This window comes from Siphonobacter sp., from assembly GCF_048595215.1.
Classification (GTDB): domain Bacteria; phylum Bacteroidota; class Bacteroidia; order Cytophagales; family Spirosomataceae; genus Siphonobacter.
The window spans coordinates 1-43047 of sequence record NZ_JBMDWJ010000147.1 but is presented as its reverse complement, the minus strand read 5'-3'; the positions used below and the strand labels follow the sequence as shown (position 1 = coordinate 43047).

Here is a 43047-nt window from a genome sequence, read left to right as displayed (position 1 = left end):
CGAGCTGCGGATTGTGCACGGGAAAGGCGATGGTATCCTGCGTCAACTCCTTCGCAATCACCTGCGTACCTACGCTCAGGTAGCGGGTATGGCCGACGAACACCCCGACCGGGGTGGGGCAGGGGTTACGGTAGTTCAGATGAAATAACCTTACGGATTCCATAGCTTATGAAGGCTCATTCGTTCAAACTAGCGAACGAATGGGCCTTTTTGCTTTTCTGGTTCTTCGCTCTTTTTTCTCTAGTACATTCGTCGGAAAATGCTATTTTGCGGCCGTCCTTCGCGACTCTATGGTTCAGAATTTTTATCGAAACCGGTACTAACCAAACGAACGCTTTTTAGTTAAGTATTCAGAACCCCAGCCCGACTTTCAGGAAATTCTAAACCCTTACGGCCGTTCTGAAATAGGTTACTCATTTGCAGCCTTTTATCATTTGTTTTATACCACCTATGGCGAAGTCAAGCATTCAACTAGAACCTCAACCTCAGGAAAGTTTGTCCGGGCAATCGGCTGATCCGACTTCCTCTGTTTCTTTCAAAGCCGTCGAACCGCTCAGTCGCTTTTCTGAGTTCGATATTCATTTGTTTGCTTCGGGTAAACACTTTAAACTGTACGAAAAATTTGGCTCTCATGTCATGGAACACGAGGGCGTCACGGGCACGTATTTCGCCGTATGGGCTCCGAACGCCAAGTATGTATCCGTAATTGGAAACTTCAATTACTGGAATCGCGGAGCCAACGCTCTGTACGTACGCTATGACAGTTCGGGTGTTTGGGAGGGCTGGATTCCGAACGTAGGTAATGGCGAAGTGTACAAGTACTTCATCGTTTCCAACGCAGGGGAAGAAATGGAAAAAGGCGATCCGTACGCCCTGCGTTGGGAAGAGCCACCCTCCACGGCCAGTATTGTTTGGGATACTTGGTACGAATGGAACGATGCCGACTGGATGCAGACACGGGCCGAGAAGAATAAGCTCAACGCCCCCGTTTCGGTGTATGAAGTCCACCTGGGCTCCTGGTTACGCGACCCGCAGGACCCGGATCGTCGTTTACGCATTCCCGAATTTGCGGATCGTCTGGTTGATCACGTCAAAGAATGTGGCTTCACGCATGTCGAGTTCATGCCCGTGATGCAACACCCCTACGAACCTTCCTGGGGCTATCAGATTACGGGGTATTACGCCGCTAACAATAAATACGGTACGCCACAGGAGATGATGATGCTCTTCGAAAAACTGCATCAGAATGGCATTGGCGTAATTCTGGACTGGGTACCGAGTCACTTTCCGGGCGATACCACCGGATTGTTTTACTTCGATGGTTCACACCTGTACGAACACGCCGATCCCCGGCAGGGCTATCACCCCGACTGGAAATCGTATATCTTCAATTACGGTCGGAACGAAGTACGGAGCTTCCTGTTGTCAAACGCCGTTTTCTGGCTGGATCGCTACCACGTCGATGGCCTGCGGGTGGATGCCGTGGCTTCCATGCTGTATCTGGACTACTCCCGGAATGCGGGTGAGTGGATACCCAACGTGTTTGGGGGCCGCGAAAACCTGGAAGCGATTTCACTGTTTCGCGACCTCAATACGATCATTTATCAGGAATACCCCGACACGCAAACCATTGCCGAGGAGTCAACGGCGTTTCCGGGCGTATCGCGTCCGGTATATACGGGCGGGCTGGGCTTTGGTATGAAGTGGATGATGGGCTGGATGAACGATACGCTAAAGTATTTCGAACGAGATCCGGCGTACCGCAAGTATCACCAGGATCAGTTTACCTTCAGCACGGTTTACGGGTTTACCGAAAACTTCATGTTACCCCTCTCGCACGACGAAGTAGTCTACGGGAAAGAAGCACTGGTTTCGAAAATGCCTGGCGATGAATGGCAACGTTTCGCAAACCTTCGATTGTTGTTCACGTACATGTTTACGCATCCCGGAACTAAGCTGCTGTTTATGGGTGGCGAATTCGGTCAGACGTCGGAATGGAACTTTAAACAATCGCTGGACTGGCACCTCTTACAGTACCCGCCGCATTTGGGTATGAAAGCCTGCGTGACGGAATTGAATACTTTGTATAAGAAAGAACCAGCCCTCTTTGAGCATAGCTTCTCAGCCGAAGGTTTCGAGTGGATCGATACGACGGATCGCGAAAATACAGTGCTGGTGTACAGTCGCAAAGGCCATTCACCCACCGAAAAACTGGTGATTGTACTGAACATGACTCCGGTACCCCGTCCCAACTACCGCATTGGTGTACCGATGCAGGGGATGTATACCGAAATTTTCAACTCCGACGCCATTCGTTTCTGGGGTACGGGCAAGTACGAAAACGGTACCTACATGTCCGAAGCCATCACCTGGCAGGGCAAAGAGCAATCCATCAGCGTAAACATTCCCCCGCTGGCGGCGATTGTGTTGAAGGTTTGGTGAGGGTAGTTTTCAGTTTGCGGTTTTCCGTTTTCAGTTGAGTTTCATACTACCGATCGTCTTTGTAGAAACCAAGAATTAAAGCCCAGCGTAACTCTGAATTTGTACAGAGTTACGCTGGGCTTTTCGTTATGAGTCTTTGAGCCTTCGTATCGTCGTGACAAATAAGCTAACGACTCAACTGAAAACAGAAAACCGCAAACTGAAAACTAAATTGGATTCTGCTTCAAATTCCCATTCAGTACAATCTCTGATTCGGGAATGAGGTGGACGACCTGTTTGTCCGTAGCCGGGACGGTTTGCTGACCGGTCTGGATGTTGTGGTAGCCGGGATAGTTACGCACCAGACTCCGGTTGTTACGGTACAGATCATACGCCCGATGCCCTTCAAAGGCCAGCTCCAGCCGACGTTCCTGTAAGACTACGTCCAGCACTGACGGCAGGCCTTTCAAATCCGACGTACTGAACAAGGCCGTACCGCTCAGTCCCGCCCGCGTCCGAATGGTATTGGCATCGGCGATGGCCTGATCCAGCTGGCCCTTCTTGGCATAGGCTTCGGCCCGGTTCAAATACATTTCCGACAGGCGTAAAACGACGGGAGAACTGAGCGTAGGAATGCCACCCTGATTGGAGAACTTGGTAATGTATACCTTATCGATGCCATTTCGTTTTTCCTGCTGACCCGTCGAGGTCAGTTTCCGTACCAGAAAGGAACGACGCTGATCGCTCGGAAACTGATTGATTAAGTCCTGATAGGCTTGTGAAGCGTAAACTTCACCCCAGCCCACACCGCCCGGCGAGGTATAGTACATGGACCCAATGGCACTCCAGGTGCGGTCATCCCGAAGCGTATGCTTGATCGCAAAAATGATTTCGGGATTCTGCTCATTTTCGAGGGTATAAAAAGTCGGCACCTGCGTGGGCGTCGCCAGGGTATAACGCTTGCTATTAATAACCAGATTGGCTTCTTCAATCGCCAGATCGTTCTGATTCTGGTAGAGATACACGCGGGAAAGCAGGGCGTGGGCCGCCTCCGCCGTGGCGTAACTGCTGCTTTTGGCAATCGTCATCAGTGAGGCCGCCTTTTTCAGGTCTGCCACAATGAAATCGTAGACTGCTTTCACCGTAGCCCGGCTGGCGTTGTCATCGGGAGTCAGATCCGTTTTGATAACGATGCCCAAATTGCTTTCGGGGCTCTGCGTGTAGGGGCGACCAAACAGGCGTACCAGATCAAAGTGGATCATCGCCCGCAGAAACAGGTTTTCACCCAACAGCTGATTCAGTTCTTTCGACTGCCCCGCCGTAGTCGCCGTAATCACTTTATTACAGCCGATAATCGCGGCGTAACCTTTGCGGTAAATCTGCAGGGCATTGCCCTGATCGGCCGTATGGCGATAGGTATAGGTCAGAAATAGTGGATCGGTGGTGGTACCGCTCAACGTCACATTATCGCCCTGAAACTCATTCATGATGTAGAGATTCCGGGTATAATCCAGCGACTTGATGATGGTATAGTTGCCATCCGTAGCGGCCCGCAGCCCCTGTTCATTAGTCAGCAATTCCGACTCGGAGAGGCCGTCGTAGGGCGTTTTATCGATACTGCACGAAGCCAGCAACCCCAGAAAAAGCGGAAGCGTACGGATAAGAGAGGAGGTCTTCATACGAAGAAAAGATTAGAAGCTCAGTTGAATACCAAAGACGAATTTTTTGCTGAACGGATATTTCGTACCCACTTCACCCGTGCCCGGGATGTCGGGATCAATCCCCGAAAACTTGGTAATTGTGAACAAGTTATCCGCCGACGCCGTCAGCCGAAGGCCCCCCAGCTTAGCTTTTTGCAGGCGTTCCGAAGGGAAGTCATAGCTCAAACTGATGTTCCGTAGTCGCAGGTAATTACCATTTTCGAGGAAGCGGGACGAAGGGCGTTGGGAGTTGTTGTTGCCGCCCAGTACGTAACGGGGGTGCGTGGCCACATCGCCGGGCTGCTGCCAGCGGGACCAGCCGTTAGACAGAGCCATGAGGCTGTAGCGATCATACGCTCCATCGCTGTCGAACAACTGACGATCCCCGTTGTAGATCATCGCTCCGGTTGAGTACGAGAAAAAGGCATTCAGTTCCAGGTTTTTCCAGGTCAGTACCTGCCGGATTCCACCGAAGAGTTTGGGGTTGGCGTTACTGCCGATGAATTGCAGGGTGGCTTCGTTATAATTCCCCGTTGAACTGGCCGTCCCGTCGGCATTGACTTTCTCCCACAACGGATTGCCTGTTTGTGTATCCACGCCCAGCCAACGCCGCATGTACCAGCTATTCAGGGGTTGGTTCAGGGCATAAGGACGTAAGCTGTTGGCAATAAAATCGGTGTTGCCGTAAAGTTCCGTCAGCTCATTGCGGTTCATACCCGCGTTGATTTCCATCAGCCATTTGAAGTTCTTTTTCTGAATGACATCCCCGGAAAAGACTACCTCCAGACCCCGGTTTCGAACGGCTCCGATGTTTTCGGTGATGTACGCGTACCCGCTCGTGCCCTGTAGCGGACGGTTGAACAACAGGTTGTTCGTCAGACGATTATACACATCCACCGTCACGGACAATCGCTTCCAGAGCGTTACATCCACACCCAGGTTGGCATTGTTGGAAACCTCCCAGGAAAGGTTCGGATTCTCAATTCGTGTGGGATACGCCGAAGGCACGCCCGCGTACTGATCGGTCAGGTTGTACAGGCCCTGAGCCGCGTAATCGCTGATACCGTCGGCGTTGCCCGTGGTACCGTAGCTCAGGCGAAGTTTCAGGTTATTGATGGTACGGTGATTGGCCAGAAAGCTTTCGTTGGAAACATTCCAGGTAAAACCGACGGCATAGAAATTTCCGAACTTCTTATTGCGACCAAACTTGGACGAGCCATCCCGCCGAAACGAGGTCGTCACGATGTACTTGTCGTTGTAGCCGTAATTGGCCTGAAACAGATACGAAGAAAACGCATTGTCATTTTTGGTACCCTGAATGCTCTCGGGCTGGGAGGCCGCATCCAGAATATCCAGCCCGGAAAAAATACCCTTTCCCGTAGCACCCAGCGATTGGTAGTAATACGTCTGATACTCATACCCAGCCAATCCATCGAGCGTATGGCCTCCGGCAAATTCATGTTTGAAACGCAGGAGATTGGAAGTCAGCAGGGTGTAATCCCGACTGTTGAACTGCGACAAGCGACCCTGTACGTCAGCGGCACTATTGCCTCGGGCATCTTCGGTACTCTCGGTTTCGTAAAATGTGGTTTGGGCCCGGTTGGTCGTCGAGAGCGTCAGCCAGGGCAAGAGTTCGTATTCGGCTTTGAACAACACGTCGCCAGCCAGCGTATTTTCTTTGAACTTCTCAAACTGCTGGTTGTAAATGAAGTTCGCGTTATCGCGACCGTACCAGGTTTTAGCTCCCGTAATGGGGTTGTAGGGTTTTCCCTCATAATACGGGTCATCGTAGGGCAGATAGGTATACGCTCCGTACAGGGAACCGCCGCTGTTGTCGTAGCCCCGCGTGTATGTGCCGGCCGTATTGAGTGTCAGGTGCAGTTTTTCGGTTACATCGTGGTTGAAATTGAGCCGCAGACCAAAGCGATCCAGTCCGGTTTCCTTCAAAATCCCTTCTTCCTGATAATAGTTACCGCTGATGAAAAAACGGGTTTTGTCCGAGCCTCCCGAGGCGTTCAGTTCGGCCAGCGTGTTGGACGCCGTGCGAAAGGCCTGATCGAACCAGTTGGTGTTGGCATTGGCTTCGGGCGTGGGCAGAAAGCTATTGAGGTCCTGACCGGGGCGATCCCGTTCGAAGGACTGTTTCTGTACGGCGTATAATTCCGGACCATTCAGCAGCCGAAAATTTCCCAGATTCAGGGTACCAATTCCTTTGTTAAGTCGGGCCGTAAGTTTCGTTTTGCCCGCTGCCCCCCGCCGGGTCGTTACGACAATCACGCCATTGGACGCCCGTGCTCCGTACAAAGCCGTGGCCGAGGCATCTTTCAAGACCGTAAGCGACTCAATATCGCTGGGGTTGGGGATTCCGCCAATGACACCATCCACCACGTACAGGGGATCGGAGCTGGCGGTGAGCGTACCTACGCCGCGAATGATGATTTTCGGAGCACTCCGTGGATCACCGGAATTGGAACCCACCTGCACACCAGCCGCTTTGCCCTGTAACATCTGCGAAAGATTGTTTGCCGTAACGTCTTTCAGATTTTTGGGCGTAATGGCCTGAGCCGATCCGGTCAGGTTCTTCTGCGTAGTGGAGCTGTAGCCCAGTACGACCACTTCGTCGAGCTGCGTATCTGATTTTTTGAGCGAAATGTCCAGCGTTGTGCGGTTTTCAACGGGTACGGAAGCGTTTTCATACCCGATGGAGCTAAACTCCAGTACCGTCGTCGGTCCGACCTGAATTGTGAATTGACCATTGGCGTTGGTCGTCGTGCCTTGCATCGTACCCCGAACCACAACACTGACGCCGGGTAAGGGCTGGCCCGTATCATCACGAACGGTTCCGGTGAGCGAGACCTGCTGGGCAAAACTGCACAGACAGAACATCAGCCCTAATAAACTCAGGGAGAATTGTTTCATCGTTTTTCTAGCTAAGTGAATGTATGAATCGACTCAAAACTTCAGAGAACGGCATAGTAATACCGCCCTTGAAACGCTTCAAAGTAGGGTTGGAGTGAATGCAGTACATTCACCAGCAAAAGGAGTCATGGAGCCAGATCCGCCCGAAAGTCAGGGCCGATTCCGGAGATGGCGTTCGATAATTGAATTAGTGGTCAGACGAAAAAGGAATGTCCCCAAAGCAGTTCATAGGAGTATCGTTTGTGAAATAAGAAGAGGAAGTGCGGCGTGTTCCTGCTGGAATCTGGAATGAAAGTACAACGCAAAAGATGGAAAGTAAAGAGCCTCACAGGTACTGGGAGGGCGGAAATTGGGCCTGAAAACATGTGCAAACGTTTGCTACGGGATGAACAACCGTTTGTGCAAAAACTAATAAATTATTCGGTAAAAAGTAATTTAGGTATACCGTTCCGTCGTCGGACTACTTTTCTGCCGTAGGATCGTTGGTGCAGGCTAGCGAAAGCATAGAATTCATTGGGAAAAGCTCGCTCTGAATAAGTGTTCAGAACGCCTTTTCTTAGATCAAATGGTCATTTCTGAAGAAACTTTCCCGAACTTTGCCCGCCCCTTACACGTTCGGGGATTTGGAAACAATACACACTGATGTTCCTGACTATTATGAAATCAAAGCTTCACCGCGTTCGAGTAACGCAGGCGGAGCTCAATTACGTAGGTAGTATTACCATCGATGAGGATTTGATGGAAGCAGCGAACCTACTTGAGAATGAGAAGGTTCAGATTGTCAATAATAACAATGGCGAGCGTTTTGAAACATACGTCATTAAAGGTGAACGGGGCAGTGGGACGATTTGTCTGAATGGAGCCGCGGCTCGCCGGGCCCAGGTCGGGGACATTATCATCATCATCGCCTACGCCATGATGACTCCCGAAGAGGCGAAAGATCACAAGCCCATGGTCGTTTTTCCGGATGCCAACAATCATCTGGTGAAATAAAAAGGACCACCGATTAGTAGTAGAAGATGATGGTTTTTGCCGGGAGGTGATTCGGAAACGGGTCACCTCCTTTATTTTTGCCGGAAACCGGTCTGCTTACAGCGAATCATCGCATGAAAAACGTATTACAATATCTTGTCTTTCTGGGTCTGGCGGCGGGCCTGACCTGGTACGCCATCCACTCGGGTACCATCAATCCAGAACAATTGTGGGCCGATGTCTCGCAGGCTGATTTCCGCTGGGTGGGGGTTATGATGCTGCTGACCTTCGTGGCTCACGGAAGCCGGGCCGCCCGCTGGCGAATTTTACTGGAACCGCTGGGCTATCATCCTTCATTTCTACGAACGAATACCGCCGTTTGGCTGGGCTACTTTGCGAACAACCTTGTACCTCGACTGGGCGAAGTAACCCGTTGCAGTGCTTTGTACAAAAGCGATGAAATTCCCATCGAAAAATCCCTGGGTACGGTCGTTACCGAGCGAATTTTCGACGTGCTTTCCCTGTTTATCCTCTTGGGAATAAACTTATTACTGGACTTTGACCGGCTACTGGCCTTTATCCAGCGGTCTACTTCAGCTACGCCCGACTCGGAAAGCGGAGTGCCCGTACTGATCTGGATTGTACTGGGACTACTGATCGCGGGGGGCTTGACGGTCTTCTTTCTTTGGGAACGTTTGCTTGAGTTGGCTATCGTAAAAAAGCTAGCGAAGGCGGGACAGGGGCTACTGGCGGGTTTACTGAGTATTCGGAAACTTCGCCAACCCGGTCTGTTTCTGTTTTATACGGTGATGATCTGGGGCATGTACTACGTGATGGGCTACGTGCTTTTCTTTGCGATACCCAAGTTTGCGGACTTGTCTCCGCTGGTGGCTCTGACGATTATGACTACCGGAGCCCTCGCCATGATTTTACCGACACCCGGTGGCGTAGGGTCGTATAATGCCTTTGTTGCCTTCGCCCTGCATTCCATTTACGAGTTGCCCGAGGCCGATAGTGGTACACTGGCTACCTTCATTCAAAGCTCACAAATGCTCAGTACGCTGGCCATTGGCCTGGTTTTCTTAGTAATTTCTGTGATCAGTCGGCCCAGTCGCAAGACGGTCGTTGGTCAATCGTAGGTTTTACCGCCCGTGTGGTCCGCATCATTGATGCACGGATGCCCAAATTTGTAGGCTTCGCCTACGCAATTCATGATGAGAACCCATGCATACAGCTTCAAAAATTAAAACCCTCGCCGAAGCGATTCCTCAGTTGGTAGAATGGAAAACCAGCGGTCAGCGAATTGTCTTTACCAATGGCTGCTTTGATATTGTACACTTAGGTCATGTCGACTACCTCGAAAAAGCCCGTAATCTGGGCGATCGACTGGTACTTGGCCTTAATACGGATGCGTCGGTATCTCGTATCAAAGGACCGCTTCGCCCCGTCGTCAATGAATACGCCCGAGCCCGTTTGATGGCTTCGCTGGCCTTTGTGGATACTGTCATTTTGTTCGATGAACCCACGCCAAAAGAGCTGATTGAGTCCATTAATCCTGACATTTTGGTCAAAGGCGATGACTACAGTGTAGAAACCATTGTTGGTTCGGATTTTGTATTAGGTAATGGAGGTGAGGTGAAAACGGTACCCTTAGTACAAGGTTTTTCAACTTCAGCGTTAATTGAGAAAATAAAGACTAGTTTTTGAAAGTTTGAAGGTAGTCTAAGGTTTGAGGAGGTTTGAAGTTTGAGTAAGTAGGTTCGAAGTTTGAACCAGCCGTATTTGAAATTCCTACGGGAATGTTTGACGTTAGAATAAGGCTTATAAAAATTACAAAAACCTGTACTGGATTAGACCTTAAACTATCAAACTTGAAACCTCAAACTTAAATACGTCCTAGTCTAATAAACCACTATAACTATGGCAGGAGCATATTTAATTGGTATAATCTTCATGGTGATCAGCATGCTGGTCAGCTGGCGATTACGTAGCAAATTTGCCGAATACTCACAGGTAGGGCTGGCTGTTGGTCTTTCTGGAAAAGAAATCGCTGAGAAAATGTTACGGGACAACGGGATTTATGATGTACGAGTGTTGTCCGTAGAAGGACAGCTTACCGACCACTATAACCCGGCGGATAAAACCGTAAACCTCAGTAATGATGTGTACTATGGCCGCAGTGTAGCCGCCGCTGCCGTTGCTGCTCACGAATGCGGACACGCCGTACAGCACGCTACGGCGTATAGCTGGTTGCAGTTCCGTAGCTCGATGGTACCTTTTCTGAGCATTGCGTCAAGCTGGATGCAGTGGATTATTCTGGGAGGTATTCTTTTACTGAATACTACACCCATTCCGCTGGCGATTGGCGTGGCTCTATTCGCGGCAACGACGCTGTTTAGCTTCATCACGCTGCCCGTGGAGTACGACGCATCCAATCGGGCTCTGGCTTGGATTGAAAGAACCGGCGTAGCAACAGCCCGGGAACACGAAATGGCATCGGATGCTCTCAAATGGGCTGCTCGTACATACGTGGTTGCCGCTCTTGGTTCGTTGGCTACACTGCTGTATTACGTAAGTTTATTGATGGGTGGCCGTAGAAGTGACTAGTTTTTTATAGCGAAACCAAATACTTAGCCTGACTTTATGAAAAAGTCAGGCTTTTTTTATATGAATTTCAAAGACTAGGCTCTTTGGCACGGTATTTTTAAATGATTAAGGCACGATTTAAAAAGGGCCGACGTTCCTTGATAGATAGAGAACCATTTAATACCGTAAAAGCCATGAATTATTCCTTCGCTACCCGTCGCCTCTTAATAAAGCTCGGTTTAATTTGGAAACCCAGCCGCTCAACTAATTCCGTTCGTAAAACGACGATGCCCTTGAGCGTGTCAGGAGACAAATTCTTTAACGATTGGAAACTTTTAAACGGATAAATGGCTCGAATAAAGAGCTTATTGAAATCTATACGCAAAAAAGGCCGGATCAGTTCCGGCCTTTTTACATTCGTAAGGATGAGCTTATTTCCGGCGAGCGGCAATAACGGTAATCTCCACACTAGCTCCTCCGGGTAAATCCGCCACGCCGACAGTGGTACGGGCCGGAAAATCCTTCTCGAAATACTTCGCGTACAGCGTATTGATCTTCTGAAAGTTCGCTAGGTCTTTCACGTAAATAGTAGTGTTGACCACGTCCGACCAGCTTAACCCGGCAGCTTTGAGAATTTGCTGAATATTTTGCATGATTTGGGGAACTTCCCCATCTACGCCTCCCGCCACCAATTTTTTCGTATCCGGATTAATACCGACCTGTCCCGCAACGAATACTAGCCCATTGGCTTCAACGGCCTGACTATACGGACCAATGGGAGCGGGGGCGGCAGCGGTTTGATGAACTTTCCTCTGAGCAAACGCAACGGTAGAAGCTACCAGCATTAGTGAGAGAGCAAGGAGACGTGCCATATCATGGAATTTAGGCCTTAGCCAGTTTGGAATGTTTACGTCCGTAGCTGAAGTAAATGACGAGTCCAATCAGTAGCCAGGCTACAAAAGCTCCCCAGTTCCAGAAACCCAGTTCCGTCATTAGATAGAGATTCGTAAGGATTCCTAAAACGGGAAGCAGGGAAAATTTGAGGCGGTAACTTAATATCGACAAAACGGCCCAGACAATCCAGAACACAAACAGCAGCGGTTTTTCTTCCATGGCCAATATAAAGTGATTGGAATAAATGGCGAAAGCAATGGCGATAACAAAGCCGATGCCCACGACAAACTGGCCATTGATGTACGGAACTCGGAATTTAGAGTATTTCGTCAGTCCCTGGTAATCGAGGTACAGCACCCCACAGCAGACCAGAATAAAGGCAAAAAAGGTGCCTACGCTGGTTAGGTCTACGAAAAAACCCATGTCAAAGAACATGGAAGGAATGGCTACGACTACGCCCGTAACGATCGTCGCGAACGAAGGCGTATGATATTTGGGGTGTACTTTCGAAAACTTGGGCCAGAGTAAACCGTCACGGCTCATGGTCATCCAGATACGGGGCTGACCGAGCTGATACACCAGCAGGGCACTCGTAATGGCAATGACGGCCGAGACCGAAATAACCCCTGCCACAAAATCAAATCCTACTTTGTGAAAGACATACGCCAGCGGATCATCTACGTTCAATTCTTTATAATGAACCATACCCGTCAGAATTAACGTAATCAGTACGTACAGCACGGTACAGATAATCAGGCAGTAAATCATGGCCTTGGGCATGTCCTGTTGAGGGTTTTTGCATTCTTCGGCGGTCGTTGAGATCGAATCGAAACCAATGAACGCGAAGAACACCGCGGCTACGCCGCTCAGTACGCCGCTCACGCCGTTGGGGGCAAAGGGCGACCAATTCTCGGGTTTCACGTAAAATACGCCGGCAACAATCACCAGTAGAATAACGGCCAGCTTCAGAGCCACCAGCATGTTACTGACGTTTTTGGATTCCTTGATTCCGATGTACACCAGAGCCGTTACCAGTACCGTGATAAGTCCCGCCGGTAAATCACAGATGAGCTTGATCCCGCCAATGGAAGGAGCCGAGGCCCGGACCGCTTCGCTGGCGGAGGAGGGATCGACAGTGAGCCACCCGGGCAGATGAAGCCCAAAACCCGCCAGCATGGAAGAAAAATATTCCGACCAGGAAATGGCTACTACCATGTTGGAAACGGCGTATTCCAGGATCAGGGCCCAGCCGATAATCCAGGCAAATAATTCGCCGAAGGATACGTACGCGTACGTATACGCACTGCCAGAAACGGGTACGGTAGAGGCAAACTGAGCGTAACTCAACGCCGTAAATACGCAAGCAATGGCGGTGAAAACAAAAAGTAAGGATACGGCAGGACCGCCATCAAAACTGGCCCGACCAATGGTACTGAAAATACCGGCTCCAATGATGGCCGCAATCCCCAGAGAGGTTAAATCGCGAACACCCAACACTTTCGATAAGCCATGCGACTCACCGGTAGCGTCAGTGTTTAGTACTTGTTGAATGGATTTCTTACGAAAAAAGGAGTCGTTGGCCACGGATGCAATGGTGTTTCGTGAACGTAATTAGGGGCACTCTGCTGATCTCGGGAAAAAGAAGTCGCGAAATGAACGTATTCTTTCAAAGAAAAGTAAAATTATGCCCAGATGAAGTAAATAATCAGGTAAAAATAGGGAATCATCGGAAGTTGACAAGATTCAAGCGGCAGGAAATCAGTAGATATACCACCTGAGCCAAGCTATACGTTTAAAGGGAGCGGGCTGCCGGGCATGTACATTTGCCGGCGAAGCTCTACCTTTGCCTAAAGTTTTCAATCACCTTTTTCGTAGCGAAACGTGTCCATAGTTGTCAAGGAGCTTTCCAAAATATACGGGCCGCAGAAAGCGGTGGATCAGATTAGTTTTGAAGTAAAGCCGGGGGAAATTGTCGGTTTTCTCGGGCCGAACGGGGCGGGGAAATCCACGACCATGAAAATTGCTACGGGGTATCTACGGCCTTCCAGCGGTACGGTTGAAGTCGCTGGTTTCGACGTAACGCAACACTCGATGGAAGTTCGGCAACATCTGGGCTACCTGCCGGAACACAATCCCCTGTACCTGGATCTATACGTGAAAGAGTTTCTGCGTTCCATGGGAGCGTTGTACGGACTAAAAGGCGAAACGCTGAGCCGACGGGTGAACGAAGTCATCGAACAGGTAGGCCTGGGGCTGGAACAGCACAAACGCATTGGACAACTCTCGAAAGGGTACCGCCAACGCGTTGGACTGGCTCAGGCCCTGGTACATAACCCTCAGGTACTGATTCTCGACGAACCCACCACGGGACTGGATCCTAATCAACTGGCTGAAATCCGGTCAGTCATCAAAAACATCGGACAGGAGAAAACGGTACTGTTTTCTACCCACATCATGCAGGAAGTCGAAGCCATCTGCGACCGGGCCATCATCCTGAAGCGGGGTAAGCTAGTAGCGGATGAATCCATAGCATCCTTTCGGCAATCGGGCAAATCACTGGAAACCCTGTTCCGTGAACTGACGGCCTAGCGTAGGACTAGGATCGCCCAGTTTTTCAATCGTATACCCTTACAAAGCAATCTCCTGAACTGAGTTCGTACCTTACGTACTCGGTTCAGGAGATTGTAGTAGTGGTATTTATGTGATTGATAATCAGTAGCTTGAATTCGTGCTATCGGACTTAATTTGTCTTAAAAACGAATTAAAATCCTTCCTTCGGTGAGCCAAGATCCTGAGAAGATAGTTTTTACTAGGAACTCAAAACTTGAACCATGAAAGGATTAGCTTGTGTAGCTCTATTAGTAGTTTCAAACGCGTTTATGACATTGGCCTGGTACGGACACCTGCAGGTCAAACAATGGCCCCAGCTGGCCAAACTTTCGCTATTCGGCGTGATTGCCCTGAGTTGGGGACTCGCCTTTTTCGAATACGTCTTTCAGGTACCCGCCAATCGGATCGGTTCCGAAGAAACGGGAGGGCCGTTTACGCTTTTCCAGCTGAAAATTATCCAAGAAGTAGTATCGCTAACGGTCTTTACACTCATGACCGTTTACCTGTTTAAAACCGACCACCTGGCCTGGAACCACGCCGTCGGGTTTGTCTTCCTGATCATTGCAGTGTTTTTCATTTTCAAAAAATGGTAAGCACTTCTTCCGCTGTACCGCACCCTTCCCGACAAAGTCTATCCGCACTGGATAAAGCGAATTTCCTGCTAGCCGACGTTCGCGATGGGATGGGACCCTATTTAGCCATTTATTTGATGGTGACGTTACGGTGGCAACCCCAGGACATTGGCATTGCCATGTCCGTCATGGGAATTACAACCGTTGTGATGCAGACGCCTGCCGGAATACTGGTGGATCGTACCACCCGTAAAAAATTATTTACGGTACTGGCTTCCTTGTTAATGGCCGCCGCCGCTTTGCTCACCATTACCATTCCAACGTATCCGGTGATTATGGCGGGTCAGACACTGATGGGCATTTCGGCGGCATGGTTTGGTCCTGCGGTGGCAGCGATTACGCTGGGCTTAGTCGGACATCAGGCACTCGACGCCCGTATTGGTCGTAATGAAACCTTTAATCACGCCGGGAATGTAGTAGCCGCTCTGCTAGCGGGACTCATTGGCCATTTTCTCAGTAGCAAAGGCATTTTCGTCCTGCTTGCCCTCATGTCTCTGCTCAGTAGCATCAGCATCTGGCAAATCAAAGATGAGGAAATCAACCACGAACTGGCTCGCGGTAGTGGGGAGAGTGGTCACAAGACGGATGAAAGTCCCTGGCGGTCGCTGCTCCGTATGCCTTCTCTGTTGCTTTTTGCTTTGGCTTGTGTACTATTTCACTTTGCGAATGCGGCCATGCTACCCCTGTTAGGGCAACGGCTCTCGTTAAAAGCCCAGGCGGGCGAAGCCTCCGTCTACATGTCGGCCTGTATCGTTGTCGCTCAGATTGTCATGATCCCCGTGAGTGCCTGGGTTGGAAAACATGCTTCCAAGGGTCGTAAACGTATCTTACTCGTCGCCTTTCTGGTTTTGCCCATTCGTGGGGTGCTGTATACGCTAACCAACGACGAGATTTTACTGGTATGCATTCAGGTACTCGACGGATTGGGAGCTGGTATTTTCGGAGTTTTATCGATCCTGATTGTATCCGATTTAACGAAGGGTACCGGACTGTTCAATACTACGCAGGGAGCCATTGCCACTGCCGTTGGATTAGGAGCTTCGCTGAGTAATGCGTTTGCGGGGTTTCTGCTCCAGCGTAGTAATTTCCAAACCGTATTTCTGGTGCTGTCCGGTATTGCATTAGTCGCTTTGCTGCTGGTGTGGTGGGGCGTCCCTGAAACAAAAGTTGCGAACGAGTCAATACAGTAAATTTTGAACAACTGCTTGGGGACCTATCAGGCCTGGGCAGTTGTTTTTCCTTCCCGACGCTCTTGCTTGGAAGGGTTCTTCTTTCTTCTCCAGATTTCACTTCTTTTCACACAACTCTGCTGAGGTGGACGACTTTCTACGCTTGTTTTCTTAGCACGTTTGACAGTGGCTTGTACATCTACCTTCCTCGACATACCATCCAGTTGAAGTTTCTACACTCAAAACACTGGGCTGTACACATCCATGTAGATTTTTAGATTAATTGATGAATTTAGTGATATGCCTTTTTCCTGTATTATTATTAATTTATATGATTTACTTGAAATTTGCATGTATGAAAAAGAGAAATTATGTCATATATTATCTTAAAAAATTAATTTGATGATTAATTAAGTTAATTAAAAAATTTGAAACTATATATTAAAGTAACATAACTTAATAAAATATAGTACTGTTGTATTTGTATATAGCATCATAAAAAATAAGTAATTAATAAAAAATCAGAATATTATTTGAATTAGATACATGTTTTTGTAATATTGATGCCAGATTCTATAAAAATTGGCTTCTTCCCATTAATCTTAACCGAACATGAATGCTCTTTCTTCACGTCTTAACATTCCCCTGAGCTAAGCTCTGCTCGACTCCGTAATTGCTTTTCCGACCTGGCTGTCAGGTGGGATGGGACTGTATTTCATTCACAAAACGCGTACACATCTCATGAACAAACGTTTATCTATTCTGCTATTGCTGCTGAGTAGTCTCTGGGCATCCGCCCAGGATCGGCAGCTGACGGGCGTAGTTACTTCCTCGGAAGATGGGCAGCCGTTGCCGGGCGTATCAATTTCGATCAAAGGCACGGCTAAGGGGTCAACGACCAATGCCGAAGGTTCGTACCAGCTTTCGGTATCCTCGGGCAATACACTGGTATTCAGTTACGTAGGTTTTACGAGTAAGGAAGTAGTACTGGGTGATGAGAGTACGCTGAATATTCAGCTACAAATGAACGCGAATAGTCTGAGTGAAGTCGTGGTGACGGCCTTGGGTATTACGCGGGAAAAGAAAGCCCTGGGGTATTCGGTACAGGAAATTGGGGGTAAACAACTAACACAGGCTCGGGAGACCAACCTGGTGAATGCCCTGTCAGGTAAAATTGCCGGGGTACAGGTAACCAACTCCAACGGAGCCCCCGGAGCTTCTTCGCGGATGCTGATTCGCGGAGCTAACTCCATTGGTAGTAATAACCAGCCCCTGTTCGTGGTGGATGGGGTGCCCATCGACAATAGTAACTACGGCTCGGGAACGGGTGTGGATTACGGAAACGGTGCCGGTTCGCTCAACCCCGACGATATTGAAAGCATGAGTGTACTGAAAGGCCCCTCAGCAGCGGCTTTGTATGGTTCGCGTGGAGCGAACGGCGTGGTACTGATCACGTTAAAGAGTGGTCGGGGTTCCAAAGGAATTGGCGTTTCGGTGAATTCCAACACGACATTTGATACGCCCTTCCGTCAGCCTGAATGGCAAAACGAATACGGCCAGGGTGCCAAAGGTTTGTTTAAGTACGTAGATGGTCGCGGTGCGGGCGTGAACGATGGGGTGGATGAAAGCTGGGGACCTAAATTAGATGGTCGCCTGATCGAGCAATTCGATTCGCCCGTAGTAAACGGTGTACGTACGCCAACTCCCTGGGTAGCTCATCCAGATAACGTGAACCAGTTCTTCCGAACCGGTAAAACGTATACGAATAACGTTTCAGTAACCGGCGGCAGCGACAAAGGCGATTTTCGTCTGTCGCTTACCGATCTGAATCAGTCGGGTATCCTGCCTTTCACCAACTACAAACGTCAAACGGTTTCGCTGAACGCTGGCTGGAACTTAACGCCCAAGCTGAACATCCGGGCCACGGGTAACTACGTGAAAGACGGTAGTGATAACCGTACCAACTGGGGGCTGTACTTTATCTGGTTCGGTCGTCAGGTGGATATGGAAAACCTGAAGGATTATACGGCTCCGGGAAGTATTTACCAGAACAACTGGAATAACAACTACTGGACTAACCCTTATTACCAGTTAGCCAATAGCAAGCGGGAAAACGAAAAAGATCGTCTGTACGGAAACATCTCGGCTACGTACAAATTCACCGACTGGCTGACCTTGATGGCTCGTACGGGAACGGATTACTATGCGGATCGTCGTAAGACGAAAAATGCGGCTCGTACCTCGAACCTGTACGATGGCTACAATGAAGAGCAAATCTTTGTACGGGAATCCAACTCGGATTTCCTCTTGAACGCTACGCACAAATTCGGTGAGTTTGACCTGACGGCCAATATCGGAGGCAATCACCGGAAGAATTTCTATCAGCGGGATTACATGTCAGCGGCGGAACTCGCCATTCCCCGCGTCTGGAACATGGGTAACTCCCGCCTGCGTCCGGTAACGGAAAATTCATACAATCAGAAGGTAGTGAACAGTATGTATGCTTCGGCCAACATTGGTTTCCGGAACTATCTCTTCATTGATCTGACTGCTCGTAACGACTGGTCGAGTGCATTGCCCAGCAGCAACCGTTCGTACTTCTATCCTTCGGCGGCCGTAAGTGCGGTACTAACGGATATGTTTAATGTGCAGTCTTCCTTCCTGTCGTTTGCTAAAGTTCGGGGCGGCATTGCCCGGGTGGGTAACGATACGGACCCTTATAACCTGATGCAAACCTACGAGTACGCCAATGCCTGGGGTAGTCTGGCTTCCCTGAAAGAAAGTAACGGACTACTGAATCCGGAATTGAAGCCCGAGTTGACTAGCTCGTACGAAATCGGTACCGAACTTAAATTCTTCCAAAACCGGATCGGACTGGACCTGACCTACTACGATAAGCAGTCATTCAACCAGATTCTGAAAGTGGATGTATCCAATGCGACGGGTTTCTCTTCTAAACTGCTGAACGCAGGTCGTTTGCAAAACCGGGGTATTGAAATTCAACTGACGGGTACGGCGGTGAAAACCAACAGCTTCAAGTGGGACATTGCCCTGAACTGGGCCCGGAACCAGAACAAGGTTAAAGAACTGATGGAAGGCCTGACGACTTATACACTCGGAACCATGCGGGGTATGGGTATCGAAGCTCGGGTCAATCAGCCCTACGGAACTTTCTTCGGACAGGGCTTCCTGCGGGCACCCGACGGTCAGATTGTATACGATCAGAGTGGATACCCAATGATTGACCCCGTACGTCGCGTATTGGGCAACTTTACGCCCAAGTGGATCGGCGGTCTGCAAAATACCTTCACCTACAAAAACCTGTCGCTGACGACGCTCATCGATATGAAACAGGGCGGCGATATTTTCTCACAGACCATCAACATTGGTCGCTACACGGGCGTGCTGAAAGAAACTACGGTAGGCCGGGAAACGGGTATCGTTGGCCAGGGCGTGGTCAATACGGGTACTGCGGCTAATCCGGAGTACGTACCGAACACGAAAAGCATTTCTTCCGAGGAATGGCACCACAAGTACTACCTGCTGACGAACAACGAAGAAACCATTTTCGATGGTAGCTACGTGAAGCTTCGTGAAGTACGCCTGACCTACGTTTTCCCCGGAAAAGTATTTAAGCGTTTGCCCTTCCGTGACATCACGATTTCAGCGGTAGGCCGGAACCTGGCTCTGCTGCACAGCAACATCCCGCACATCGATCCCGAAACGAGCTATTACAACGATGGTAACGTACAGGGGATTGAAAACGGACAGATTCCGACCACCCGTTCCGTTGGTTTCAACATCAGCTTAAATCTGTAACAGTTTCTGACATGATACGCATTTTTCATTCTTTCCGATATAAAGCCGCATTGGCGTTTGTACTGGTTGGGTTATCCGCCTGTACGGGTGAGTTCGACCAAATGAATACCAACCCGAATAACCCGACCACGGCCTCGGCGGAACTTTTCATGCCGCATGGCATCCAGACGGCCGTCGATGCTTACTGGGGTGGTTCGCTGGGTATGGACGTAGGAAACTTGGTCCCGCAGCATTGGGCTCGGATTCAGTATACCGACGTCGATCAGTATACCACTTCCAACGACGTCGCGAATGCGGGTTGGAGTAACTTTTACATTGAAGCTCTGGCCGATTACCAGCGTATTTACAAGATTAGCCAGGAGACGGGAAATACGAATTATCAGGCCGTCGCCACCATTTTGCGGAGCTGGGTATTTACCCTGCTTACGGATGTGTACGGTGATATTCCGTATTCGGACGCTATCAAAGGCATGGAAGGAACATTACAGCCGAAGTATGATACTCAGAAAGACGTCTACGCCGGTTTGGTAGCGGAACTGAAAACGGCTGCGGAACTCATCAATACCACGGATAAAAGCAAGGCGATTGCGGGGGATATTCTGTTCAATGGCGATCTGACGAAATGGAAGAAATTCGCCAACTCGCAAAGCCTGCGGATTTTGAACCGAATGCTGGGGAAGGCGGATGCTCCGATCGACGTGAAAGCCGAGATCGAACGTATCCTGAAAGATCCGACGAAGTATCCGGTACTAGCTTCCAATGCCGATAACGTGCAGTTAGTGTACCTCAATGCAGCTCCGAGCAACAACCCCGTGAATGAAAACCGTAAGACACGGGATGACCACCGGGTGAGTGCGACGTTGGTGAATAAACTGAAAGGCATGGAAGATGCCCGCTTGAAAGTATACGCCAACCTGCCCGCCGATGGAGGCGATTACAAGGGCGTACCTAACGGTCTTTCGGCATCGGATGCCAATGCTCTGGGTTTGTCAAAAACGTCGAAAGTGGGGGACTACTTCGTATCCGCGACGGCTCCGGGGGTAATCATGACCTACGCTGAATTACTGTTTATCAAAGCTGAATTTGCGTACAAAGGTATTGCGACGGCTGGCGAAGCGGCTACGCTCTACACGGATGCCATCAAAGCTTCTCACGCTCAGTATGGACTCACGGCTTCGGATGCGTATCTCACGGCGAATGCCTTCAAAAGTGGTACGGCGGGCTATACGCAACTGATGGAACAAAAATGGATTGCTCTGTACGGACAGGGCGTGGAAGCCTGGACGGAATACCGCCGGACGGGTATCCCTGTACTGACGCCTCCGACGCTGAATACGAACGGTGGGGTTGTACCCACGCGGTTGCCTTATCCGGGTTCGGAAGAATCGCTGAACTACACCAATTTCAGCGAAGCCCTGAAACGGCAGGGTGGCCAGAACGACAAAAAACTGAAGTTATGGTTTGCTAAATAGTATAGGAATCATTCAGGTGAGTACTGGGAGAGAAAACCTGAATAGAGGATGGTAGCAAAGAGTCCGGCCAACTGGCCGGACTCTTTGTTTAGGCGTTCAATAAAAGATTATCAATCAGTCGAACCTTACCCAAATGCACCGCAATACACAGAGCTGCGGGTTGCTCCGGCTGATGATCTTTCAGAGGGAGTAGGGTTTCAATGTCCGCAATTTCAAAGTATTCCAGTCGGAAAGCGGGTTGGGCCGCGAAGGCTTCGCTTACCTGAGCTTTTACCCCGGCATGCGACGTACCTTGTTCCAGAGCCATTTTCGCCCGTTGAAGCTCCGCCTGGATAAAAGGAGCCAGGATCCGTTCGTCAGGAGTCAGGTTACGGTTCCGCGATGACATGGCCAGTCCATCCGTTTCGCGTACGGTAGGAGCGATCACCAGCTCGATCGGAAAGCTCAGATCCTGAATCAATCGCCGGACAATCAGGCATTGCTGCAAATCTTTCTGTCCGAAATACGCCCGCGTGGGTTGTACCAGGTGAAACAGTTTGGAAACCACGATACCCACGCCATTGAAATGACCCGGTCGGAAGGCTCCTTCCAGGACGCGTTCGAGGTTCCCAAAATCAAACGTCAGCACGGGCTGACTGGGGTACATTTCTGCCGCGGAGGGAGCAAATACCACATCACAACCAGCGGCTTCCAGCAGGGCACAATCCTGTTCGAGCGTACGCGGGTAACGGGCTAGGTCGTCGGCGTTATTAAATTGAATCGGATTGACGAAAATACTGCAAACCACCACCGCATTCTCCTGCCGGGCCCGGCGGATCAATTGCAAGTGTCCTTCGTGTAAGGCCCCCATCGTCGGAACAAAGCCAATAGATTCAGTGGAGCGGGTCAGGTAGGTTCGTAATTCAGCCTGGGTAAAAATCAGCTGCATGGGATAGTTCAGAAAGAAAAGCGTGTATGAAGTACTGGTAATCAGCGTTAGTAAAGCGGTAAACTACGTCGAACGGTTAAAAAGTTCAGGAAGCTAAAAACTTGCAAGTATAGTTTTTCTGAAATTAATTCATGGATTTTAGCCATTTTTTTTATATTTTTGCAAGCGAATTTGGAATATCCTTACCCATTTCGTAAACTCTTGAAGCCCCATGAGTAAACTCCGGATTTTGTACGTTGCCAGTGAGATCAATCCCTTTCTTCAAATCACAGACGTTGCCGAATACGTGCGAAAACTTCCCCAGGCGATGCAAGAGCGGGGCATGGAAATCCGGATACTGGTTCCCCGGTTTGGACTGATTAACGAACGCAAAAATCGCCTTCACGAAGTCGTCCGCCTTTCCGGAATCAATATTTCAGTCGGGGACGACGAAAAGCCGCTGGTTATTAAAGTGGCTTCCGTTCCCAGTGCCAAACTGCAGGTCTACTTTATTGACAACGAAGACTATTTCCACCGGAAATCAGTATTCTTCGATAAAGACGAGAAATTCTACGATGATAACGACGAACGGGCCATTTTCTTTTGCAAAGGCGTGATTGAAACCGTTCGGAAATTAGGCTGGTCTCCCGATATCGTTCACTGTAACGACTGGATGACGGCTTTGATTCCGCTGTATCTGAAAACGACCTACCGCAATGATCCTATGTTCAAGGACACGAAGTCGGTATTTTCAGTTTACAACAACCCCTTTAGTTACAAATTTACCGAAGAGCTGCTTGACAAGGTGAAAGCCATGGACATCGAAGATGACATGCTATCCAGCCTAAGCTCGCTCGATTACGACGGCTTTATTAAAATTGGTGCTCAGTACGCCGATGTCGTCGTAAAAGCGGAGGAAGATTACAGCGAAAGCGTCAATCAAATCCTGAATGACATTCCTGATAAGAAGGTGGAATTACCTGAAGAACAGGAAGAAATGTCCGATAAATTTTACTCCCTTTACACGGAGTTAATGAGTTAGGAAGAAGGGATGATCTCCTAAAACAGGCTAGCCGCCCGTCGTAAGACAGGCGGCTTTTTTTGTGTCTTTTTCGTAGGAAATGATAACCTTTTATGAAGTAAAGTGATACGTAAAGACAGGCTTTTTCTGTGCAATGAATTAGCAATTAGAAGAATGTGTTTACGCTCCTTTTGGGCAGTTGAAAGTATTGATAAAAGGTAGTGTTAAGCGACAAAACGGAAGCGTATATTTGCTAACCCCCTTTAAAAATTGTCCATTTTACCTTCATTGAAATGATTTTACCTTTACCTATTCGTATCCTTTCAGCTCACTTTATACGTCTACATTTTTTCACTATAAAAAGACGTATTCAAGGGTTTACTTTAGCCTGGTTTTTTCTCTTCATCAGTCTTTTCTCGCAAGCACAAACCGTACCGTTGAGCTGCGGAACACCTGCTCCTAAAAACAATACTGAATTTAGAGAGTGGATCAAACGTTCCAAAATGGCGGGTGGAAGGGTAGCTGCTACACCCGTTACAATACCCCTTGCCTTTACCATTCTCCGACCATCGGCTGAAGCGGGCCGGGCGGTGAATGCCGATGAAAAGCACTACATCGCTAAAAACCTATACTGGCTGGAAAAATTTTACCGGGGCAGTAATATCAGCTTTTACATTACTTCCATAAAAGTACTCGCAAACACGGCCTATTATGAAGGAGAAGTTGATCCAATCACGTACGTGAATCAACTGGAAAAAAATGCGGCTAACGTCATCATATCTTCTATGAGAAATGGTATTTATGTCGGTTATGCAGGATACGCTTATTATCCATCTTCCATCGGTCAAGGCTCAAACCTGATTGTTTTAAATGAAAATAGTTATAAATATCAGGATAACTTATTGCCCCACGAAATAGGCCATTACCTGAATCTTTATCACACTTTTGACGCCGTAGGTGGGAACGAGTTAGTGGATGGTTCCAACTGTGCAACGGCTGGAGATATGGTTTGTGATACACCCGCAGATATAACCGGTGTAGCCGGCATATCAATCAATAATTGCGTGTACACGGGTACTCCTGTGGATGCGAAAGGTATGTTATATAAGCCCGATACGAAAAACCTGATGAGTTACTGGCATTCGTATGGCTGTCAGACCGATCATTTTTCAGCGGGGCAGTTTGATCGGGCGTATAATGGGTATTGGTTTCGGGTGAATAATCCTGGGTATGGTGATGATCAATACAATCTTTCGGCTAGTCCCAAAGGCTCTGCTTATAATCTAAAACTTCGACGGGCTGATGCAAACAATTTGGCCCTCGTTTTCGAGACACAGCAAACGGAAGATAACCTAGGTTTTCTGGTTGAGTATGCCGATAGTGAAAATGGTCCCTGGCAGATTGATCCAAACGTTACCATATTTTCTGATGTGAATTATGCTTTAGATCCGAAGAAAACACACTACGTTCGAGTAAGACCCTTGTCCTCGCCTTATTACTCTAATGTAGCCAAATACACGCCGGGAAAGCCCCAGGAGTTGTACTTCGATTCTATTCCCAGCGATCAGGTTTTTCGGGATAATCTTTCGTTGCAATTCAGAGTACGGGCGAGCTCAGGCTTACCCGTAAGTTATCGATTACTTGCCGGCAATGCTACTATTAGTGAACAGGGCTTATTGCAAATAAAGGGGGCTGGCTGGATTGGTGTTGAAATCTCCCAGCAAGGCAATGCTGAATGGGAGCCGTACTGGACTAACTTTTCCATGCAGGTGTCAAAAGCAGTACAGCAAATCGACCTGAGTACGATTACCCCTAAAACCTTTGGCGATCCCCCTTTTGAAATTACAGCTACAGCAAGTTCCGGTCAGCCTGTAACGTATGCGGTAGCGGGACCTGCAACGCTTTCCGGGAATCGCGTGACGATCAACGGAGCCGGTCAAATTCTGATCAGTGCGTATCAGCAGGGAAATGCAAACTATATGTCCGCCGAAGCCCGGCAATACATTACGGTAGCCAAAGCCAATCAGAGCGTACAGTTTGACGCGATCAGTACAAAAACCTACGGCGATGCTCCTTTTACGCTGTCAGCTCGTGCCTCTACGGGCTTACCCGTAACGTTTGAAGGAAGCGGACCGGTACAGATTTCGGGCAATCAGGTTACTGTGACTGGAGCCGGGGAAGCGACGATTCTGGCCAAACAGACGGGCAACGAGAACTACAACGCCGCCCCGGAGGTCTTGCAAAAACTCAACATTGCCAGAGCCGAACAAACCGTTACGCTGGCGGCCATTCCGGATAAAACTATGGGCGATCCGGATTTTCCACTGGAGGTACGAACGTCCTCGGGCTTATCGGCGGTACTAACCGTTAGTGGCCCTGCTGAAGTGGTGGGTACAACAGTGAGGCTGAAGGGGGCGGGTCCGGTAACGATCACTGCCAGTCAGCCCGGCAATGAAAATTACTTGCCCACGGCCGTTTCAGTAAGCCAGCGATTTACCGTAGCCAAAGGCAATCAGACGATTCGTATGCAACCCATAGCCGATCGTACCTACGGCGATGGCGATATTACGGTCGGGGCCTCAGCCAGCTCGGGCTTGCCCGTAGCCATTACGGTGACGGGCCCCGCCACGATAGCCGACGGTTCACTGAAGATTACCGGAGCGGGGGCCATAACGGTTACCATCGCTCAAAGCGGCAATGATAGCTATGAGCCGGCTGCATCGGTTACCCAAACGTTTACTGTGCATAAACTCAAACAGCAGATTTCGTTTGATGAACTGGCGAATCGTACGTACGGGGATCCGGATTTCGATCTTTCCGCTCGGATCAACTCCGGCTTAGGGATGCAAATGAGCAGTACGGGACCCGTGGCTCTTACCGGCACGAAAGTCCGAATTACCGGTGCGGGCGTGGCTCGGATTACCCTAACCCAACCCGGTGACGGAAATCACGAAGCGGCCCCGGAGGTGAGTCGGGAGTTTACTATTGTGAAACGACAGCTGGTCCTGACGTTCCCGGAGCTGGCAACGCGGGACTATTCCAGTACGCCCTTTGCATTACAGGCCCAAAGTAACGCCACCTTACCGGTTCAGTACCAGGTGGAAGGTCCCGCCCAGCTACTGGAAGGCAATCGTTTACAGCTGACCGGGATTGGTGAAGTGAAAATAACGGCTCTACAGGCGGGGGACGCCAACCATGAAACGGCACAGCCCGTCGTACGGACGTTTACCGTACAGAAAGCCCGGCAGCTTATCTCATGGGAAACGGTCGCTTCGCTTGCGTTCGGCAAGGGAACCTACAGCCTGCCGACGCTCAGTAGTACGCAGTTGCCCGTTCAGTATCGGGTTGTTAGTGGCCCGGCTACGGTTGCTGGGGCAACGCTGAGTTTTACGGATTACGGAAAAGTAACCGTAGTAGCCAGTCAGCCGGGGGACGATAAACACCTGGCCGCTCCGGAGCTGAGCCAGACCTTCTGCGTCAATCCTGAAAAGCCCACCATTACGGCGGAAAACAGCCTCACATTGGTTTCGTCCAGCCCGTACCGGAATCTATGGCTGCTCGGCAACGATACGCTGAGCAGTGAAACGCAACAGAAAATTCGGGTTACCCGTCCGGGTGAGTACCGGGTGCTGGCGTACAATCCGGATGGCAGCTGTCAGTCAGTACAGACGTCTGATTCCTTCCAACTGGTTATTACTTCAGTAGAACCCCGTTCGACGACATCCGTAACCCTGGCACCCAACCCGGCTCGGGATGAGGTGTTGTTGCAGGTACACCTAAAACCTGCTTTGCGTACACCCACCTACGTGCTGTACAATTCGCTGGGGAAAGCCGTAACCGCCGAACAACCGTTAACGTATCTGAATGAGGCTTATCAGGGCCGCCTGACCGTTCGGTCCCTACCCGCGGGCCTGTACCTGGTTCGTATTACAACAGCGGACGAGCAGTTAATGTATAAACTCATCGTTAATCCGTAACCATACTACCCAACTTCAGCCCTGCCCGTTACCATTGGTATAAGGGGCAGGGCTTTCTTTTGCTTCACATTCGTCTTGAACAGACTGCACCAAGTCCCTTACGTACTGTGGCTACTAGTACTTGGCCATTCCATGGTGGCCATTCCATGAAATGCATGGAGACTAGAAGACCCGCCGGCTCAGCAGGACGAAAGGCTTCCTACTAACTATTACCTGAAACAAGCCAGAAAACGATAGTAAGATGATTAAATTACCCTTCATCCAAACCGATGTTTTCATATATCCATGAATTTCGTAGTTTCGCTCAACCTCTTATCAATCAACCTATTGTCATGTTCAAACATCCGTTTTCCTTCGAAGGGCGTATTCGCCGTACGGAGTATGGCCTAACTGTACTGATCCACTGGCTCATAACGATGGGGCTGAATGCCCTATTTGGAAAAATGTCTCTGTATAATTTAATGACCCTGAAGGGCGTAATGTGGCTGAGTATCGTCTTGCCTATTGCCTGGTTCTGGTTTGCTCAGGGGGCGAAACGATGCCACGACCGGGGAAACAGTGGCTGGTTTCAGCTTATTCCGTTCTATGGCCTGTGGATGCTCTTTGCGGAAGGCGATCCCGGACCCAACGCCTACGGTGAGGACCCGAAACGCGAACAGATTTTATCCTGATACCCCCGAATGAGGAGCCGCTGCTAACGCTAATTTTGTATCTTGCCTATTCACTTCATCGCACGATTTCCACTTGAGCACTTTATCAGGCATGATTAAAAAATTCTTTGGACTGTTTCTCGTTTCCCTAACTGCTTCAGCTCAGATTCCCCAATCGATTCTGACCGAAATCAATACCATTGATTCCAATCGCATCAAAGCCCACGTGGCCTACCTGGCCGATGATAAGTTGCTGGGCCGGAAGGCGGGTGAACCGGGGTACAAAATGGCCGCCGATTATATCGTAGAACAGTATAAGAAAATGGGGTTACAGCCCGCCGGCGAAAAAGGCGGTTACCTGCAGGAAGTATACCTGCGAAATTCCAAAATCAAACCCGAGACGACCTCCTTGACGCTGACTTTGCCTTCGGGCGAGCAAAAGTCCCTGACCTGGGGAGTAGACTTCGTTTTTACGCCTCATCCCGAAAAAACCACCGTTGATTTCAATGCTCCAATGGTATTCGTTGGAGCCGGTTTTGATACGCCACAGATCGATTTTGACGATTACCGGAATGTGAATGTGAAGGGTAAAATCGTGGTGGTACTACGGAAAATTCCCGAAAATGTAGCCGCTAACGTGAAACTGCACCTAGGGTATCCGGCTACGGCTCAGACCTTCGCGGCCAAGCACGGTGCGATCGGCGTGCTGGTTTGTAACTATACCAATAGTCCCATTCTGTTCCGATCTTCCGCTACCAATTATAGCTTGAACGGGATCAATGCTTCCGTATCCAAATCGGGTGAACGCGTGAGTTCGGCTGCGGCTCTGGGTGGAAAAATTCAGGTCGCTGGGGGCCTGTCGGTACAAGCCCTGCAACAACTGATGCAGGCCGAAGGTATTGCCCTGGATGCTCTCTGGTTGAAACTCGAGCGGGGTGAGTACGTAAGTCAGCCCCTGAAAAGCAAAATCAGTGGTCACTACGAAAGCACGTTCACGAACATGCTGAGTTACAACGTGATTGGAAAAATCGAAGGCTCCGATTCAAAACTGAAAAAAGAGTACGTCATTCATTCCGCTCACCTGGATCACTTAGGTACGGGTAAGCCCGTTAACGGGGACTCGATTTACAACGGAGCCCACGATAATGCTTCCGGCGTGGCCTGTGCTCTGGAAATTGCCCGTACTTACGCCAATTTGAAAGAAAAGCCCAAACGTTCCTTGCTGTTTCTGATGGTGACGGCCGAAGAAATGGGCTTACTAGGTTCGGGTTATTTCACTGCTTTCCCGACCGTTCCCAAACGACAGATCGTAGCGGATATCAATACCGACATGCCCACGCTGCTGGCTCCGTTGGAATCTATAGCCCCGCTGGGAGCTGAACACAGTAGTTTGCTGAAGGTAGTTGAAGAAGCCGCTAAAGCCGTGAACCTGCAAGTCGAACCCGATCCCGATCCGAGCGAAGGCCGCTTTGTTCGGAGCGACCAGTACAATTTCGTGAAAGCGGGCATTCCGGCTCTGCACGTCAAGTACGGGTACGCGAAAGCAAATCCGGCCCTGAATCTGGCTGAAAAAGTAAAAATCTGGCGGGATGCGAATTACCACAAGGTTTCCGATAACCTGAACGATTCCTTCGTATGGTCGGCGGGGCGGAAATACGCTCAGGTGAATTTCCTCATCAGCTACCTAATTGCCCAGAATCCGGCACGACCAAGCTGGAACAAAGGTGATTTCTTCGAAGTAACCCAGTAGTTATTTTGTTCTTGATCCGGACGCGGATGGTAGGGAAAGAAGCCCTGCCGTCCGCGTCTGTTGTATACGAAGTGCGTAGTTTTGAGCGTTCGGACTCATGAATAACCTTCCCTGTATGAAAATTTCTTTCCCGTTTTTACTAACGCTGGCCCTGGTTTTGCAGGCCTGCTCGAACGCCGCAGAACGTACATCTGTACCATTCCAGGCGGTTGATCCGCTGAAAATCACGCGACTGGACCTCTCCGAAATACCAAATTTCCGGATGCCCAAAGGATCGTTCTGGATGGCGATGTTACTTCCCGAACTGGAAAAAGAGCGAGACTTTGTTCGCAAAGGCAATACCTATTTCCCGATCCGGTCGGTAGTGGGTCTGGTGGATACGCAGCAAATCACCGTCGAACAAGCCAAAGCCTTTTTGCAAACCCTGCCACTAGGTACAGGCCTGTACGAAATGCTGGGCGACGACGACATGTGTAAGCAGTCGGGGCCTTTGCAGGGCTTGTGGACCAATCCGGTGACGGTAAGCCCCGAGCAGGTACGCGATTTCCTAACGGGCTGGTGGTGGTCGAGAGCCTATCGCTTTGGCTGGGGCAACGCCCGGGTGTTTTTCGATCTGGATCTGGAAGGTTTTCCGGCGACCTGGAAAAATAATCAGGTGCTGGCGGAGGGCGTAAAACTGGTACGGCAAGAGCATCCAAATGTGGAGTTTGCAATGTATGCGTCAGGAAAGGCCAATTTGTACCCCGAAGGCAAGGGCGGTCCCGACCAGCCGTATGAAGTGGTAGGGGGTGAAGCCCGGCATCAGCTCTACAAAAAAGCTGGTTTTACCTTCTTTGAAATGATGCCTTACGCTCACTACGAAGAGGCTCTAATTGGCCCCGGCAAAGCCTACACCAGCTTTGAAGATTACGCCGCCCGGAGTAGTTTACATATGCGGCAATGCCTGAAATGGCTCGACGAGCGAGCCGCCTTTACCGGAAAAAATTACAAGGGTTTTAGCTGGGTCATGACCCGTTACAAGGCGGTAATCTGGAAATGATTGCTCCGCACGTCTGCGAGTCGCTGCCCCTGTGGTTTCTGGTGAGCGGAGCCGGTAGATCGGGTGGGGGCATTTGCAGCTGGAATCCCGGCGAACCACTCAATGCCGCGGATTTCGCCTTCGAGGCGGGCAAGTGGCGAGCTTCGCAGTTTAATGAATTCTGGGAGAGCCCGAAAACACAGTATAACCTCAAAATCGAGTTTTCGCTCGATAACGGCCAAAGCTGGACGGACGATTCCCGTACCTGGAAAGAAAAAGCCTACGACCTAGGCCTCCGTCAATTTCAGTGGATGTACACCAATCCTAATCCCATAGGGGTTCGGGGAGCTTTATTGGGGAATAAACTGGTAGTCGTTGCCTCCGCTTGTCCAAATCTGGAAGCCGGACAAACGCAAAGCATCCTCTGTCGGTATGGGTCGAAGGTTTGGAAAATGGACCTGCCTTATCACCAAGTAGTAGCAGGTACGGTAGCTTTATGATGCTTTTAGGAAAAAGCCCTATTAATCTATTGACGTATAGATTATATAGTTCGGTTTTCTATGTATAATTAGCCCACTCGTCGGAACTTTCCGGGGGTGGGCTTTCTTGTATTAATAGATTACTTAAGTACTACTACCCTTCAAATCCCCATGGAAATACTCGAACCTATACTGATTTTAATGGCCATACTGGCGGGGCTGGCGGCTTTAGCTCCCAAAATGAAGCTGCCTTATCCGGTACTACTGGTGTTAGGCGGCTTATTCGTTGGGATCACACCCAGTTTGCCGAACGTCCGGCTGGACCCCGAAGTGGTATTCCTGATTTTTCTTCCCCCCTTGCTATACGAAGCCAGCTGGAAAATCTCCTGGCACGATTTAAAAACCTACCGTAAACCCATCAGTCGTCTGGCGATTGGTTTAGTTTTTCTAACGACCACCGTCGTAGCTGTCGTCGCTCACTACTGCATTCCGGGTTTCGATTGGCCGCTGGCCTTTGTGCTTGGGGCCATTGTATCGCCGCCCGATGCCGTTGCCGCTACCAGTGCGACCAAAGGATTGGGTATGCCTCGCCGTACGACCGTCATCCTGGAAGGCGAAAGCCTCGTGAATGATGCTTCGGCTCTGATTGCGTACCGCTACGCCGTCGCCGCCGTCGCCAGCGGCAGTTTCATTTTATGGCAGGCCAGTATTCAGTTTGTGATTCTAGCGATCGGGGGAATACTGGCCGGATTAGCTATTGGATACGCCTTTGTGTGGGCCTTGCGAAAAGTACAGGGCAACGCAACCGTAGAAGCGAGTTTGAATCTAATGATCCCTTTCGTTTCCTATCTCTTTGCCGAACACATCAAGGTGTCGGGGGTATTGTCGGTTGTGGCTACGGGGCTCTTTGTTTCCTGGCGTTCGTCGGAAGTGTTTTCGTACCAGGGCCGTATTTTAAGTAATAATTTCTGGGAGCTACTGGGATTTCTGCTCAACGGTTTTGTCTTCATTCTCATTGGCTTACAACTTCCCTGGTTACTGGAAGGCATCACCGAGTATTCGATGACGCATCTCATTCTCTACGGATTACTCGTGAGTGCGGCGGCTATTTTCATTCGGATGGCCTGGCTGTTTGTCATTTCCAAATTTTCCATGCGATTCGGCTTTGCCAACGAAGCTACGATTAAGAGTAAAGGCGAACTCTTTATTATCGGTTGGGCGGGCATGCGGGGCGTGGTATCGCTGGCCACGGCTTTAGCCCTGCCGCTGACCTTGCAAAATGGCAATGCCTTTCCCAATCGAGATGTGGTTCTTTTTCTAGCCTTCATCGTGATTCTGGTTACGCTGGTGTTACAGGGCTTAACGTTGCCGTTCTTCGTTCGCCATTTTAATGTGAAAGAAGATACTGAAAAAGAAGCGGCTCTCGAACGGAAATTACGTCTGCACATGGCTCGTCAGGCCATGACGTTTATTGATAAGGAACTGCCGATTTTAGGAGGAAACGAATACATTCACAACGGGTTGAGAAACCGTTTTGAACAGCAAATTCGTTACCTGAATGGATCTCTTCCCACGGATGGGATACAGCCATCCCTGAAGACCCGTAATGAGCAATTCAAACAGTATATTTTTAGTGAACTGGAGGTAATTAATTTTCAGCGACAGGAGATTATCAAATTACTCAAGCACAATAATTACCCGGAAGAAATGATTCGAAAAGTAGAGGGTGAACTGGATGTCTGGAACGTGGCCGTACAAAGCCGGTTGAAAATTATTAAATAGTAAATCCTTTCCATTCGTTGCGAGTAGTCAGGAGCCTGTACGTAAGGTCCGGCTACTCGCAATGTTTTTATAGTTGGACTTCAATAGTGGGGTTTCGTTTCAATAGCTCCGCCACGAAACCCGCCTTATCTCTGGGCGAAAGAAGAATACTGTCAAAGCGATTATAAATCAGCTCAATCCGGTCCAGCGACAGGGCAGGAGACTGGAGGATATTTCTGGACTCGGATACTTTTCGAATGGATTTAATTTCTATGCATTCATGAAAGAAAAAGCCAGAGGTAATCCTGAGGGTATCAGTATCCATCTGGTAAATAGTCGTAGCAAACACATGAATGATGAGGAGCGAGCACAACAGGATAATTCCCAGTCCAACCCAGATTCCTTGGTAAGCCATAAAGCCTCCTATTCCAAGACAGAGAATTGAAATTGGAATTACTAATTCAAGACCTACTTTAGACCTATACGTTACCATATCTTTAGCCATAAAGAAAGTAAGAATCGCCTGAAAATCGGATCTTAAAGAAGCAGAGAATCGACTTTTCTCTACGTATAAAATGAGCGGATTTACGGAACGATTACGGGTTTACGTTTGGTGAGGTAACTTCAGTCAATGATTTTTTATTTTTCCACAGTTTGATATTTTTCCATTTCAAGGCGGGAGCTTCAATTAAATGCCATGAAGCATAAGCGAATAAGGCTGAGATCGTAAGACCACCGATAATCAACCCCACATGATCAAGTTTAAAATAATAGACAAGAGTTTGTTGTACTGGGAAGCCGTAGATATACATGCCATAGGAAAGATCGCCAATATATTTTGAGATACTGCTAATCCCCACTACCGGGCATAAACAGCCACATAGAATGCTCAGAGGGAGCATGGTAACGCTTACGGTCAGAAACTCAGAGCGTCCCGTAGCAAAGATGAAAAGTGCTAAAGATACAACAAAAATAATAGCTAAATAACGCACGGGAAGTTGCTGAATACGAAGCACCGCTAAAAGCGAACCCGCTGCAAAATAGACACCCAACTCTATTAAATACCAGTCTAAAATAACGAAGTTCCACTGCTGAATTTCGGCGAAATTGAAAACAGCCAGTTTCGCAAGCGTCAGATAAATGAGCGACACGATTATCAGAACAATACTACGTTTTCCTTTAATAAAGAAAAAAACAGATACAGCTACGTACATCGTGAACTCAAAGGCGATCGTCCACAAGGATCCATTGATCGCGTATTTATGGGGATTTTGCTCGAATATACCCGTAATAGCGAACTGGAGATGATACAGCCCCAGGTTCTTGGGGATATAACTTTTAACGGATTCGTTGCTCCAGTAAGGTATTTCGCTATGGTACACAAAGGGGCCCAGGAGAACCGTTAACGTAAGCACAACAATCAAAGCCGGATAAAGCCTTAAAACTCGTTTCCAATAGTAATCAACCAGATTTTTGGATCTTTCCAGGCTTTGAAAAATAAGGTATCCACTGATTACAAAAAAACCACGGACGGCAATCCAGGAGAAGGTGTATTGTCCATGACTAGCCTGGCAAAGCCAGTCGCATTCCTGAGAACCGGCTAGTGGGTAAGCGTGTGTAACAATAACGCAGGCCGCAAAAAGGAGTCTAACAAAGTCAAAGTTGTTTCTGCGGTGCGTTTCCGTAAGTGATCTTTCGTTCATGCTATAAAAAAAACGAAATTACATTAAAATGATCAATTGTTGATAGCTCAGACTTAAGCGGCAGGGTTTTAATGATAGTATTCATAGTTACATCGAATAAGATAGATTCGCTGCTTACTAAACCTTGTCCCAATAACTGCTGGATATACCACTAGAGACACCACTTTTTTCGTAAAAATTAAAGGATTATAGTCTCCGACACCATGAGGCTCATGTAAACAGTAAAAGCCCCCAGTACGACCGGAGGCTTTTGACGATGAACTCTATGTATTAAAAAAAATGAATCTTATTTTTTGGGACTGGTCGTCGGTTTACCACCGCCAGCGGGTGCTCCGCCGGAAGGCGTACCGCCCGAGGATTGTCCACTAGTACCGTTCTGCATGCCTGCTCCAGTATCGTTTCCGCCCCCATCTTTCACGTCATCGTTTTGAATGGATTTCGTCCGGCGGCGGGGAGCCTGCATACTCATCTTGCCAATCTTGTAACTAAAGGTCAGCCGTACGCCCCGGTTATACATGTACATGTTGTTCACCTGTGTAAACTGTGGTGACGTCAGCTCCGTTTTCATCCGAATGTTGGAAGCCAGGAAGTTTTCAGCCGCAATACCGATGCTGCCTTTTTTGTTGGCGAAATCTTTCCGGATACCTAAGTTATAGAAGCCAAAACCGGCCATCCGACCCTGTAATTGTACCTGCGGCCCCCGCATCATACCGAAGCCCTGAATACCCCAGCCCTTACCCAACGTCGCCTGTAAACGGCTACCAAAATCGACGTTGAAGCCCGAATTTTCAATGTTAATCGACAAACCGTCCAGTCCCGTAGTCGTACCCTGCAGTTTAGTATAGTAACTGTTGGTGAAGAAATCGAGGCTGAACTTAGACGAGAGGTCATACTTGAAAAACAGGTTAACCCCTAAGGCATGTTCCGAGCCAATGTTTTCGAACGTCGTCAGAATGGCTCCGGCCAGCGTATCGAGGGGCGTCCGAACCTGCGTAATCGAGTTATTGGTAAACCGACCAAACACCGCCGCATTGAAGAAGGCTTTGTTGAAAGTATTACTGTAGCCCAGCTCCACGTTGTCCGTTAACTCCGGGCGTAACAGAGGATTTCCCATCGTCACGTTCTGCGGGTTGGCGGCGTTGAAGTTAGGGTTGAGCTGCTGAATCCCCGGACGTTGAATCCGGCGGTTGTAAGCCAGTTTCACCATGCCCGTTTTTAAAGCTTTGGAGATGTTGACACTCGGAACGAAATTACTGTAATTCGGAATGGCGATGGACGCATCGGTGTTCGAGCGGGCGTCGATGGCCGTGTATTCGTACCGTGTGCCGACTTTGAAGGTGTACTTGTTTTTGGTCGTATACGTGTAGGAGGCGTAACCCGCGGCAATGTTCTGGTTGTAATCCAGGAAGCCTTTGGGGTTATTTTCCTGCGGGAAATAGTCACCCGTAGGTCCGGCCAGCAGGTACTCGTAATCACTATTAACCTTTCGCATGATGCCTTTTAATCCAAATTCCAGCATCTGGTTTTTCTGAATGGGCGTCTGGTAATCCGTTTGCAGGGTAAACTCTTGATTGACGTTATCATTCAGGTTTCGTTGACGACCCGTCAGGGCTTCTCCCGAGAGCAGATCAGCATCGAAGTTGTTCACCATGTCGTTACGACTGTACAACGCCGATACGCTCCATTCCTGCTGAGGCTTGAAAATGTGCAGGTAGTCAATGTTGGCATCAATGGTACCCGAATTGTTTTTCGTCGTAACGTTCCGGTTCTGCGTACCCGTCATGGTTCCGTTGGTAAACAGTTCCGTCAGGTAATCCTGATCGACATTCCGGTTCCGCAGGCCGTAGCGAATACCCGCCGTAATGCTCTCGTTTTTAGAAATATCGTAATCCCAACCCAGGTTATAGCGGCCCATCAAACCGCGGCTCATCCCATCGCCCGTCTGACGCGACAGGAGAGTATTGCCACCCACCTGACTGGTTTGGTCGAGCGTAGAGAGCGTTTTGACGTTGTACTCCGCCCGGCCAAAGCCGCCCAGCGTGAAGCCCATTTTGCCTTGGCGATAATTACCGTTTAGTCCCAGGTTCGCTCCCCGGTTACCCACGCCCGTATCCAGGTTCAAGTTGAAACCCTGCAGGTTGTTTTTCTTCGTGATGATGTTGATGATCCCACCGGAACCTTCCGCATCGTATTTAGCCGAAGGTGAAGTGATGACTTCCACCGTAGCAATCTGGTCGGCGGGAATTTGCTTAAGGGCATCCGCTACGCTACTGGCGACAATCGTGGAAGGTTTGTTGTTGATCAGTACGCGAATGTTACTGCTACCCCGCATCGAAACGTTTCCGTCGAGATCGACCGAAAGCATGGGTACTTTGCGTAAAATATCGGAAGCGTCACCCCCTTTTGAGGAAATGTCTTTTTCGGCGTTATAGACTAGGCGGTCTACCTTTTCTTCAATCAAAGCTTTTTGACCCGTTACGGTAACCTCCTGAAGCGTTTTGGAATCGCCTGTAAGTTTGATGACCCCCAGTGTCACATCCTGAATAACGTTCAGCGGCTCAATCGATTTAGTTTCGTACCCCACAAATGAAATTTGTAGGCGGTAGTTGCCGGGGCTTACGTTACTGATCGTAAACTGGCCCTTGCCATCGGCCACCGTGCCCGTTACCAGTTGATTGGTCGATCGGTTGAATAAGGCAACGCTGGCAAATTCTACGGGTTTGCCGCCGGTAGAATCAACCAGGAATCCCGTCACTACGGGATTTTTAGGAGCAGCGGGCTGCGTGGAGTCGGCAGCGACTGGCTGTACAGAAAGGGAGTCGGTGGGTACCTGTGCGTAACCGTGACTCAAACCGAATAGGGCTCCAAAGGATAGGGTAAATACGTATCGTTTCATTGCTTTTGGTCCAGAAAAGGAACGATACAAAAGTGATACCAATCCCTGGGGCCACGAAATGAATCTTACCGAGTGCCGCCTTCGAACGGACGAATGCCCATTTCCGCCGGAAGAAAGCGGGGACGAGGGGATGCACAGATTTTAGACAGAATTGATGCGTTATTTAGGGATCAGAACTTTGGAAATGACCTATGAAGATTCTACTGGTAGAAGACGAAACGTTGTTATCCGACAGTATTCGCTCGGCGTTGGTGCAGGAAGGTTTTTCCTGCGAAACGGCATTGTCTTTTCAGGAAGCCCGCGAAAAACTGGCGGATAAAATCTATGATATTGTTGTACTGGACATCAATTTGCCCGGTGGACTGGGTTTCGATCTTTTCGGCGACATCCAGAGTATGGACTCGCATCCGGGCGTACTGATCATCTCGGTACGGAATAGTCTGGACGACAAACTACGCGGCCTCAACCTCGGGGCCGATGATTACCTAGTGAAGCCCTTTCACCTTGATGAACTGCTGGCTCGCATTCGCAGTATCATTCGTCGCCGCTACCCGCAAGACTCCGAGGAACTGGTGTATCATAACCTCTCGTACGATCTGGCTACGAATCAGGTACGCGTAAACGGACAGGAGTTAAAGCTGACGCACAGCCAGTTACGGATTCTGTACTATTTGCTGGTGAACAAAAACCGGACGGTTTCCAAAGAGTCGCTGTCCGATTACGTATTGAAAGACGACATTGATATGGTCGATTCCTTTGATTTCATCTACACCCATATCAAAAACCTCCGGCAGAAACTAAAGAAAGAAGGTTGTGAAGTCAGCATCGTAACGATGTACGGGATGGGCTATACCTTAAAAAAATCCGATGGCAATTAATCAGTACAGTAAACGCTTCATTACGAAGATTAAGAAGGTCTACGTTGTAGCCCTGCCCATTCTGCTCGTCCTGACGATTCTATTCAACAACCTGGTCATTGATTTTTACTATAAAGTCATTTATCGAAACCGGTTCAAGGCTCAGGCCGAGGAGGTGGTTTCGTACGTGGAGCTGACGGGTTCGTTTCCTAAAACGGAGGGTATTACCTACCGACTGCTACCGGCGGATACCAAACCTTATTCCTACTTCGAATACCATTTCTTCGACGTTGTGACTGTGGACAGCGATTTCTGGTCGATCCTTTTTTTCAATCAACACCTGAACAACAAGCGGATCAAGGAATTCACGACGACGGCAAAAATCAAAAATCGCTGGTACGAACTGAAGATTACCAAAATCGAACTGAACGAACCGGGCGGACCTGAAAATGAGGCGGTTTTGTTTGCAGTGGGCTTCTCGCTGATCTTATTCTTCCTGCTGAACTGGGGCTTTTTCCAGTTTAATCTCAACCGGGTTTCGTACAATCTCTGGCGGCCTTTTTATCAGAATCTCCGACGGATCAACTCGTATCACATTCGCAACAAAGAGCCGCTGCAACTGAAAGATACGCACATCCGGGAGTTTGAATTGTTCAATCAGGCCATTCTGGATTTCACGACCAAAACCCAGAGTGCTTACAACCAACTGCGGGAGTTTACCGAAAATACGGCTCACGAGCTGCAAACACCCCTAAGTATTCTGCTGGCTAAAGTCGAACTGATTCTCAAGCGAACGAGTCTGGAGTCGGAAAACCGGAAGGAACTGCTGGATATTAAGAAGACGATTGTCCGGCTGTCGGGTATCCATAAAGGACTCAATCTATTATCCCGGATTCGCAGCATTCAGTACGCTGGTAACATTGAAAAAAAGGAAATCAACTTCAATGAACTAGTTCGGGAAAGTCTGGAAACCTACGAAGAACTCATCGAGTACCGCAACCTCACCGTGACCTTGCAGGCGGACACGCCCGTACTGCTCAGCACCAACGAAGAACTGGTACGGATTTTAGTGGATAATCTGCTGCGAAATGCGGTGCAACACAATGTAAATCAAGGAGAAATTACCATCAGTCTGACGAGCCGTGGCTTTGAAATGAGTAATACCGGATCAGTTGTGGAGGGGAGGACCGAGGATTTATTTGCCCGGTATCATACCAAATCTACGGATAATGGTCGACTGGGATTAGGACTTGCCATTGTAGAAGCGATTTGTGAGACGCTCGACTTTCATTGTGCATACGCCTATCAGCACTCGCAACACGTGATTCGGATTCACTGGCAAAAATAAAAATTACAATTTTTTAATAATCGACAAATTGGTCAATAAGGTTGACAAATTGGGCAATCCGTCAGATTTTCGACAGATTTTGGGGCTTCTTTTGGGTATCGGAATCGGACAATCGATGGTTGTGAGAAAGGAGAGGAAACAAATTTTTCAAATGGTTGGTTGTCATTCCTGGTATAATACAAGTTTTAATAGCTGAGTAATGCATTTCATCCCATCTCAATCGTCGTCTTTCCGAACCAGGCTTGCTGGAAAAATGGGTCTCTGCCTATTGGTACTGGCCGTGGCCTGCGGAAAAAAAGATGAACAGAAGCAGGGGGCACAACAAGCCCCGGCAGCTCCTAAAGAATATCCCGTTATTACGGTAGCCGCTCAACCCACGGATGTGTATACCGATTATCCGGCAACCATGCAGGGTCAGCAAAACGTAGAAATCCGACCGAAAATTGACGGCTATATTGATCACATTTATGTAGACGAAGGGGCCCTGGTTCGTAAAGGACAGGTGCTCTTCCGGATCAGTGCTCCCCAGTACGAACAGGAAGTACGCACGGCTCAGGCTAGCATCAAAATTGCTCAGGCTGACGTGAATGCGGCTCAGATGCAGGTGAACAAAGTGAAACCACTCGTGGAGAAAGACATTATTAGTCACTACGAACTGGAATCGGCGGAATACACCCTGCAATCCCGGCAGGCAGCTCTGGCTCAGGCCAAGGCTACGCTGGCGAATGCCAATACGAACCTGAGTTACACGAAAGTGGTGAGTCCGGTGGATGGCGTGATTGGTCTGCTGCCCCTCAAGTTGGGTAGTTTAGTAAGTCCCACCACAACGACACCGCTGACAACCGTAGCCAATACGGGCAATGTGTACGCCTACTTTTCCCTCAATGAGAAACAACTGCTGGACTTCTTCCGGGACGTAAAAGGAAATACGCTCCAGCAACGGTTGGCCACTTTACCGGCGGTATCGCTAGTACTGGCCGATGGAACGGTATACTCGCACAAAGGCCGCGTCGAAACGGCCAGCGGTCTGATCAGTACCGAAACGGGTTCGGCTAATTTCCGGGCGACGTTCCCTAACCCCGAAGGTTTCCTGCGGAGTGGGAGTACGGGTCAGGTGCGGGTTTCTTCCCACATTGATAACGCTCTGTTGATTCCCCAGAAAGCTACGTACGAATTGCAAGGCAAACGTCTGGTATACCAGGTGGTTGAGGGTAATAAAGTGAAGAGTGTGGAAATTCAGGTACGACCCACGACGGACGGACAATCGTTCATTGTGCAGCAGGGTCTGAAAGCGGGTGATCGGGTCGTAACGGATGGCATTACCGCCCTTCGGGATGATGTGGAAATTAAGCCAGCAGCTCCGCAGGCGGATTCTACGGCTACTGCTGCCGATACGACGCGAAAGTAAGAGCGGTTTAGAGCAGACGGCTTAGCGGCAGACGCCGGAGCCTTCCACGCACAACCTCATTTAATATGTTTAGAAAATTCATTGAACGGCCGGTATTATCCACCGTTATCTCCATCATTATTGTCATGCTGGGCGTGTTGGGGCTAGTCACCCTGCCCGTTTCCCAGTACCCCGAGATTGCTCCGCCGACCGTACAGGTGCAGGCGACGTATACGGGGGCCAACGCCAGCGTAGTACTGTCCAGTGTGATTGTACCGCTGGAAGAACAGATCAACGGGGTAGAAGACATGATGTACATGACTTCTACGGCGGCCAACGACGGTACCGCCACCATTACCATTTACTTCAAACTGGGGACGAACCCTGATTTGGCGGCAGTGAACGTGCAGAACCGGGTATCCCGGGCGACGAGTTTGCTACCGCAGGAAGTAACGAGGTCAGGAGTAATCACCAGCAAGCGGCAAAGTAGTAACGTACTGATCTTTACCTTATACAGTAAAAACAAGGCCTACGATGCTACGTTTTTACAAAACTACGCCAACATCAACATCGTACCCCAACTCAAACGGGTAACGGGGGTAGGGGATGCGAGTGCCTTTGGTTTGCGGGATTACGCCATGCGGATCTGGTTGAAACCCGACGTGATGGCTACGTACGGCCTTATTCCCGATGACGTATCGGCAGCTCTGGCGGAACAAAACGTGGAAGCCGCTCCGGGTCAGTTTGGAGAAAGCAGCGACCAGTCGTTTCAGTACGTCATCAAATATCCGGGTCGTCTGAAAGATCCCGGTCAGTTTGAAAACATGATTATCCGTTCGACGCCAGGCGGTCAGGTATTACGTTTGAAGGATATTGCCCGGGTGGAATTAGGTGCTCAGAGCTACGCCAGTATTTCGACGTCACAGGGCTATCCTTCGGTGGCACTGGCGGTTAACCAGACGGCGGGTTCGAATGCTCAGGAAGTCATCGAAAACTCATTGAAAGTAATCAAGGAAGCGGAAAAATCATTCCCTTCCGGGGTTCACTACGCCGAGCTGCTCAACGCCAACAACTTCCTGGATGCGTCTATTGAAAAGGTAATTCATACGCTGATCGAGGCCTTCATCCTCGTGTTTATCGTGGTATTTATCTTCTTGCAGGATTTCCGTTCGACGCTCATTCCGGCCATTGCCGTACCCGTCGCGATTGTCGGTACATTCTTCTTCCTGAACCTGTTTGGGTTCACGATTAACCTGCTGACACTCTTCGCTCTGGTACTGGCCATTGGTATCGTAGTGGATGATGCCATCGTCGTAGTGGAGGCCGTGCACGCCAAGCTCGACGAAGGGTACCAGTCCGCCCGCAAGGCTTCCATCGATGCCATGGGCGAAATCAGCGGAGCTATCATCTCCATTACGCTGGTGATGGCCGCCGTATTCGTACCCGTAAGTTTTATCGGTGGCTCAACGGGGGTATTCTACAAACAGTTCGGGTTAACGCTGGCGATTTCGATTATTCTTTCGGCCATCAACGCCCTGACGCTGAGTCCGGCTCTGTGTGCCCTGCTGCTGAAGCCGCACAATAAGGAGCACCACAAGAAAGGATTCATGCAGCGTTTTTACACGGCATTTAATACGGGTTTCGATGCCGTTACGGAGAAATACAAGCGTTCAGTAACCTTCCTATCGGCGAAGAAATGGATCGCACTGGGTAGTATTGCCGTATTTGCGGGAATCTTCGTCTGGCTAATTCGATCGACACCTTCGGGTTTCGTTCCTAATGAAGATCAGGGAACCATCTTTGCTAACATTACACTACCTCCGGCTTCGTCGGTAGAACGTACCACGGCCATCGGGGATGAAGTAGACCGCATTGCCCGCGAAATGCCCGCCGTACGATTCACAACGCGTCTGGCCGGGCGGAGTATCATTAGTGGGAACGGTAGTTCGTACGGGATGGTAATCATCGGGTTGAAGGATTGGAAAGACCGTCCGGACAAAGATAACAATGCCGTAATCCGGGATCTGTTTGCCAAAACCGCTCACATTCGCGGGGCTGAAATCGTCTTCTTCTCGCCACCTACCATTCAGGGTTTTGGT

General features: G+C 49.3%; 30 protein-coding genes. 22 read left to right on the top strand and 8 right to left on the bottom strand.

From position 1 onward, the window contains the following. Both ACOJTG_RS08535 and glgB read left to right on the top strand, forming a co-directional pair. On the top strand, positions 1-148 hold a 148-nt coding region (locus ACOJTG_RS08535; protein ID WP_420153425.1), incomplete at its 5' end, for a Smr/MutS family protein. 302 nt (positions 149-450) lie between these two features. Beyond that, positions 451-2442: a 1,4-alpha-glucan branching protein GlgB gene (gene glgB, locus ACOJTG_RS08530; protein ID WP_420153424.1), complete on the top strand. Its 1992-nt coding sequence runs from the start codon at positions 451-453 to the stop codon at positions 2440-2442. Positions 2443-2648: 206 nt separating this feature from the next. Here glgB and ACOJTG_RS08525 read toward each other — a convergent pair whose 3' ends face one another. Both ACOJTG_RS08525 and ACOJTG_RS08520 read right to left on the bottom strand, forming a co-directional pair. Then, the gene (locus tag ACOJTG_RS08525) at positions 2649-4100 is read right to left on the bottom strand and encodes a RagB/SusD family nutrient uptake outer membrane protein (protein WP_420153423.1); all 1452 of its coding nucleotides are present in this window, start codon (positions 4098-4100) and stop codon (positions 2649-2651) included. Between the two features lie 12 nt (positions 4101-4112). After that, on the bottom strand, positions 4113-7040 hold the full coding sequence (locus tag ACOJTG_RS08520; RefSeq protein ID WP_420153422.1) for a SusC/RagA family TonB-linked outer membrane protein: 2928 nt from the start codon (positions 7038-7040) through the stop codon (positions 4113-4115). Positions 7041-7682: 642 nt separating this feature from the next. On the opposite strand from ACOJTG_RS08520, the gene panD reads away from it, so the two are divergent. The 4 genes from panD (at position 7683) to ACOJTG_RS08500 (ending at position 10619) form a co-directional block, all read left to right on the top strand. Continuing rightward, entirely contained in the window at positions 7683-8033 is a 351-nt protein-coding gene (gene panD, locus ACOJTG_RS08515) for an aspartate 1-decarboxylase (protein ID WP_104709945.1), read from the top strand. Positions 8034-8146: 113 nt separating this feature from the next. Next, positions 8147-9151 (top strand): lysylphosphatidylglycerol synthase transmembrane domain-containing protein, encoded by a 1005-nt coding sequence (locus ACOJTG_RS08510; protein WP_420153421.1) that lies wholly within the window; start codon positions 8147-8149, stop codon positions 9149-9151. A gap of 85 nt (positions 9152-9236) precedes the next feature. Further along, positions 9237-9719 (top strand): D-glycero-beta-D-manno-heptose 1-phosphate adenylyltransferase, encoded by a 483-nt coding sequence (rfaE2, locus tag ACOJTG_RS08505; RefSeq protein WP_420153420.1) that lies wholly within the window; start codon positions 9237-9239, stop codon positions 9717-9719. 213 nt (positions 9720-9932) lie between these two features. Next, complete coding sequence (locus ACOJTG_RS08500) at positions 9933-10619, top strand: zinc metallopeptidase (RefSeq protein ID WP_094809139.1); 687 nt, start codon at positions 9933-9935, stop codon at positions 10617-10619. Positions 10620-11029: 410 nt separating this feature from the next. Here ACOJTG_RS08500 and ACOJTG_RS08495 read toward each other — a convergent pair whose 3' ends face one another. Then, the gene (locus ACOJTG_RS08495) at positions 11030-11470 is read right to left on the bottom strand and encodes a Rid family detoxifying hydrolase (protein ID WP_420153419.1); all 441 of its coding nucleotides are present in this window, start codon (positions 11468-11470) and stop codon (positions 11030-11032) included. 10 nt (positions 11471-11480) lie between these two features. Continuing rightward, positions 11481-13076, bottom strand: coding sequence for an amino acid permease (locus ACOJTG_RS08490; RefSeq protein ID WP_420153418.1), 1596 nt, complete (start codon positions 13074-13076; stop codon positions 11481-11483). Between the two features lie 297 nt (positions 13077-13373). On the opposite strand from ACOJTG_RS08490, the gene ACOJTG_RS08485 reads away from it, so the two are divergent. The 5 genes from ACOJTG_RS08485 to ACOJTG_RS08465 all read left to right on the top strand — a co-directional run bounded on the left by ACOJTG_RS08485 (position 13374) and on the right by ACOJTG_RS08465 (position 21194). Continuing rightward, on the top strand, positions 13374-14081 hold the full coding sequence (locus ACOJTG_RS08485; protein WP_420153417.1) for an ATP-binding cassette domain-containing protein: 708 nt from the start codon (positions 13374-13376) through the stop codon (positions 14079-14081). Between the two features lie 242 nt (positions 14082-14323). Then, positions 14324-14695, top strand: coding sequence for a DMT family protein (locus ACOJTG_RS08480; protein WP_094809134.1), 372 nt, complete (start codon positions 14324-14326; stop codon positions 14693-14695). Further along, on the top strand, positions 14689-15924 hold the full coding sequence (locus ACOJTG_RS08475) for an MFS transporter (protein WP_420153416.1): 1236 nt from the start codon (positions 14689-14691) through the stop codon (positions 15922-15924). Before ACOJTG_RS08480 ends, ACOJTG_RS08475 begins: the two co-directional genes overlap by 7 nt. A gap of 720 nt (positions 15925-16644) precedes the next feature. Beyond that, entirely contained in the window at positions 16645-19722 is a 3078-nt protein-coding gene (locus ACOJTG_RS08470) for a SusC/RagA family TonB-linked outer membrane protein (RefSeq protein WP_420153415.1), read from the top strand. A gap of 11 nt (positions 19723-19733) precedes the next feature. Continuing rightward, the gene (locus tag ACOJTG_RS08465; protein ID WP_420153414.1) at positions 19734-21194 is read left to right on the top strand and encodes a SusD/RagB family nutrient-binding outer membrane lipoprotein; all 1461 of its coding nucleotides are present in this window, start codon (positions 19734-19736) and stop codon (positions 21192-21194) included. Positions 21195-21282: 88 nt separating this feature from the next. Here ACOJTG_RS08465 and panC read toward each other — a convergent pair whose 3' ends face one another. Further along, on the bottom strand, positions 21283-22122 hold the full coding sequence (gene panC, locus ACOJTG_RS08460; RefSeq protein WP_420153413.1) for a pantoate--beta-alanine ligase: 840 nt from the start codon (positions 22120-22122) through the stop codon (positions 21283-21285). Between the two features lie 211 nt (positions 22123-22333). On the opposite strand from panC, the gene ACOJTG_RS08455 reads away from it, so the two are divergent. The 7 genes from ACOJTG_RS08455 to ACOJTG_RS08425 all read left to right on the top strand — a co-directional run bounded on the left by ACOJTG_RS08455 (position 22334) and on the right by ACOJTG_RS08425 (position 32778). Beyond that, entirely contained in the window at positions 22334-23143 is an 810-nt protein-coding gene (locus ACOJTG_RS08455) for a glycogen/starch synthase (RefSeq protein ID WP_094809146.1), read from the top strand. 482 nt (positions 23144-23625) lie between these two features. Next, positions 23626-27099, top strand: a complete 3474-nt coding sequence (locus ACOJTG_RS08450) for a T9SS type A sorting domain-containing protein (protein ID WP_420153412.1) — start codon at positions 23626-23628, stop codon at positions 27097-27099. 269 nt (positions 27100-27368) lie between these two features. Then, positions 27369-27770, top strand: a complete 402-nt coding sequence (locus tag ACOJTG_RS08445) for a DUF805 domain-containing protein (RefSeq protein WP_420153411.1) — start codon at positions 27369-27371, stop codon at positions 27768-27770. A 91-nt stretch (positions 27771-27861) separates the two neighbouring features. After that, complete coding sequence (locus tag ACOJTG_RS08440; RefSeq protein ID WP_420153410.1) at positions 27862-29499, top strand: M20/M25/M40 family metallo-hydrolase; 1638 nt, start codon at positions 27862-27864, stop codon at positions 29497-29499. A gap of 115 nt (positions 29500-29614) precedes the next feature. Then, positions 29615-30538: a hypothetical protein gene (locus ACOJTG_RS08435; protein WP_420153409.1), complete on the top strand. Its 924-nt coding sequence runs from the start codon at positions 29615-29617 to the stop codon at positions 30536-30538. After that, the gene (locus ACOJTG_RS08430) at positions 30535-31017 is read left to right on the top strand and encodes a hypothetical protein (protein WP_420153408.1); all 483 of its coding nucleotides are present in this window, start codon (positions 30535-30537) and stop codon (positions 31015-31017) included. Before ACOJTG_RS08435 ends, ACOJTG_RS08430 begins: the two co-directional genes overlap by 4 nt. Positions 31018-31167: 150 nt before the next feature. Further along, positions 31168-32778, top strand: coding sequence for a Na+/H+ antiporter (locus tag ACOJTG_RS08425; RefSeq protein ID WP_420153407.1), 1611 nt, complete (start codon positions 31168-31170; stop codon positions 32776-32778). 67 nt (positions 32779-32845) lie between these two features. Here the strand turns inward: ACOJTG_RS08425 and ACOJTG_RS08420 are convergent, their stop codons facing one another. From ACOJTG_RS08420 to ACOJTG_RS08410, 3 genes are all read right to left on the bottom strand, one after another. Further along, positions 32846-33172, bottom strand: a complete 327-nt coding sequence (locus ACOJTG_RS08420) for a PH domain-containing protein (RefSeq protein WP_420153406.1) — start codon at positions 33170-33172, stop codon at positions 32846-32848. A 181-nt stretch (positions 33173-33353) separates the two neighbouring features. Next, entirely contained in the window at positions 33354-34460 is a 1107-nt protein-coding gene (locus ACOJTG_RS08415) for an acyltransferase family protein (protein WP_420153405.1), read from the bottom strand. 286 nt (positions 34461-34746) lie between these two features. Further along, positions 34747-37356 (bottom strand): TonB-dependent receptor domain-containing protein, encoded by a 2610-nt coding sequence (locus ACOJTG_RS08410; protein WP_420153404.1) that lies wholly within the window; start codon positions 37354-37356, stop codon positions 34747-34749. A 191-nt stretch (positions 37357-37547) separates the two neighbouring features. Here ACOJTG_RS08410 and ACOJTG_RS08405 point away from each other — a divergent pair, with 191 nt between their 5' ends. From ACOJTG_RS08405 to ACOJTG_RS08390, 4 genes are all read left to right on the top strand, one after another. Continuing rightward, positions 37548-38234, top strand: a complete 687-nt coding sequence (locus tag ACOJTG_RS08405; RefSeq protein ID WP_094809153.1) for a response regulator transcription factor — start codon at positions 37548-37550, stop codon at positions 38232-38234. Beyond that, the gene (locus ACOJTG_RS08400; protein WP_420153403.1) at positions 38224-39561 is read left to right on the top strand and encodes a sensor histidine kinase; all 1338 of its coding nucleotides are present in this window, start codon (positions 38224-38226) and stop codon (positions 39559-39561) included. Before ACOJTG_RS08405 ends, ACOJTG_RS08400 begins: the two co-directional genes overlap by 11 nt. A gap of 253 nt (positions 39562-39814) precedes the next feature. Next, positions 39815-40969 (top strand): efflux RND transporter periplasmic adaptor subunit, encoded by a 1155-nt coding sequence (locus ACOJTG_RS08395; protein WP_420153402.1) that lies wholly within the window; start codon positions 39815-39817, stop codon positions 40967-40969. 65 nt (positions 40970-41034) lie between these two features. Continuing rightward, on the top strand, positions 41035-43047 hold a 2013-nt coding region (locus tag ACOJTG_RS08390; protein ID WP_420153401.1), incomplete at its 3' end, for an efflux RND transporter permease subunit.

What these genes read in the sequence shown, in the direction of transcription:
- glgB (WP_420153424.1), top strand. Translation starts at nt 451, where the DNA reads ATGGCGAAGTCAAGCATTCAACTAGAACCTCAACCTCAGGAAAGTTTG.
- ACOJTG_RS08525 (WP_420153423.1), bottom strand. Translation starts at nt 4,100, where the DNA reads ATGAAGACCTCCTCTCTTATCCGTACGCTTCCGCTTTTTCTGGGGTTG.
- ACOJTG_RS08520 (WP_420153422.1), bottom strand. Translation starts at nt 7,040, where the DNA reads ATGAAACAATTCTCCCTGAGTTTATTAGGGCTGATGTTCTGTCTGTGC.
- panD (WP_104709945.1), top strand. Translation starts at nt 7,683, where the DNA reads ATGTTCCTGACTATTATGAAATCAAAGCTTCACCGCGTTCGAGTAACG.
- ACOJTG_RS08510 (WP_420153421.1), top strand. Translation starts at nt 8,147, where the DNA reads ATGAAAAACGTATTACAATATCTTGTCTTTCTGGGTCTGGCGGCGGGC.
- rfaE2 (WP_420153420.1), top strand. Translation starts at nt 9,237, where the DNA reads ATGCATACAGCTTCAAAAATTAAAACCCTCGCCGAAGCGATTCCTCAG.
- ACOJTG_RS08500 (WP_094809139.1), top strand. Translation starts at nt 9,933, where the DNA reads ATGGCAGGAGCATATTTAATTGGTATAATCTTCATGGTGATCAGCATG.
- ACOJTG_RS08495 (WP_420153419.1), bottom strand. Translation starts at nt 11,470, where the DNA reads ATGGCACGTCTCCTTGCTCTCTCACTAATGCTGGTAGCTTCTACCGTT.
- ACOJTG_RS08480 (WP_094809134.1), top strand. Translation starts at nt 14,324, where the DNA reads ATGAAAGGATTAGCTTGTGTAGCTCTATTAGTAGTTTCAAACGCGTTT.
- ACOJTG_RS08475 (WP_420153416.1), top strand. Translation starts at nt 14,689, where the DNA reads ATGGTAAGCACTTCTTCCGCTGTACCGCACCCTTCCCGACAAAGTCTA.
- ACOJTG_RS08470 (WP_420153415.1), top strand. Translation starts at nt 16,645, where the DNA reads ATGAACAAACGTTTATCTATTCTGCTATTGCTGCTGAGTAGTCTCTGG.
- ACOJTG_RS08465 (WP_420153414.1), top strand. Translation starts at nt 19,734, where the DNA reads ATGATACGCATTTTTCATTCTTTCCGATATAAAGCCGCATTGGCGTTT.
- panC (WP_420153413.1), bottom strand. Translation starts at nt 22,122, where the DNA reads ATGCAGCTGATTTTTACCCAGGCTGAATTACGAACCTACCTGACCCGC.
- ACOJTG_RS08455 (WP_094809146.1), top strand. Translation starts at nt 22,334, where the DNA reads ATGAGTAAACTCCGGATTTTGTACGTTGCCAGTGAGATCAATCCCTTT.
- ACOJTG_RS08450 (WP_420153412.1), top strand. Translation starts at nt 23,626, where the DNA reads ATGGCGGGTGGAAGGGTAGCTGCTACACCCGTTACAATACCCCTTGCC.
- ACOJTG_RS08445 (WP_420153411.1), top strand. Translation starts at nt 27,369, where the DNA reads ATGTTTTCATATATCCATGAATTTCGTAGTTTCGCTCAACCTCTTATC.
- ACOJTG_RS08440 (WP_420153410.1), top strand. Translation starts at nt 27,862, where the DNA reads ATGATTAAAAAATTCTTTGGACTGTTTCTCGTTTCCCTAACTGCTTCA.
- ACOJTG_RS08435 (WP_420153409.1), top strand. Translation starts at nt 29,615, where the DNA reads ATGAAAATTTCTTTCCCGTTTTTACTAACGCTGGCCCTGGTTTTGCAG.
- ACOJTG_RS08430 (WP_420153408.1), top strand. Translation starts at nt 30,535, where the DNA reads ATGATTGCTCCGCACGTCTGCGAGTCGCTGCCCCTGTGGTTTCTGGTG.
- ACOJTG_RS08425 (WP_420153407.1), top strand. Translation starts at nt 31,168, where the DNA reads ATGGAAATACTCGAACCTATACTGATTTTAATGGCCATACTGGCGGGG.
- ACOJTG_RS08420 (WP_420153406.1), bottom strand. Translation starts at nt 33,172, where the DNA reads ATGGCTTACCAAGGAATCTGGGTTGGACTGGGAATTATCCTGTTGTGC.
- ACOJTG_RS08415 (WP_420153405.1), bottom strand. Translation starts at nt 34,460, where the DNA reads ATGAACGAAAGATCACTTACGGAAACGCACCGCAGAAACAACTTTGAC.
- ACOJTG_RS08410 (WP_420153404.1), bottom strand. Translation starts at nt 37,356, where the DNA reads ATGAAACGATACGTATTTACCCTATCCTTTGGAGCCCTATTCGGTTTG.
- ACOJTG_RS08405 (WP_094809153.1), top strand. Translation starts at nt 37,548, where the DNA reads ATGAAGATTCTACTGGTAGAAGACGAAACGTTGTTATCCGACAGTATT.
- ACOJTG_RS08400 (WP_420153403.1), top strand. Translation starts at nt 38,224, where the DNA reads ATGGCAATTAATCAGTACAGTAAACGCTTCATTACGAAGATTAAGAAG.
- ACOJTG_RS08395 (WP_420153402.1), top strand. Translation starts at nt 39,815, where the DNA reads ATGGGTCTCTGCCTATTGGTACTGGCCGTGGCCTGCGGAAAAAAAGAT.